Source organism: Streptomyces sp. NPDC093568 (assembly GCF_044764945.1).
Taxonomy (GTDB): Bacteria; Actinomycetota; Actinomycetes; order Streptomycetales; family Streptomycetaceae; genus Streptomyces.
The window spans coordinates 1-44,643 of record NZ_JBIWJD010000025.1 but is presented as its reverse complement, the minus strand read 5'-3'; the positions used below and the strand labels follow the sequence as shown (position 1 = coordinate 44,643).

General features: G+C 72.0%; 34 protein-coding genes. 14 read left to right on the top strand and 20 right to left on the bottom strand.

Annotated features, from left to right (window positions below; all coding sequences use genetic code 11):
• The 6 genes from ACIRD7_RS41610 to xylB form a co-directional block, all read right to left on the bottom strand.
• The coding region (locus ACIRD7_RS41610) for an SDR family NAD(P)-dependent oxidoreductase (RefSeq protein ID WP_403461285.1) at positions 1-5,315 on the bottom strand (5,315 nt) is incomplete at its 3' end.
• A gap of 130 nt (positions 5,316-5,445) precedes the next feature.
• Positions 5,446-6,324, bottom strand: coding sequence for a 3-hydroxybutyryl-CoA dehydrogenase (locus ACIRD7_RS41605; protein ID WP_403461283.1), 879 nt, complete (start codon positions 6,322-6,324; stop codon positions 5,446-5,448).
• The gene (locus tag ACIRD7_RS41600) at positions 6,321-7,319 is read right to left on the bottom strand and encodes a 3-oxoacyl-ACP synthase III family protein (RefSeq protein WP_403461282.1); all 999 of its coding nucleotides are present in this window, start codon (positions 7,317-7,319) and stop codon (positions 6,321-6,323) included. The genes ACIRD7_RS41605 and ACIRD7_RS41600 overlap by 4 nt, the downstream gene beginning before the upstream one ends.
• Before the next feature lies 1 nt (position 7,320).
• Complete coding sequence (ccrA, locus tag ACIRD7_RS41595; protein WP_403461281.1) at positions 7,321-8,700, bottom strand: crotonyl-CoA carboxylase/reductase; 1,380 nt, start codon at positions 8,698-8,700, stop codon at positions 7,321-7,323.
• Positions 8,701-9,064: 364 nt separating this feature from the next.
• Positions 9,065-10,273: an ROK family protein gene (locus ACIRD7_RS41590; protein ID WP_403461280.1), complete on the bottom strand. Its 1,209-nt coding sequence runs from the start codon at positions 10,271-10,273 to the stop codon at positions 9,065-9,067.
• A 14-nt stretch (positions 10,274-10,287) separates the two neighbouring features.
• A complete protein-coding gene (gene xylB, locus ACIRD7_RS41585; RefSeq protein ID WP_403461279.1) occupies positions 10,288-11,733 on the bottom strand; it encodes a xylulokinase in 1,446 nt (481 codons plus the stop codon).
• Positions 11,734-11,880: 147 nt separating this feature from the next.
• Here xylB and xylA point away from each other — a divergent pair, with 147 nt between their 5' ends.
• Positions 11,881-13,047 (top strand): xylose isomerase, encoded by a 1,167-nt coding sequence (gene xylA, locus ACIRD7_RS41580; protein ID WP_403461278.1) that lies wholly within the window; start codon positions 11,881-11,883, stop codon positions 13,045-13,047.
• Positions 13,048-13,480: 433 nt separating this feature from the next.
• Positions 13,481-13,777 (top strand): hypothetical protein, encoded by a 297-nt coding sequence (locus tag ACIRD7_RS41575; RefSeq protein ID WP_403461276.1) that lies wholly within the window; start codon positions 13,481-13,483, stop codon positions 13,775-13,777.
• Positions 13,778-13,855: 78 nt separating this feature from the next.
• Here ACIRD7_RS41575 and ACIRD7_RS41570 read toward each other — a convergent pair whose 3' ends face one another.
• The 3 genes from ACIRD7_RS41570 to ACIRD7_RS41560 form a co-directional block, all read right to left on the bottom strand.
• On the bottom strand, positions 13,856-15,202 hold the full coding sequence (locus tag ACIRD7_RS41570; protein WP_403461275.1) for an esterase-like activity of phytase family protein: 1,347 nt from the start codon (positions 15,200-15,202) through the stop codon (positions 13,856-13,858).
• Between the two features lie 191 nt (positions 15,203-15,393).
• On the bottom strand, positions 15,394-16,677 hold the full coding sequence (locus ACIRD7_RS41565) for an SWF or SNF family helicase (RefSeq protein WP_403461274.1): 1,284 nt from the start codon (positions 16,675-16,677) through the stop codon (positions 15,394-15,396).
• Positions 16,674-19,535: a DEAD/DEAH box helicase gene (locus tag ACIRD7_RS41560; protein WP_403461286.1), complete on the bottom strand. Its 2,862-nt coding sequence runs from the start codon at positions 19,533-19,535 to the stop codon at positions 16,674-16,676. Before ACIRD7_RS41560 ends, ACIRD7_RS41565 begins: the two co-directional genes overlap by 4 nt.
• Before the next feature lie 354 nt (positions 19,536-19,889).
• On the opposite strand from ACIRD7_RS41560, the gene ACIRD7_RS41555 reads away from it, so the two are divergent.
• A complete protein-coding gene (locus ACIRD7_RS41555) occupies positions 19,890-20,072 on the top strand; it encodes a hypothetical protein (protein WP_062704261.1) in 183 nt (60 codons plus the stop codon).
• Between the two features lie 3 nt (positions 20,073-20,075).
• On the opposite strand, the gene ACIRD7_RS41550 is transcribed toward ACIRD7_RS41555, so the two are convergent.
• The 4 genes from ACIRD7_RS41550 to ACIRD7_RS41535 form a co-directional block, all read right to left on the bottom strand.
• Positions 20,076-21,470: a tannase/feruloyl esterase family alpha/beta hydrolase gene (locus ACIRD7_RS41550; RefSeq protein WP_403461273.1), complete on the bottom strand. Its 1,395-nt coding sequence runs from the start codon at positions 21,468-21,470 to the stop codon at positions 20,076-20,078.
• 245 nt (positions 21,471-21,715) lie between these two features.
• Complete coding sequence (locus ACIRD7_RS41545) at positions 21,716-22,636, bottom strand: hypothetical protein (RefSeq protein WP_403461272.1); 921 nt, start codon at positions 22,634-22,636, stop codon at positions 21,716-21,718.
• Positions 22,637-22,773: 137 nt separating this feature from the next.
• Positions 22,774-23,118, bottom strand: coding sequence for a hypothetical protein (locus tag ACIRD7_RS41540; protein WP_403461271.1), 345 nt, complete (start codon positions 23,116-23,118; stop codon positions 22,774-22,776).
• 159 nt (positions 23,119-23,277) lie between these two features.
• Positions 23,278-23,877, bottom strand: a complete 600-nt coding sequence (locus ACIRD7_RS41535) for a class I SAM-dependent methyltransferase (RefSeq protein ID WP_403461270.1) — start codon at positions 23,875-23,877, stop codon at positions 23,278-23,280.
• Between the two features lie 152 nt (positions 23,878-24,029).
• On the opposite strand from ACIRD7_RS41535, the gene ACIRD7_RS41530 reads away from it, so the two are divergent.
• The 5 genes from ACIRD7_RS41530 to ACIRD7_RS41510 all read left to right on the top strand — a co-directional run bounded on the left by ACIRD7_RS41530 (position 24,030) and on the right by ACIRD7_RS41510 (position 28,938).
• Positions 24,030-24,803: an MHYT domain-containing protein gene (locus tag ACIRD7_RS41530; RefSeq protein ID WP_403461269.1), complete on the top strand. Its 774-nt coding sequence runs from the start codon at positions 24,030-24,032 to the stop codon at positions 24,801-24,803.
• Between the two features lie 97 nt (positions 24,804-24,900).
• A complete protein-coding gene (locus ACIRD7_RS41525) occupies positions 24,901-27,420 on the top strand; it encodes a nitrate- and nitrite sensing domain-containing protein (RefSeq protein WP_403461268.1) in 2,520 nt (839 codons plus the stop codon).
• Entirely contained in the window at positions 27,417-27,854 is a 438-nt protein-coding gene (locus tag ACIRD7_RS41520; RefSeq protein ID WP_403461267.1) for a roadblock/LC7 domain-containing protein, read from the top strand. Before ACIRD7_RS41525 ends, ACIRD7_RS41520 begins: the two co-directional genes overlap by 4 nt.
• A 22-nt stretch (positions 27,855-27,876) precedes the next feature.
• Positions 27,877-28,290: a DUF742 domain-containing protein gene (locus tag ACIRD7_RS41515; protein ID WP_403461266.1), complete on the top strand. Its 414-nt coding sequence runs from the start codon at positions 27,877-27,879 to the stop codon at positions 28,288-28,290.
• Positions 28,291-28,332: 42 nt separating this feature from the next.
• On the top strand, positions 28,333-28,938 hold the full coding sequence (locus ACIRD7_RS41510; RefSeq protein ID WP_403461265.1) for a GTP-binding protein: 606 nt from the start codon (positions 28,333-28,335) through the stop codon (positions 28,936-28,938).
• A gap of 27 nt (positions 28,939-28,965) precedes the next feature.
• On the opposite strand, the gene ACIRD7_RS41505 is transcribed toward ACIRD7_RS41510, so the two are convergent.
• A complete protein-coding gene (locus ACIRD7_RS41505; RefSeq protein WP_403461263.1) occupies positions 28,966-29,394 on the bottom strand; it encodes a PPOX class F420-dependent oxidoreductase in 429 nt (142 codons plus the stop codon).
• Between the two features lie 97 nt (positions 29,395-29,491).
• On the opposite strand from ACIRD7_RS41505, the gene ACIRD7_RS41500 reads away from it, so the two are divergent.
• Together ACIRD7_RS41500 and ACIRD7_RS41495 are read left to right on the top strand one after the other, a co-directional pair.
• A complete protein-coding gene (locus ACIRD7_RS41500; RefSeq protein WP_403461261.1) occupies positions 29,492-29,905 on the top strand; it encodes a roadblock/LC7 domain-containing protein in 414 nt (137 codons plus the stop codon).
• Between the two features lie 125 nt (positions 29,906-30,030).
• A complete protein-coding gene (locus ACIRD7_RS41495) occupies positions 30,031-30,942 on the top strand; it encodes a DUF6397 family protein (protein ID WP_403461260.1) in 912 nt (303 codons plus the stop codon).
• Here the strand turns inward: ACIRD7_RS41495 and ACIRD7_RS41490 are convergent.
• Entirely contained in the window at positions 30,929-31,798 is an 870-nt protein-coding gene (locus ACIRD7_RS41490) for an acyl-CoA thioesterase (protein WP_403461259.1), read from the bottom strand. The two genes, ACIRD7_RS41495 and ACIRD7_RS41490, sit on opposite strands and share 14 nt — an antisense overlap.
• Before the next feature lie 19 nt (positions 31,799-31,817).
• Positions 31,818-34,331: a DEAD/DEAH box helicase gene (locus ACIRD7_RS41485; RefSeq protein WP_403461258.1), complete on the bottom strand. Its 2,514-nt coding sequence runs from the start codon at positions 34,329-34,331 to the stop codon at positions 31,818-31,820.
• Positions 34,332-34,476: 145 nt separating this feature from the next.
• On the opposite strand from ACIRD7_RS41485, the gene ACIRD7_RS41480 reads away from it, so the two are divergent.
• Positions 34,477-35,271, top strand: a complete 795-nt coding sequence (locus tag ACIRD7_RS41480) for a metal-dependent hydrolase (RefSeq protein ID WP_403461257.1) — start codon at positions 34,477-34,479, stop codon at positions 35,269-35,271.
• A 155-nt stretch (positions 35,272-35,426) separates the two neighbouring features.
• Here ACIRD7_RS41480 and ACIRD7_RS41475 read toward each other — a convergent pair whose 3' ends face one another.
• The 4 genes from ACIRD7_RS41475 to ACIRD7_RS41460 all read right to left on the bottom strand — a co-directional run bounded on the left by ACIRD7_RS41475 (position 35,427) and on the right by ACIRD7_RS41460 (position 40,315).
• On the bottom strand, positions 35,427-35,690 hold the full coding sequence (locus ACIRD7_RS41475) for a type B 50S ribosomal protein L31 (protein ID WP_403461256.1): 264 nt from the start codon (positions 35,688-35,690) through the stop codon (positions 35,427-35,429).
• Between the two features lie 57 nt (positions 35,691-35,747).
• Positions 35,748-36,218, bottom strand: a complete 471-nt coding sequence (locus ACIRD7_RS41470; RefSeq protein ID WP_403461255.1) for a DUF5709 domain-containing protein — start codon at positions 36,216-36,218, stop codon at positions 35,748-35,750.
• 465 nt (positions 36,219-36,683) lie between these two features.
• Positions 36,684-38,471 (bottom strand): ABC transporter ATP-binding protein, encoded by a 1,788-nt coding sequence (locus ACIRD7_RS41465; RefSeq protein ID WP_403461254.1) that lies wholly within the window; start codon positions 38,469-38,471, stop codon positions 36,684-36,686.
• Complete coding sequence (locus ACIRD7_RS41460) at positions 38,468-40,315, bottom strand: ABC transporter transmembrane domain-containing protein (RefSeq protein WP_403461253.1); 1,848 nt, start codon at positions 40,313-40,315, stop codon at positions 38,468-38,470. The genes ACIRD7_RS41465 and ACIRD7_RS41460 overlap by 4 nt, the downstream gene beginning before the upstream one ends.
• Before the next feature lie 190 nt (positions 40,316-40,505).
• Between ACIRD7_RS41460 and ACIRD7_RS41455 the strand changes: the two genes are divergently transcribed.
• The 3 genes from ACIRD7_RS41455 to ACIRD7_RS41445 all read left to right on the top strand — a co-directional run bounded on the left by ACIRD7_RS41455 (position 40,506) and on the right by ACIRD7_RS41445 (position 44,526).
• A complete protein-coding gene (locus ACIRD7_RS41455) occupies positions 40,506-41,261 on the top strand; it encodes a hypothetical protein (protein ID WP_403461251.1) in 756 nt (251 codons plus the stop codon).
• Positions 41,262-41,312: 51 nt separating this feature from the next.
• Positions 41,313-42,932, top strand: coding sequence for a peptide-N4-asparagine amidase (locus ACIRD7_RS41450; RefSeq protein WP_403461250.1), 1,620 nt, complete (start codon positions 41,313-41,315; stop codon positions 42,930-42,932).
• A 175-nt stretch (positions 42,933-43,107) separates the two neighbouring features.
• Entirely contained in the window at positions 43,108-44,526 is a 1,419-nt protein-coding gene (locus ACIRD7_RS41445) for a cation:dicarboxylate symporter family transporter (protein WP_403461249.1), read from the top strand.
• The last annotated feature ends 117 nt before the right edge of the window (positions 44,527-44,643 follow it).

The window sequence follows — 44,643 nt, the reverse complement described above, 5'->3', positions numbered from 1 at the left end:
CCGGTGGAGACCAGGTCCCAGAGCTGTTCGGGGGTGTTGATGCCGCCGGGGAGCCTGCTGCTCATCCCGATCACGACGACCGGATCGTCATCGAGGCCGACGGCGGGGGCGGTGGGCTGCGAGGCCGCCGCCGTGGATGCCGTGCCGAACAGCTCCGAGCAGAGGAATTGCGTCACCGCGTCGCCGGTCGGGTGATCGAACACAAGCGTGGCCGGCAGGCGTATACCCGCCGCCGTACCGAGCCGGTTGCGCAACTCCACCCCGGTCAGGGAGTCGAAGCCCAGCTCCTTGAAGGTGAGGGCCATGTCGACGGACGCCGGAGACGGCTTCTCCAGGACGACGGCTGTCTCGGCGCGTACCAACTCCGCGACGGTGCGCACGCGTTCCGCTTCCGGGAGGCCGTCCACGCGCTCGGCCAGTGGTCCTTGGCGTCGCACGGCACCGGTGGTTTGCACCGGGGCGTCGGCGGCCTGCCGTGGCCGCGGCGGGAAGAGCCCGTGCAGCACGGGGTTCGTGCCCCACGCGCCGGCATGTTCACGGTCGAACCTCGCCGGCACCAGCAGCGGCTCGTCCACCGCCCTGGCGGCCCCGAACAGGGCGAGCCCGTCGGCGTCCGCCAGCGGAAGCAGTCCCGCCCTGGCGAGTCGGTTCATGTCGCCGTCGTCCAGCCGTCCGGTCAGTTGCCCGCGTCGCTCCCACAGGCCCCAGGCCAGGGAGACGGCGTGCAGCCCTTCGGTCCGGCGACGCTGGGCGAGGGCGTCCAGGAAGGAGTTGGCGGCGGCGTAGGCGGCCTGTCCGGGCGAGCCGACCGTGCCGGTGATCGATGAGAAGAGGACGAACTCCGAGAGGTTCAGCTCCCGGGTCAGCTCGTGCAGGTGCAGCGCCGCGTCGACCTTCGGGCGCAGCACCCCGGTGATCTGCTCGTCGTCGAGATTCTCCAGGGTCGCGTCGTCGAGCACGCCTGCCGTATGAACCACGGCGGTCAGGGGCCGGTCCGCCGGGATCGCGGCGATCAGCGCTGCCAGCTCCGCACGCTCGGCGACATCGCACTCGGCGACGGTGACGTCGACGCCGAGCGCGCCCAGCTCCTCGGCCAGCCCGGTCGCTCCGGGAGCGGCCAGGCCCTGGCGCGAGACCAGCAGCAGGTGCCGTACTCCCTGCTCGGAGGCCAGATGACGGGCGACGAGTTGCCCGAGCGCCCCCGTGCCTCCGGTGATGAGGACGGTCCCGGCGGACTCCCACACCGCGGGTCGGTCCGGCCGGTCGGCCACCGTCTCCAGCCGGGGGACCAGAGCGGTGCCACCGCGCAGGGCGAGTTCGGGTTCCCCGGCGGCGAGCGCCGCGGCGAGATGACGAGCCGACTCCGGGGCCGGGCCGAGGTCGAGCAGACCGAACCGCCCCGGATGTTCCGCCTGTGCGGCCCGTAAGAGACCGCACAGGGGCGCGTGCGTCAGGTCGGGTGCGAAGTCGTCGGAGCCCACGGCCAGGGCTCCCCTGGTGACCACGACCAGCCTGGAGTCGGCGAACCGGGGATGCGCCGCCCACATGCGCAGCAGCCGCGCGACGGACGTGACGGCGGCGTGGACGCCCTCGGCCGTCGCATCGGCCGGGGCGGGCGCGATGGGCGCGAGCACCAGACGCGGCACCCGGGACTCCGCGGCCCGGGAGAGGGCCTCGAAGTCGGGGTACAGCTCGACGCCCTCGGTGCCGCTGGTCAGCGCCGCGGACAGTCCCGACGGGTCGGAGCCGAGCACCGCGTACGGCCCCGTGGGCGCGGTGTCCTCCGGCAGCGGGACGGCGTGCCAGCGCAGTCGGTGCAGATCGCCCCGGTGCGCGGCCCCCGCCGAAGTACGCAGTTCCTCGTGTGACGCCTGGCGTGGGCGTACCGTGCCGATGGCGAGGACGGGAAGTCCGCTCGCGTCCGCCGCTTCGATCGCGAACGCGCCGGAGCCGTCCGGCACGACCCGGACGCGCAGCGCGCCGGCGCCGACGGCGTACAGTTTCAGTTCCGACAGCTCGAGGTGCGGTATCTCGGTGCCGTCCACGGCTCGGAACACGCCGTCCAGAAGGGCCGGGTGCAGCCGGTGTCCGGTGGCCGCGCTGTCCCGTGCCTCCGTCTCGTCGAGTGAGACCTCGGCGAACAGCTCCTCGCCGCGTCGCCACAGTCCACGCACGCCTTCAAGGGCCGGTCGGGTGTCGGGCGTCGCCCCCCGCGGTGGCCACACGGCGAGCCCGTGGTCCGGCTCGTCCTGCGGTCCGGGCGAGGCGAGCAGACCCTCGGCGAGTCGAGTCCAGCGTCCTTCGGAGTCGGCCTCCGCAGGCTGCGCGTACACGCTGACCGGGCGCCGCCCTTCCCGGTCCGCACGGCCCACGGCCACCTGAACGCGCACCGCCTGCGCCTCCGGCATGGCGAGCACGGCCAGGGTCGTCAGCCGGTTCACACCGGTCGCACCCACCTCCTCACCGGTCGCCAGCACCAGTTCCAGCAGCACGGACGCGGGCAGCAGCGTGGCGGACCCGCTCAGCCACGGGTGTTCGGCCGTCGACAGCCGCCCCGTGAGCAGCAGTTCGTCCGCGTCGGCCCGCCGCACGACCGCGCCGAGCAGCGGATGCTCCGGGGCGCGCAGCCCGGCCCGGCTCAGATCGCCGGCGCGCTGTGGAGCCTTCAGCCAGTAGGAGTCGCGTTGGAAGGCGTACGTCGGCAGTCCCACGCGCGCGCCCGGGGTGGCCGCGCGGCGCCAGTCGACGCGGACGCCGAGGGCGTGCAGTTCGGCGACCGCCGAGAGCAGGGCGGGCACTTCGGGGCGCGCGGCGCGGGCCGTCGGGACGAACCGCGCCTCCTCGACGACACAGTCACGTCCCATCGCCGACAGCACGGCGTCCGGACCCACCTCCAGGAACCGGTGAACGCCCCGTTCCTCCGTCGCCCGCATCCCGTCGAGGAAGCGGACGGCATCACGTGTGTGGCGCACCCAGTACTCGGGGTCGCAGATCTCCTCGGCGGTGACCACCCGTCCGGTCAGGTTCGATACGACCGTGAGCGTGGGTGCCCGGTAGGCCAGCCGTTGTGCGATGTCGCGGAACGCACCGAGCATGGAGTCCATGCGCGGTGAATGGAACGCGTGGCTCACCCGCAACCGCTTGGTCCTGCGGCCCCGCTCCGCCCATTCCCGAGCGATGTCGAGGACGGCCTGCTCGTCGCCCGCGATCACCGTTGACAGTGGGCCGTTGACGGCCGCCACGGCCACCTCCTGCGGGCGGCTCTCCAGCGTGGCCCGCACTTCCTCCTCCGACGCCTGGACCGACACCATGGCGCCGCCTTCGGGGAGCTGTTCCATCAGCCTCCCGCGCGCCGCGACCAGCGCCGCCGCGTCCGGTAGTGACAGCACTCCGGCGACATGGGCGGCGGCGAGCTCACCGACGGAGTGGCCGAGGACGACGGACGGGGCGATTCCCCAGTGGTCCAGCAGCCGGTACAGGGCGACCTCGTAGGCGAACAGGGCGGGCTGGGTGTAGCCGGTGCGGTGGAGCAGCGTGGCGTCGTCGGACTCGGGATCCGCGAACATCACCTGCCGCAGCGGTCGTTCGAGTTCGGGGTCCAGGTGGGCGCACACCGCGTCCAGGGCCTGGGCGAAGACGGGGAACGCCTCGTACAGTTCGCGCCCCATACCGGAGCGCTGGCTGCCCTGCCCGGTGAACAGGAAGGCGAGGTCGCCGTCCTGGGCCGTGGCCCGCACCAGTCCGGGCGCCGGATCCCCCGTGGCGAGCGCACCCAGGGCGTTCAGCAGGGCGGCCCGGTCGTCGGCGACGACGACGGCACGGTGCTCGAAGTGGGTTCGGGTGGTGGCGAGGGAGTGCGCCACATCCTGGACCGCGAGATGCCGATGCGCCATCAGGTGCCGGTTCAGCGTGTCGGCCTGAGCGGCGAGGGCCTGCGGTGACCGGCCCGACAGCGGTACGACGACGGGGGCCGAGGACACGGAGGGAGGCGAAGCCGATTCCCGGTCGTCAGCCCGGTCGGAGAGGACCAGATGGCAGTTGGTGCCGCCCATGCCGAACGAACTGACACCCGCGAGCACGGGCCCGCCGCCGTCGCCCTGAAGTGCCGTCCTCCCGGTGTTCACCGCGATCCGCAGCTCGTCGAGCGGGATCGCCGGGTTCGGCCGGCGGAAGTTCAGACTCGGCACCAGGATCCCGGCCCGCAGGCACAGGGCCGCCTTGATGAGCCCGGCGATACCTGCGGCGCCCTCCAGATGCCCGATGTTGGTCTTCACGGATCCCACCAGGAGCGGTCGGCTCGAGGGCCGGTCGACGCCCAGGACCGCGCCGAGGGCCGCCGCCTCGATCGGATCACCGACCGGGGTGCCCGTGCCGTGGAGTTCCACGAACCGCACGGCTGCCGGCTCGACCCCCGCCTCGGCACAGGCCCGCCGCAACACGTCCTCCTGCGCGGCACCGCGCGGCGCGGTGAGAGTGTCGCCGCCGCCGTCGTTGTTGACGGCACCACCCCGGATCACGCAGTACACCGGGTCGCCGTCCGCGACCGCCCGCCGCAGTGTCTTCAGGACGACGATTCCACCGCCCTCACCCCGGACGTAGCCGTCCGCACGCTCGTCGAAGGTGTACGTCCGCCCGTCGGGCGACAGTGCCCCGAACCGGTCGCCGACGACGAAGCCCTCCGGGAGCAGATTGAGGCTGACCCCGCCCGCGAGCGCCACCTCGGCTTCACCGCGGCGCAGGCTCTCGCAGGCCAGCTGGACCGCCACCAGGGACGACGACTGGCCGGTGTCCACGACCAGGCTCGGACCGCGCAGGCCCAGCACGTAGGACACCCGGTTGGCGATGATCCCTCGGCTCAGGCCGGTGATCGAGTGGTGGGTGACCGTCTCGGTCCCGTACTGGTGGGCGAGTTTGGCGTAGTCGTCCCAGATCGCGCCGACGAAGACCCCGGTCGGGGTCTCCCGCAGCGCGTCCGGCACGATGCCGGCGTTCTCGAGCGCCTCCCAGGCGAGTTCCAGGACGAGCCGCTGCTGGGGGTCGACGGAGGCCGCCTCACGCCGGGTCATTCCGAAGAACTCCGGGTCGAAGGCGTCGATCCGGTCGAGGAACCCGGCCGGCCTGCCGGTGGCGTCCGCGGGCAGGCCGGGGCGGCCGTCCGGGACCGGTCCCACGGCGCTTTCGCCGCCGACCAGCAGACGCCAGAAGGCGTCCGGGTCCGCTGCTCCCGGGAACCTGCAGGACAGGCCCACGACGGCGATGGACTCGGCTTCGACCGCGTTCCCCTCCGGAAGTCCGGATGCGGGACGGATGACCATTCTCTTCGCTCTTCCTGTCGACGCGTGGAACGCATGACGAGGCGACCCGTCGTGCGTGGACTTACGTGAAATGGCGGGCCGGATCCGGGGGATCGCCGCCCGACGCCCGCCCGGTGCGGAACGCGCCCGGTCAGGAGTAGGTGTAGAAACCGCGGCCGGACTTCTTGCCCAGCAGGCCGCCCTCGACCATCCGCAGCAGCAGCGCGGGCGGTGCGTACAGAGGCTCCTTGAACTCCTCGTACATGGCCTCGGCGATCGAGACCGTCGTGTCGAGGCCGATCAGGTCGGCGAGTTGGAGTGGACCCATCGGATGGGAGCAGCCCAGTGTCATGCCTTGGTCGATCACCTCGGCGCTCGCGAGGCCGGAGTCGACCATGCGGATCGCCGACAACAGATACGGGAACAGAAGGGCGTTGACGATGAAGCCGGCCCGGTCGGGCGCCCGGACGACGGTCTTGCCGAGGCGGCCGGCGATGAACTCCTCCACCTCGGTCGTGACCAGAGGGTCCGTGAGCACCGAGTCGACCAGCTCCACCAGGGGCAGCACCGGCACCGGGTTGAAGAAGTGCGTACCGACGAACCGCGCGGGCCGGCTCGTGGTCTGCGCGAGCCGGGCGACGGACAACGAGGAGGTGTTGGAGGCGAAGATCGCGTCGGACGACTCGACGATCTTGTCGAGCGCTCGGAACAGATCGGCCTTGAGGGACTCGTCCTCCTTCACCGCCTCGACGATCAGCTGACGGTCGCTCAGCTCGCCCAGGTCGCGGGTGAACAGCAGCCGCTCCAGGGCCCCGGCGCGTTCATCAGCCGAGATCTTCCCCTTGCTCACCGCACGGTCCAGCGAGCGCGTCACCCGAGCAGGCCCCGTCTCCAGGGACTTGTCGGACGACACGGCGACCAGGACGTCACAGCCGGCCCGCGCGCACAACTCGGCGATCCCGGCGCCCATGATGCCGCTGCCGACGATGCCGACGCGCTGGATTCCTTCGGCGGCCCGAACGGAGCTCATGCCGCCACCCCCCAGCGCAGCAGCGAGGCACCGATGGACATACCGCCGCCGAACCCGGCGAGCAGCACCAGATCACCCCGGCCCAGGGCACCGGACCGGTTCGCCTCGTCGAGGGCCACGGGCACCGAGGCGCTGCCCACGTTGCCGTACTTCTGCAGGGTGCGGTGGGTGGTCGCCCGGGTCAGCCCGGTCAGTTCGACCACCTCGCCGAGCATCACCCCGTTCGCCTGATGCGGTACGAAGTGGTCGACCTGCGCCACCTCCACGCCGACCCGGTCGGCCAGTGCGGTGAGGGCGGGCGGCACATGCGCCATGACGAAGTCCCGTACACCACGGCCGTTCATCCGGAACAGGTGGCCGCCTTCGGCGACCGTGCGCGCCGAAGCCGGGTTGCGGCTGCCGCCCGCCTCCACGCGGATCAGGTCGTGGGCGTCACCGCGGCTGACGAGGTCGGTGCCGATGATGCCGTATGGCTCGTCGACCGGGCCCACCACCGCGGCGCCGGCACCGTCGGCGAACAGCACGGCCGTGCGCCGGTCGCCGAAGTCGAGGATGCGTGAGTACAGATCCGCGCCGATCACGAGGACGCGGCTGTCCGGGCGGCCCTCGCAGAGGCTGCGGGCGAGTTCCAGCGCGTAGACGAAGCCGCTGCACACGACGTTGATGTCGAAGCATGCGGCACCGTACGCGCCGATGGCATCCTGCACCAGATGGGCTGTCGGCGGCTGGGGGAAGTCCCCGGTGGAGGTCGACACGATCACGTAGTCGATCCGGTCCGCCGTCAGTTCCGCCTGTTCCAGGGCGCGGGTCGCCGCCCGTGCGGCCAGGTCCGAGGTGGCCTCGTCCGGGGCCGCGTAACGGCGCGAGACGATCTGGGTCTTGCGCTCGATCCACTCGGCGGTGACACCTACGCGGCCCGCGATCTCCTCGTTGCTCACTTCTTCCTTGGGCAGATAGGAACCGGTCGACAGGATTCCGATTCGTTTCCTGGTCACGTCACGCAGCCCTTTCCTGGGACCTCGCACGCTCGGCGGCGGACTTGATTCCTGTGGCCCGCAGGGGATTGAGCCGCTCGAATCCGAGCTCGGCCCGCTTCTCGGGGTCCGTTACACCGAGACCCTCCGCCGGTGCCAGACACAGAACGCCGACCTTTCCGGTGTGCTTGTTCTGCTGGACGATCCTGGCTGCCTCGGCGACGTCGGCGAGCGGATACACATCCGACAGGATGGGCGACAGCATTCCCAGCTGCACCAGCCGATTGCACTCCCACTGTTCCTGGAGATTCGCGGCGTGGCTGCCCACAATGCGCTTGAGATTCATCCAGAGATAACGGTTGTCGAACTCGTGCTGATATCCGGTGCTCGAACCACAAGTGACGACCGTGCCGCCGCGGCGCACGACGAAGACCGAGATTCCGAAGGTGGCCCGCCCGATGTAGTCGAAGACCACGTGCGGATCCTCGCCCACGGCCGCCCGGACCGCCCGTCCGAGGCGCTTGCCCAGCTCGATGGTCCGCTCCGGCGTGAGCGCGTCGTCGCCGCCCAGGCCGATCTCGTTCCGGTTGATCACGATCTCGCAGCCCAGTGCCCGCAGAAGTGCGGCCTTGCGCTCCGAACCGACCACACCGACGGGGATCCCGCCCGCGTTCTTCACCAACTGCACGGCGAAAGCGCCCAGTCCACCCGTGGCACCCCAGATCAGCACGATGTCGCCCTGCTTGATCCTGGCACCGTTGTCGCTGATCAGCATTCGGTAGGAGGTCGCGGCCGTCAGCATGACGCCGGCCGACTCCTCCCAGGTCAAGTGGGTCGGCTTCGACAGGAGTTGGCTCGCCCGTACGACGGTGTAGTGGGCCAGCCCGCCGAAGTTGGTCTCGTAGCCCCAGATGCGCTGCCCCGAACCGAGCATCCCGTCGGCGTGGGTGGCGGGCTCCTGGTCGTCCACCTGCACACAGCTGACCACGACATGGTCTCCGGCACGCCAGCGGCGCACTCCGGCCCCGACGCGCACGACGACTCCCGAGGCGTCGGAACCCACCACGTGGTGCGGCAGATCATGACGTGCCGCGTAACCGCCCTCACGGCCGAAGCGCTGAAGGAAGTTGAAGGTGGGCACGGGCTGGAACGTCGCCGACCACACCGTGTTGTAGTTGATCGAACTGGCCATCACGGCCACCACGACCTCGTCCGGAGCGAGTTCGGGCATGGGGACACGGTCAACCCGGAGAGACTTTCGCACGTCTCTTTGGGAATTCCCGTCGAACGTCCTGAGATCGTCGCGGTGCAGATGCGCGGCCACATAGCTGTCGGGAAGTTCGATCTCGCCGATTTTCTCCGAGTCGGCTCCGGACAGAACAGCCTCCGCCAACGCATCCATGCCATGCCCTCCGTCTCTGGAAGTCGACGGCATCGCAAAGGGAGCCGTCGCTTCGGACCAGATCTGTCGGGGGGCCTGACACCCATGCGCCTGGATGCCGCGAAGCCGTGCGGCCGAGTTCCCCCAACGCCGGATACGCTACGCATTCGTATCGGGCGGCCCATACCCTTACCCGCCCCTATGTCGAACCCCAGTAAGGGTGGGGAACCGCCCCATAGGGGTTCCTGTGATCCTGGCGTAATGCAGGCATAACACGAGCGTGCGAATATACGGGTTCCGCTCCCGGCAACCCCGATGTGACGGCCCTCACGCCCCTGGTGCGGCCATCGTGGCCGCTCGTGGTGGGCGACCGCGGACCCCCGCCCTAACCCCGCCCCGCAACCGCCCCCGGATCGTCCAGCACACCCCGTACGACCGAGTGCGCCGCACCCAGCAACGGCCCCTCGTGCCCCAGCCGGGACACGGTCACCGGACACGCGGGGCCCGCCGTCCGGCGTGCCAACTCGTGTTCCAGTGACGGCAGCAGCCACGGTGCGAGGCCGGCCAGCGCGCCGCCGAGCACGACGGTCTCCGGGTCCAGCAGGTTGACGGCTCCGGTGAGCGCGATGCCGAGCGCCTCTCCGGCCTCGCGCAGGGCACGCCGTACGTCCGTGTCACCGTCCGCGGCCCGCCCGGCGAGCAGCCCGACGCGGTCCTCGCCCGGCTCCAGTCCGGCCGCGCGCAGCACCGCCTCCTCGCCGGCGTACTGCTCGAGGCATCCGCGCCCGCCGCACGGGCACTCGGGTCCGTCGGGCCGGACGGGTACATGGCCCAACTCGCCCGCGAAACCGCGCGTTCCACGCAGCAGCCCACCGTCCACCACGACACCCGCACCGATGCCGATCTCCGCCGACACGTGCAGGAAGTCACGCGGCGTGCCGTCACCGAGCCAGAGTTCGGCGAGTGCGCCGAAGTCGGCTTCGTTGCCCACGGTCACGGGGTGGTCCATGGGGAGCAGGGCGGCCAGGTCGGTGTCGCGCCACTCCAGGTTCGGAGCGCGTACGACCGTACGGGCGTCCCGCGCCACCAGACCGGGTACGGCCACCGCCAGGCCGGCCGGCCACAGCCCCTCGCCCTCCGCCTCGGCGACGACCCGGCGCACCAGTGCGTGAAGCTCCTCGATCACCGGCTCGGGTGCCCGGCCCCGGTTCGCGACGTGCCGCACCGCCTTGGAGCGCACCTCGCCGCGCAGATCGACCGCGCACACGGCGAGGTGGTCGACGCCGACCTCCGCGCCTATCCCGGCCGGACCGTGCCCGCTGACGGCCAGCGCCGATCCGGGACGGCCCACCCGGCCGGGCCGCTCGGGACCGAGTTCCTCCAGCAGTCCCGAGCGGATCAGCTCGTCGACGAGGGTGGACACCGCCGCCCGTGTCAGCCCGATACGGGAGGCCACGGCCGCGCGGGAGAGGGGGCCCTCGGCGCTGACGGTGTGCATGACCCGGGCGAGATTGCGGCGGCGCATGCCCTGCTGGGTGTTGGGCAGCGCGCGCCCGGCTCCGGTCGGGTGGGCCTCGTGCAGCGGTGCGGTCATGCCTCCGTCAGTCCTCAGTGCGCCTCGGGGGCCCGCTCCAGCAGCGGGGCCGCGTCGGAGAGTACCCCGCTGATCCTGGCCAGCGTCTCCTCGTCCCGCTCGACGGCGTCCAGCACCGGCCCTCGCGTGGTGTTCCAGCGCCTGGCGACCGCGGCCGGATCCTCGCCGGTCAGCAGGCCGGCCGCCTGGGCGGCGGCGCCGAGCGCGACCAGTTCGCGCGCGTCGGGGACCTGCACCGGGCGTCCCGACAGCCGCCGCACCGTCTGCTGCCAGGCGGTGCCACGGGCGCCGCCGCCGATCAGCAGCAGCGGGGCCGAGCGGTCCGCGTCCTCGTCCAGGACCAGGTCGAGGGCGCCGAGCAGGGCGTGCACGGCACCGTCGTAGGCGGCCTGGAGGAGTTGGCCCGCGGTCGTGTCATGGCGCAGGCCGTGCAGGACGCCGGAGGCGTTCGGGAGGTTCGGGGTGCGTTCGCCGTCCAGGTAGGGCAGCAGCGTGAGGCCGCTCGTGGGATCCACGGCCTCGCGGTCCAGGCCGAGCAGGCTCGCGAGGCGGTCGACGGCGAGCGTGCAGTTCAGCGTGCAGGCGAGCGGCAGCCAGTCGCCGTGCGCGTCGGCGAAGCCCGCCACCGTGCCGGTCGGGTCCGCGGGGCGCCGCGTGGACACCGCGTACACCGTGCCCGAGGTGCCGAGGCTCAGCACGGGCATCCCGGGGCGCAGGCCGAGGCCCAGCGCGGCGGCGGCGTTGTCGCCGGTGCCCGGCGCGACCAGGGTGCCCTTGGAGAACGGCAGGTCGTGGCTGTCGCGCACGGTGCCCGCGATCTCGCCGGGGCGGACCACACGGGGCAGGAGCGCCGGGTCGAGCCCCACGTGCGCGAGGATCTCGTCGTCGTACGACTCCGTGCCGGACGCCCACCAGCCCGTACCGGAGACGTCGCCCCGGTCGGTCGTGCCCTGCCCGGTGAGGCGCTCGGTGAGGTAGTCGTGGGGGAGGCGCACGGCCTTGGTGGCCCGGACGGACTCCGGCTCGTTCTCCGCCAGCCAGGCCCACTTCGTGACCGTGAACGACGCGGCGGGGACGGAGCCCGTGCGCTCGGCCCAGAACTTCGCGCCGCCCAGCTCCTCGGTCAGCCGGCGGGCCTGCGGCGCCGAGCGCACGTCGTTCCACAGCAGCGCCGGGCGGACCGGCTCGCCCCGCTCGTCGAGGGTGACCAGGCCGTGCTGCTGCCCGCCGATCGACACCGCGGCCGCCTCGTGCGCGGCGTCGCCGCACTGGCGCAGGGCCTCGCCGAGGGCGTCCCACCACTGGCGCGGGTCGCTCTCACGGCCGGCCCCGGAGGACACCGTGTGCACGGCCTGGCCGCTCGCGACGACCTGGCCGGTCGACGCGTCCACGACCAGCGCCTTCGTGGACTGGGTAGACGTGTCCACACCGACGACGAGCGGACCCTCGGCTGCTGACATCGGGCTCTCCCTCTTTGCGCGGCTCATCAGGATGTTCCCTCACACACACCCTGCTCTCTTCCCAGAGATGCGTTGGCATACTAATTTGTAAACCGCCATGACGAAATAGTCGTAGCAAGCAGTTGTCAGCAAGCGAGGAGCCGCTGCATGAGCTACCAGCCCACCCCCGAGGACAGGTTCACCTTCGGCCTGTGGACCGTCGGCTGGCAGGGACGGGACCCCTTCGGCGACGCCACCCGCCGTGCCCTCGACCCGGTCGAGACGGTGCGGCGCCTGGCCGAGCTCGGCGCCCACGGCGTCACCTTCCACGACGACGACCTGATCCCCTTCGGGTCCTCCGACACCGAGCGGGAGGCGCACATCAAGCGCTTCCGCGAGGCGCTCGACGCGACCGGCATGACCGTGCCGATGGCCACGACCAACCTCTTCACGCACCCCGTCTTCAAGGACGGCGCGTTCACCGCCAACGACCGGGACGTGCGCCGCTACGCGCTGCGCAAGACGATCCGCAACATCGACCTGGCGGCCGAACTGGGCGCCAGGACGTACGTCGCCTGGGGCGGCCGTGAGGGCGCCGAGTCCGGCGCCGCCAAGGACGTGCGCGTCGCTCTCGACCGCATGAAGGAGGCCTTCGACCTCCTCGGCGAGTACGTCACCTCCCAGGGCTACGACCTGAAGTTCGCGATCGAGCCCAAGCCCAACGAGCCGCGCGGCGACATCCTGCTTCCGACCGTCGGCCACGCGCTCGCCTTCATCGAGCGCCTGGAGCGCCCCGAGCTGTACGGCGTGAACCCCGAGGTCGGCCACGAGCAGATGGCCGGGCTGAACTTCCCGCACGGCATCGCGCAGGCCCTGTGGGCGGGCAAGCTCTTCCACATCGACCTCAACGGCCAGTCCGGCATCAAGTACGACCAGGACCTGCGCTTCGGCGCCGGCGACCTGCGTGCCGCCTTCTGGCTGGTCGACCTCCTGGAGAGCGCCGGCTACACCGGTCCGCGCCACTTCGACTTCAAGCCGCCGCGGACCGAGGACCTCGACGGCGTGTGGGCCTCGGCCGCGGGCTGCATGCGCAACTACCTCATCCTCAAGGAGCGCGCTGCCGCCTTCCGCGCGGACCCGGAGGTCCAGGAGGCCCTGCGTGCCTCGCGTCTGGACGAGCTGGCGCAGCCGACGGCGGCGGACGGCCTCAAGGCGCTGCTCGCCGATCGCGCCGCCTTCGAGGAGTTCGACGTCGAGGCGGCCGCCGCGCGCGGAATGGCCTTCGAGCGTCTGGACCAGCTGGCCATGGACCACCTGCTGGGCGCCCGGGGCTGACACCACGCGCGCGTGCCCGACCGCGTGTGACCGCCGGTCGAAGGACCGGGGCGCACGCGGTGGGGCAGGGCGGTCGGGGTGCGCGCCGAATGTTCCGGAATCGTATGGTCCAAGGCATGGAGCCGTATTAACTTCCGTGTGGGGGTCGCGTCCTGGCCCCCGCGCGGCGACTCTGGACGGTATGGCCATGCCGCCCGTACCGCCTCAGCCGCCAGGACCGCCGGGACCGCCGGGTGACACGCCGCCTCCGGGTGGCGGCTTCGGGCCACCGCCGCCCACCGAGGGACACGGCACGCCGGGAGGCTACGGCCCACCTGCGGGAGGCTACGGACCCCCTCCGGGAGACAGTGGTCCGCCCTCGTACGGTGGTTGGCCGCCCTCGGAACCACCCGACGAGGGCGGGGGGCCGGGACGGCGGCGCAATCCGCTCGTCATGCTGCTCGCCGGGATCGTGGGCGTCGCGGCGGTCGTGGCCGTGGTCCTGACGCTGTCGGGCAGCGATGACTCACCCGACGAGAAGTCGCCCGCCGGGAGCAGCACGAGCGGCTCGCCCAGGCCGTCCTTCAGCATCCCGTCCGAGCTGCCCACCAGGCTGCCGAGGGAACTGCCCTCGTCACTGCCGTCCGGATTCCCGACCGATCTTCCGAGCGGTCTGCCGAGTGATCTGCCGAGTGATCTTCCGAGCGGCCTGGAGTCGCTGCTGCCGTCGCTGGTCGGCGAGTTGCCGTAGGGCACGAGTGGGGGAGCGGCACGCGTGCCTACCGCTCCCCGACGGCCACGCCCGCGTGCCGTTCGCCCGGGCCGGGTGTCAGATGCGATGCGGGAGACGCACGTAGACCACGGACGTCTCGATGCCGCTGTCGACCAGCCGGCCCTCGTCGTCGAACGCCCCGGCGCCGTCCGTCATCCCGAAGTCGTTGTCGTTGATCAGGGCCAGCGTGTCGCGGTCCACACGCGCGACGCCCTCGATCTTCCCCGGCACCCCGGCGACCTTGCCCAGGTCGACGACCAGCCGCTTGGCGAGCACCGGCACGCCCGAGGCCGCCGGGTCGTCGAGCTGCTCGAGCGACGGAGACGTCGTGTCGTCGTCCCAGCGGCTGCCGAGGATGTTCGCCGAGCGGTCCAGACGCACCAGGTGCAGCCGCGCGGCCTTGTCGGTGCGCTCCTCGACCAGCAGCCGGTTCCCGCCCACGGCCACGACCGACGAGATCTTCAGCTCGGAGGTGTCGTCCTCGCTCGGGTCCACCACGTTCACCGGGTCGAAGCGGTAGGCGTACTCCGCCGTGACCGCCTTCTTCTTCGGCGAGAACCGCAGCAGCCGGGTGGTGCGCGACTCCTCCCCGGCGTCCGTGTCGGGCAGGGACAGCGGGCTCTGCACGGCCAGCACCAGGTCGCCGCCCGGCAGCTGGGCGAGCCCCTCGAAGCCGCGGTTGATCTTCCGGTTCAGCAGCACGGAGGGCAGCGCCTCCACCACCCGGTAGTCCGCACCGGTGAGGCCGAGCCCCTCGGGCACGTAGCGCGTGAGGACCTTCCCGCGCGCGGAGACGTGCACGAGGGAGGGCCCGTACTCGTCGACGAGCCAGAAGGTCCCGTCGTCGGCCCGCACGATGCCCTCGGTGTCCAGCCCGTTCGGGTCGTACGTGAGCGGAGTCCGCGCGTCATAGGAGTACGGCGCCTCGTCGCGGCCCTGCTGGTTCGGGAGGCCGGTGACGGGCTTGCCGGAAGCGGTCGTGACCGGAATCGCGTCCAGCACCTTCACGGTGCTGCCCGTCACCCGGATCTTCACGATCGCCGGGTCGAAGCCCGGCACCGGGAACGTCCGGCGCTTCGAGCCGTCCACCTTGATCTGGCCGTTGGGCCCGCGGTCGGTGACCGTCCAGAACTCGCCCTTGCGGCCCGCCGGGTAGATGTCGCTGCCGATGCCGCCGAGGTCCACGCCCCGGTCGTCGGCCACGGTGCCCGGCAGCAGCGCGTTGCTGAACGCGGCGAGCGGGATGTCGCCGAGCGTCGCCGTGCCCACGACATGCGCGCTGCCCTGCCGGTCCCCGGCGCCGGCGGCAGGGCCGGCGGCCACGAGCGCCGCGATCACGGCGAGGGGCACGCCCCCGGCGACGAGACGGTGAGCGCGGTGCCGACCTGTGGCGTGCGGGGACATTCGGGCCTCCTGAGGACCAAGTTCGCTGACAGTGGCCAGATTTGGAGCCCGCGCCGAACGCCGTACGACCGTGGGGTGAACGCGGAACGACGGGCGCTCGTCGAGCCGTAGCCGCGAACTGGGCTGGGAACCATGGATGTTGGCGGACCGGCGTGGCATCGTCTCCCCGCCGGGCTCGCCCTCGCCGCTCCCTACGGCTGCTCAGCCTCTGTGAGCCGCGCCGACGCCAGCGCCGTCGCCGGATCCCGTGCGGGACCTCCCGCCGGTACCCAGCGGCCCCGCTCCTCCCGGTACGGCCACCAGCGTCCGTCCCTCCCCAGACGCAGCTGCCCCGGTTCGCCGACGACCGTCCACCGGTTGCCCCGGGCCCGCAGCGAGGGTCGTTCCTCCTCGTCCCAGGCCGACTCCAGCGCGGCACGCGCGCGTGCGAGCGTCTCGCCGTCCACGGTCCACTCCTCGTCGAGTACCGACAGGGCGGAGGCACCGCCGAGTTGCCAAGCGCGTACAGCCGTCGACAGGCCCTCCCGGCCGCGCCCCGATCCCTCGGCCAGCCGCTCGGCCACGCTCGCGTGCGGAGAGCCGGCGGCCAGCCGTACGGCGTCCTGTTCGAGGCTCAACTCCGCCGGCGCGATGTGCTGTTCCGGATCCGTCCGCAGCGTCTCCGCGAGCAGGCGGTGGGCTTCCGCGGCGGTCCGGGCGGCCAGGAACTCCAGGGCGGCCGGATCGACGTCCGCCGCGGGAGGTGTCCCGGTGTCCAGGGACGGCGGCACTCCGGGCGCGGCGGGAAGCTCGGGCAGCGCGGGCAGCGGCGGGAGGATGCCGCCCGTCGCATACGCCTCCGCGGCGTCCACTCCCTCCGGCTCGGAGAGTTCCGGCGGTTCCTCCGGGCCGGTGTCGGGCGTCGTGCCGCGGGTCTGGAGGTCGCTCAGGAGGGCGCGTTCACCCCTCCCGCGCATCAGCAGCAGCACGAACGGGTCCTCGTCCAGCAGCCGCGCCACCTGGTAGCACAGGGCCGTCGTATGACCGCAGTGGTCCCAGGCCTCGCAGCCGCACTGCGGCTCGAGATCGCCCATCCCCGGCAGCAGTTCGATGCCCGTGGCGGCCGCGTCCTCGACCAGGTGCGGCGGCATCTCGCGGTCCAGGAGCGCGGCGACATGCCCGGCCCGCTCCACCGCCATGTCCAGGAAGCGGTCCCACTCATCGGCGGTCAGCTCCGCCAGCAGCACATCGGCCCGGTACGCCGTGTGGTCGCGGCCCTGCACCACGGCCGTGATGCGGCCCGGACGCACCGACACCGCGCCGACCCCACCCGCGCGTGCGAGCCTGCGACCGGCCTTGAGCTGCGACGAGTCCAGCGCCGTCTCCTCCAGCGCCTTGAGCCAGGCCTGACCCCACCACGTCCGCGCGAACCCACGCCCGTGCGCGGGCGGCAGCGCCGCGAACGTGCGCTCCATGCCACCGTCGTGACCCGTCATCGCGTTCCCCCTCGCAGTTCCACCAGATCGGCCAGCTCCGCGTCCGTCAGTTCCGTCAGCGCCGCCTCGCCCGCGCCGAGCACCGCGTCGGCGAGCTCACGCTTGCGGTTCAGCATGTCGGCGATACGGTCCTCGATCGTTCCCTCCGCGATCAGCCGGTGCACCTGCACGGGCCGGGTCTGGCCGATGCGGTACGCGCGGTCGGTGGCCTGTGCCTCCACGGCGGGGTTCCACCAGCGGTCGTAGTGCACGACATGCTCGGCCCGGGTGAGGTTCAGACCGGTGCCCGCGGCCTTCAACGACAGCAGGAAGACGGGCACTTCACCGTCCTGGAAGCGCCGCACCAGGGCCTCGCGCTCGGCCACGGGTGTGCCGCCGTGCAGGAACTGCGAGGGCACGCCGCGTGCCGCCAGGTGTTCCTCGATGAGGCGTCCCATCCGCACATACTGCGTGAAGACCAGGACCCCGGCCTCCTCGGAGAGGATCGTGTCGAGCAGTTCGTCCAGCAGCTCCAGCTTCCCCGAGCGGCCCGCGATCGCCGGCCGCTCCTCCTTGAGGAACTGCGCCGGGTGGTTGCAGATCTGCTTCAGGCCCGTCAGGAGCTTCACGATCAGGCCGCGCCGCGCCATGCTGTCGGCCGCGGAGATCTCCGCCAGTGTCTCGCGCACCACCGCCTCGTACAGGCCCGCCTGTTCCGCCGTGAGCGACACGGCACGGTCGGTCTCCGTCTTCGGCGGGAGCTCCGGCGCGATGCCCGGGTCCGACTTGCGCCGCCGCAGCAGGAACGGGCGCACGAGCCGGGCGAGCCGCTCCGCCGCGGCCGGGTCCTGGCCGCCCTCGACGGCCTGGGCGTAGCGCGCGCGGAACGTGCCGAGACGGCCCAGCAGGCCCGGTGTCGTCCAGTCGAGGATCGCCCACAGCTCCGACAGATTGTTCTCGACCGGAGTGCCGGTGAGCGCCACACGCGAGCGTGCGCCGATGGAGCGCAACGCCCGCGCGGTCGCGGAGTACGGGTTCTTCACGTGCTGGGCCTCGTCCGCCACGACCATGCCCCACGGCACCTCGGCGAGCCGCCCCGCGTCCAGGCGCATCGTGCCGTACGTGGTGAGTACGAACTCCCCGTCCGCCACGGTGTCGAGATCGCGCCGCGAGCCGTGAAAGCGGCGCACGCGCGTGCCGGGCGCGAACCTCTCGATCTCGCGCTGCCAGTTGCCCATCAGGGACGTCGGGCACACCACCAGCGTCGGACCGGCGGAAGCGACGTCCGACTGCCGGTGCAGGTGCAGCGCGATCAGTGTGATCGTCTTGCCCAGGCCCATGTCGTCGGCCAGACAGCCGCCCAGCCCCAGGGACGTCATGCGCGCCAGCCAGCTCAGGCCCCGCCGCTGGTAGTCCCGCAGCGTCGCCGCCAGCGCGGCCGGCTGCTCCACCGGCTCCTGTCCCTCGGGGTCCGTGAGGCGCTCGCGCAGCGTCGCCAGCCAGCCCGTGGGCCGGACCTCGACCGGCCGGCCGTCCACCTCCACGGAGCCCGTCAGCGCGGCGCCCAGCGCGTCGATGGGCGTCACCTTGTGATCCTGCTGGGCGTGGGCGCGGCGCACCTCCTGAGGGTCGACGAGGACCCACTGGCCGCGCAGCCGCACCACGGGCCGGCTCGCCTCCGCCAGCCGGTCCAGCTCGTCGCGCGTGAGCCGCTGATCGCCCAGCGCGAACCGCCAGTTGAAGGCGAGCAGCGCGTCGGCGGACAGGAACGACGGCGTGTCCGACGCGCTCCTGGCGGGCGAGGCCTCGTCGTCCGGCGGGCCGATCACCGCCCGGGCGGTCAGGCCGCGGGCCAGTTGCCTGGGCCAGTGCACGTCCACGCCCGCTCCGGCGAGGGCGGCGGCGCCCCCGCCCACGAGGTCGGTCACCTCCTCGTCGGCGAGTTCCACGGAGTCCGGCACGGCCGCCGAGAGCAGGGGTGCGAGGGGAGTCCAGGCGCGGGCCGCGCGGCGCAGTGCCAGCAGGGCGTCCATCCGCGCGCGGGGGCCGAAGCCGGTGGCGCCGGCCCACACGTCGGCGGCGTCCGCGACCAGCGTCGGATCACTCACGCTGTGCACCTGGAGGACCGCCCGGAACGACAGCGCCGCATCGTCCCGCGTCTCCTCGGCGAGGCCCGGGACATCGAGCCGCAGGGAGAGCCGTACGCCCGCGTCGTGGCCCGCGGCGACATCGGCGGCCCACGCGCGCAGCGCGGGTACCCGCTGCGGCGCTGTCGCCGCAAAGACGGGCCCGCCCGTCACGAGCGCGGCCGCGGGGGAGCGGGGGAGCGCGTCCGCGACCGCGTCCAGGAAGGCCCGCACCAGCCGCTCCGGATCCGGTAGCCGCAGCGGCCCGACGCCGCTCAGGGGGACCGCGTGCGCTTCGGGCGGCATGGCGGCGGCCAGGGCGCGGACGCGTTCGATGTTCTCGGGCCGCAGGGGACCGGCGCGCCACGCGTCGTGGTCGGCCGCGGAGAGGCCGGGCAACAGCAGTCCGCGGGCCACGAGTTGCAGGGCAAGCACGGCGGCCGTGCCCCAGAAGACACCCGCTCCGGACGCCTGCGAGGAGGTACGCGCACGCGCGAGCGCGGGCAGGGCGGCACGCACCGGGAGCAGAACGGCCGGCACGCGCACCAGCTCGACCCCGTCACCGCCCGGCAGGACGACGTCCAGGTCCTCGACGGATCCGGACGCGACGGCCGGGACGGCCGCGCCGTCGGCACGCCAGAACGCGATCCGGCCGGTGCGCGCCGGGTCACCTGGTACGAACGTTGCATGGCAGCGGGCGAGTTCGGAGATCTCGGGGAGTGTTGCCGCGATCTCGGGGGGTGTCGCCTCGATCTCGGAGAGTGTTACCTCGACCTCGGACGGTGTTGCCTCGGGAAGCCTCGGCACAGGTCTGCGTCGCTCCTCAAATTTGACTACTCGATCGGGGTGGTCGAGAGTACAACACTCGAAAGGCCCTCCGGCTCGACTGCGCCGTGACCTGGGTCACCCCTGGTCGCTGTGGGTATCTCACCTGTGCGGAGCCCGGTGCGTCGGCCGAGTGGTGAGCGCACGCGGCCGCGCCCGGACCTCCGCGACCAGTAGGGGCCGCACCTCAGGGTCGTCTCAGGGTCGCGGTTCGGAACCGCCGGAAGCGCGGACCCGTTTTCAGGTCAGAGAGCGGCAGTGGCCGCGAAGGAGGCGACGCACATGTCGAAGAACGCGAAGATCGCCGCAGGAGGTGTGGCGGCCGGCCTCATCCTGCTCATTTGGCTGCCCTGGTGGGCGGCACTGTTGATAGTCCTGGGAGTCCCGGCCGCCGCCTACCTCACGCTCGATCCGTCGCAGCGGCGCAGGCTGCGCCGCGCCACGCGCAAGGAACTGGGTCGCTGATCCTCACCCGGCCGCCGGTGAGGCCGGGGTGGACAGCGCGCAGGAGTTGAGCACATCACCGCTCGCGGGCCTGCCGACGGTACGGTCCGCGGGCGGTCGGGTGCCCCGCTCCACCCAGGAGACCAGCGCGTCGAAGGCCGACCGGTAGCAGGGCAGGATCGGCCGGAGCCGGTCCGGGTAGGTGTCGTACAGCCCGTCGACGTGCGTCCCGCCCGCGATCGTGAAATAGCGGTGCAGCCCGCCCTGCCCGCTCGCGTCGATCATCCGCGCGTACACGTCGGAGTCGGCTGCCTTCGGCAGCAGCGCGTCCAGATCACCGTGCAGCGTGATCAGCGGTCTGCCGATGCGCCCGGTGAGGGCGACGCGCTCGACGGCCCGGCGGACGGACGGCGGACGCGACGCGTAGTCGTAGCGGGCATCGGACGCGCACGGCGCCAGGATCTCTGCGGGCGTCGTCCCGGCGGACGGGCCGGGGCAGCCGGGGTCGTACGCCGGGTCGAACTCGGCGCGGTAGATCTTCTGGGTCACTCCCCAGTAGGCCTGCTCGTGGTACGGCCACAGAAATTCGGAGCCCCGCGCGAAGCCGACCGCGTACAGGTCCTCGTCCCGGGCGGAGCCCAGCATGCGGGCCACGGCCGAGGGCAGGGAGGTGAGGAGACTGGGACCGTCCGCGGTCCACAGGGCACCCTCCCAGTCGACGCCGCCGTCGTACAGTTCGGGATGGTTCTCCAACTGCCAGCGGGTGAGGTACCCGCCGTTGGAGATGCCGGTCATGTACGTACGACGGGGGGCGTGCCCGTAGCGCTGGGCCACCGCCTTGCGTGCGGCCCGCGTCAGCTGAGTGGTCCGCGTGTTCCACTCGGCGACCGCGTCCCCGGGCCGTTCGCCGTCCCGGTAGAAGTCGGCGCCGCTGTTGCCCTTGTCGGTCGCCGCGTACGCGTATCCCAGCGCGAGCACCCGGTCGGAGATCGCCTTGTCCGTCGCGTACTGCCTGCGGGTGCCCGGGGCTCCGGTGACGACGAGGCCGCCGTTCCAGCGGTCCGGCAGCCGGAGCACGAACTGCGCGTCGTGCCGCCAGCCGTGGGTGGCGTTGAACCGAGAGGAGTCGGGGAAGTAGCCGTCGATCTGAATCCCGGGAACACCGGCCGGCGTCCGGGTGCCCTGCGCCGTCAGCCCGGCCTGGTCCGTGGTGTCGGTGTAGGGCGTACCGGCGAGCCCGGTCGTCGTCAGATCCACGAGGCAGGCGGCCTGCTGGAAGGCGGCACCCGGCACGCGCACACGCTCCTGACGGGCGCAGTGCTGTTCGCCGACCGCCGTTCCCGTCGCGGGAGCAGGGCCGCTCAGGGCGGTGGCGAGCAGCGTGGCGGCGACGATCGGAACAGCCCTGGACAGGCGCATGATGGCCTCCTGGCAGCGGGGAGACGGGGACATGGGCGCGCGGGCCGCCTCCCGGCCGGGGCCGGGAGAGCGGAACCGCGAAAGCTGCCTCATGGTGCGGGCGCGGCTGCGTGCACTCCATGGGTTGGGGCCACATGGAACGTCGCCGTCAGGTGGGGGTCGGCGACACGGGTGCCGCAGAAGGCACCGGCGCCGCGACGATCGCCGGTGCCTGACGCGTTTCGCGCTTTGCCCTCCGCGCGGGCTCAGCTCGGCCGTACGGCCATCTTGTCGAGGGCTTCCAGCAGGCCGGGCAGCTCCGGTCCACGGCCCACGGGGAGCACCTCACCGGGCTTGTCGTCCAGGAGCACGAACGCGATGTCGTCGGTCCTGGCCACCAGCGACCAGCCGGGGCCGTCCGCGCGCAAGGTCCGTGCGTCGCCCGGAGCGAAGGAGGACCGGACGCGGCCGAGGGGCGGCGGGGAGTCGACGTACGCGCGGGCCTCCGCGAGGACCCGCCGGACACCGCTGTGGCCGCCGCTGCCCTGACCCTGGGCCTTGGCGGCGTCCTCGCCCTTCGCGCTGTTCTCGCCGTTCTCGGTGGTCCCGGCGTTCCCGCCCTGGTCCTCGCCTTCGCTCTCCTCCGAGCTCGCGGCGGCCTGCGCCCCACCGCCCGGCGGGGCGAACTTGGCGTCGTCGATCTGCTCCCGCCAGGTCGCCCACTGCAGCGCGATCTCGTCGGCGCCCAGGCGCCGTTGAGCCGGCCCCCACACGCTGGTGTCCGGCGGAGCCAGCGACGGGCCGTCCGCGACCCCGGGGTCGGGGTCGTGCGGCGGGGGCACGTTCGGAGCGGCGACCGCGACCGCCAGCGGCCACCCGGGCAGGGCCGCCACGACCGTACGTTCGTCGGGCGAGAGGTCGTACTCCATGCCGCAGTCCCAGGACGCGATGGCCACGGCGACGAGGGAGACGTCGTCGATGACGACCGTCCATCGGGCGCCGTCGCCGTCCTGGCCGAGCACCACGCCGTAGCCGTCGGCCAGCGGCGCGAGGCCGAGCGAGCCGCAGGCCTCCGGATAGTCGTCGCCCAGCACGCTCGGGAACTGCGCCGGCGTCAGCAGCACCGCCGTGAGCACATAGAGCGCATCGTCCGCGGCGGCGACGGCCTCCTCATCCGTCCCGGCCATCCCAGCCTCCCCATCGGTTCGTCCATCGGCGCGCACCCTAGTGCGACCGGAAGCCGCTTGTCACGACTCCCAGGCGCACCCGGACCTGCGTTTTTCCGGCCGGACGGGGCGAATCGACCGCGATTTTGCCAACCCGGTCAGGCCGCCGGGAGCCCGAGCAGGGATCGGGCGACCGTTTGCGGCGATTCGTCGCGCTCCCTGGCGAGCGCGATGACGGCACGACACGCCAGCTCGCTCACCCCGAACGACAGGGCCTCCGGCGACACCCAGCCGGTCGCCTCGTCGATCTGTTCCTGGTCGTCCTCCGCGCACGCCGACACGTACACGGCGGCGGCCTCGAAGAGATTGTGTGGACGCTTGCTCTTGCTGCTCTTGCTGCTCTTGCTGCTCTTGCTGTCTTTGTCGCGGTCCGGCTCCGTGTCCGACTCCGTGCGAAAGGCACCGAACAATCTCGCGAACGACTTGCGCACCCTGCCCCACATACCGATCACCTTCCCCCTCTGTTGCTGTCCTGGCTGATCGTCCCATCTCCTGCTTTTCAACGTAGAGTTGGAGTCTCGGCGGCAGAAGGGGGACGACGCGGTGAAGGGGGGGCTCCCGGCGCATCGGCGGGCGCGGCTCACTCGTCGAATGAGGGCCGCTCAGGACTCCCGCACGGCCAGCGCCAGGAAGCGGTCGTCCTCGTCGACGTACGACGTCATCCGCCACCCGGAACCGGCGAGCAGCGCTCGGAGGTTGGGCTCGGCCCGCAGGTCGCCGGGCGTGATCTGCCGGCCCTGGCGGGCCGCGAGCGCCGCCCTGCCGATCGGGTGGAACAGTGCGAGAGTGCCGCCGCGGCGGACCACGCGGGCCAACTCCCGCAGGTTCTCGGCGGGCTGCGGCAGATGCGCGACGAGGCCGGCCGCGAACACGGCGTCGAGCGACTCCGACCGCAGCGGCAGCGCGGCCACGTCAGCCAGGAGCAGCTGCCCGTCCGCGTCGCGTCCCGCCCGTACGGCGGCCTCCAGCATGGCCGGGGTCAGATCGGCTCCCAGGACCGTTCCTGAGGGCCCCACGGCGGCACGCAGCGGCGGCAGGGCGCGTCCGGTGCCACATCCCGCGTCCAGCACCCGAGATCCCTCGCGCAGCCCGAGCTCGGCGACCGCCGCCGCGTAGGCGGGCCCGTCGTCGGGGAACCTGCTGTCCCAGTCCGCGGCGCGGGCGGCGAAGAACTCCTGCACATGTGTGTGGTCGTCGCTCATGTTCCGCATGATCCCTCACCGGCACGGATGACGCCGCTGTGCACACGTTCGAGCGTGAGGCGATCGTTCCAGTGCATCTCCACGTCATATTCCAACAGCTTTCGAAATGCGCCCCCTTCGTGCGCCCTTGTCCCGACTAGCGTCCCGGGGCCATGGGACACCTGGACCACGCCGCCCTCGGCTGGCTGACCCCCGTGCTGTCGTACGTCATGGCCTGCACCGGCGCCGCCCTCGGCCTGCGCTGTACCGTCCGCGCGCTCGGCGCCACCGGCCGTTCGCGCCGCAACTGGCTCGTCACCGCCGCCTCGGCGATCGGCACCGGCATCTGGACCATGCACTTCGTGGCCATGCTGGGCTTCAGCGTCAGCGGCACCGACATCCGCTACGACGTGCCGCTCACCATCCTGAGCCTCGTCGTCGCCATGGCCGTCGTCTGCGCCGGCGTCTTCGCGGTCGGTTACGGCCGTGACCGGACCCGGGCGCTGTTCCTGGGCGGGCTGACCACCGGGCTCGGCGTCGCGAGCATGCACTACCTCGGCATGGCCGCCGTACGACTCCACGGCGATGTCACCTACGACCCGCTGCTCGTCGGACTCTCGGTGGTGATCGCCGTGGTCGCGGCGACGGCTGCCCTGTGGGCGGCGCTCAACATCAAGTCGCCCGTCGCCGTCACCGTCGCCTCGCTGATCATGGGCGCGGCGGTCAGCAGCATGCACTACACCGGCATGTTCGCGGTCGGCGTCGACGTCACCCCCGCCACCGAGGTCCTGCCCGGGGCCACGGCGATGCAGTTCATCTTCCCCCTCGCCGTCGGCCTCGGGTCCTACCTCTTCCTGACCTCCGCCTTCGTGGCGCTCTCGCCCGCGGCAGGGGAGCGCGAGGCATCTGCGTCGGCCCGGCGACCGGCACAGAGCGTCCCCGGCTGACCGCGGGCCCGGACCGGCGAGAGACCGGGCGGCACGCCCCCGACCGCTTCCGGGCGACGGGAGCCACGCCCCCGAACCACTTCCGAGCGAGGAGGCCATGCGCACACCCCGTAGGACCACCGAAGCCGGCGCCGAGACGCCGTCCCCGCCTCCGGTGCGCGGCCGTCGCGCCCATGCCGGACCACCGGCCGACGAGAGGCCGAACGAGCCCCGGCCCGGGGCCCCTGACGAGCCGACCACGCGTGCGGGGGGCTGGCGCATACGCCCCCGAACCGTCCGTGCCAAGATCATCTGCCTCCTGATGGTGCCCGTCGTCTCCCTGCTGGCCCTGTGGGGCTACGCCACGGTCACCACCGCTCAGGACGTCTCCCGGCTGCGCCAGTTGCAGAAGGTCGACTCCGAGATCAGGGCGCCCGTCGCGGCTGCCGTGACCGCGCTCCAGGCGGAACGCGCGGCCGCCGTGGCCTTCGCGACCGACCCCTCCGCCGGGCGCGCCGACGACCTGAGGGACCGTGCGCGGGACACGGACCGGGCGGTGGCCAGGCTTCGGCTGGGTGAACGGACAACGGTCGCCGACAGCGGGGAGTTCCCCGCCCCGGTGGCCGTGCGACTCGAAGCGTTCGTGACCGGCGCGGAGCAGCTGAGCGCCCTGCGCACCGCTGTCCTCGACCGCCTCACGGGCTGGGACGAGGCCTACGGGCGGTACACGCGGACCATCGCGACCGCGTACACGGTGGGCGGCGCGCTCTCCGGCATCCAGGACGCCGAACTCGGCTCCGACGCGCGCGTGCTGCTCGAATTCGCCCGCGCGGGCGAGGCGTTGGCCCAGGAGGACGTGGTGCTCGACAGCGCACGGCTCGCGGGACGCCTGGACGGGGCGCGCCTGCGCCTGTTCACCGGCGCCGTCGACACCCGCCGCACCCTCACCGAGTCCGCCGTGGCCGACCTGCGCGGCCCGGAACAAGCGGCCTGGCAGCGGCTCGCCGACGGCGGTGACTACACGACCGTGGTGGCCGCCGAGGACAAGGTCCTCGCCGTCGCACCGGGCGCGAGGGCCGTGGGCGCGGTGTCCGAGGGCGCCTGGAGCAAGGCGCACGCGCGCGTGCAGGGAGCCATGCGGACCATCGAGCAGGACGCGGGGCGCGATGTCACCGACCGTGCCGACCCCTTCGCCCGCGGACTGCTCACCGCTGCCGGCGCCGCCGTACTCCTCGGTCTCCTCGCCGTCGCCGCCTCACTGGTGATCTCCGTGCGCATCGGCCGCGGCCTCGTCGTCGAGCTGGTGAGCCTGCGCGACAGCGCGCTCGTCATCGCCCGGCACAAACTCCCCGAGGCCATGCGCAAGCTGCGCGCCGGCGAGGAGATCGACATCCGGGCCGAGGCACCGCCGGGACCGCCCGCGGAGGACGAGACCGGTCAGGTCGGCGAAGCCCTGGGCACCGTCCACCGCGCCGCGCTCCGGGCCGCCGTGGAGCGCGCCGAGCTGGCCAGCGGCATCTCCGGCGTCTTCGTCAACCTCGCCCGCCGCAGCCAGGTGCTCGTACACCGCCAACTGAGCCTGCTGGACAGCATGGAGCGGCGCTCGGACGACCCGAACGAACTGAGCGACCTCTTCCGGCTCGACCACCTCACCACCCGCATGCGGCGGCACGCCGAGAGCCTGATCATCCTCTCCGGCGCGGCGCCCGGACGCGCCTGGCGGATGCCGGTGTCCCTGACCGACGTGGTCCGCGCGGCCGTCTCCGAAGTGGAGGACTACGCGCGCGTGGAGGTACGTCAGCTCCCCGAGGCGTCCGTCATCGGAGCGGCCGTCGCCGACGTCACGCACCTCGTCGCCGAACTCGTCGAGAACGCCGCCCAGTTCTCGCCGCCCCACACCCGCGTGCGTATCACCGGCGAGCCGGTCGGCAACGGATACGCCGTCGAGGTCGAGGACCGCGGCCTCGGCATGGGCAAGGAGACCCTGGCCGAGGCCAACCGCCGCATCGAGCAGTCCGAGGCGCTCGATCTGTTCGACAGCGACCGCCTGGGCCTCTTCGTGGTCAGCAGGCTCGCCTCCCGGCACGGCATCAAGGTGCATCTGCGCACCTCGCCCTACGGCGGCACCACCGCCGTCGTCCTGCTGCCCACGGCCCTGCTGCACAGCCCCTCGGCGGAACGTTCCACCAGCACGACGGCGGACCCCAGGCGGCCGGCGGAAGGCGAGCACGCGCGCGTACCCGTCGGCGAACGGCACCAGGAGCCCGTCCACGCGACCGCCGACCGGCCCGCCCTGGTGGCTCCGGCACCGGCCGCGCCGCCGTCCACGAACCACACCGCACCCCCCGGAGTCACCACCTTGAGACTGCACCGCCCACCGGAAGACTCCGAAACCTCCGAAGACCTCCCACGCCGCGTACGGCAGGCGAACCTCGCCCCCCAACTGCGCGAGGCACGGCCGGACGAACCGGCGGGGGCGACCCCGTCCCACGACGACCAGCGCACCCCCGAAATCGTCAGGGACCGCATGGCGGCCTACCGCGACGGCTGGGCGCGCGGCGGAGGCAGGCAGCCCGGCCGCGCTGCCCGTCCCGAATCCCCACCGCGCGGCGACAGCAGCGAAGGAGACCCCGCATGATCCAGGATCCGAGCACGAGAGCCGCCCAGCGCTCCGGTGAACTCGACTGGCTGCTGGACGACTTGGTGGTCCGTGTGAGCGAGGTGCGCCATGCCGTGGTGCTGTCCAACGACGGCCTCGCCGTGGGCGCGTCCACGGCCCTCCGCCGTGAGGACGCCGAGCACCTCGCGGCGGTCGCCTCCGGCTTCCACAGCCTCGCCAAGGGCGCCGGCCGGCACTTCGGGGCCGGCGGAGTCCGGCAGACCATGGTGGAGATGGACGAGGCATTCCTGTTCGTCGCCGCCGCGGGCGACGGCTCCTGCCTCGCCGTACTCACGGCCGTGACCGCCGACATCGGGCTGGTGGCGTACGAGATGGCCCGGCTGGTCAAACGCGTCGGCGAGCATCTCTACACGCCCCCGCGCGCCGCCGCGCGGCCGCCCGCCGCGGGATGAGCCGGAAGGGCGGTCCGCGCAGATGACCGACGACATGACGGGCGCCCCGCGCGAGCAGGGCAGCCAGTGGTACGACGGCGAGGCCGGGCCTCTGGTCCGTCCGTACGCCATGACCGGCGGACGCACCAAACCCGGCCCCACCGGGGTGCGTTTCGATCTGATCGCCCTGGTCACGCTGTCCCCTTCCGCACCCGGCGCCGACGACGACCGCGCGCTCGGGCCGGAACACCGGGCATTGATCGAGCTGTGCCGACCGGAGACGCAGTCGGTCGCCGAACTCGCCGCCGGCGCGGACCTGCCCGTGGGGGTCGTCAGGGTGCTCCTCGGCGACCTCCTGGAACTCGGCCACGTCACCGTCAGCCGCCCGGTACCGCCCGCACAGCTCCCCGACGAACGCATCCTGCGCGAGGTGATCGAAGGGCTGCGGGCGCTGTAGATGAGATGTCAGAACAGGAAAGCGAACCGAGAGAAGTGATCGATGGTCCCCGAGCACTCCGACGCCTCCGACGGTGACACGACCGCCCTGGCGCTGAAGATACTTGTCGCCGGCGGATTCGGCGTGGGCAAGACCACCCTGGTGGGCGCGGTCAGCGAGATCAGGCCGCTGCGCACCGAGGAACTGCTCAGCCAGGCCGGTCAGTTGATCGACGACACGGACGGCGTGGACCGCAAAGTCACCACGACCGTCGCCATGGACTTCGGACGGATCACCATCCGGTCCGGTCTGTCCCTGTACCTTTTCGGCACGCCGGGGCAGGACCGCTTCTGGTTCCTGTGGGACGAGCTGTCACAAGGAGCCCTGGGAGCCGTGGTCCTCGCGGACACCCGGCGCCTGGAGGACTGCTTCCCGGCCGTGGACTACTTCGAGCACCGGCACATCCCGTTCGTCGTGGCCGTCAACTGCTTCTCGGGCGCCCGGACGTACGGCGCCCAGGACGTCTCACGCGCCCTCGACCTGGACCGGGGAACCCCGGTCGTGCTCTGTGACGCCCGGGACCGCGACTCGGGGAAGGAGGTGCTGATCCGGCTCGTCGAGTACGCCGGGCGGATGCACACCGCCCGGCTGCTCAACTCGGTGGGCTGACCTGCGCGATGGGCTGTCGGGCCGCCGTCAGTCGGCGACGTCGCGCTCGGCCAGCACCTTGTCGATCGTCACGCGCACGAGGAGTTCCCCCGGAACGCCGTTGCGGGCCGCGAACTCCTCCGCGCGATCCTCGCCCATGTACCGACCCCCGATCCGACCCGCCCAGTGCCTCAACTCGTCGAGATCCTCCGAGATCCGCGCCCGGCCCCTCAACACCACGAAGGAGTAGGGCGGCCGGTCGTCGTCCACGCACAGCGCCACCCGGCCGTCCCGGAGCAGACTGCGGCCCTTCACGCTCGACTTGCCGGTGTTGAACACGAGTTCGTCGCCGTCGAGCACGAACCAGATCGGCGTCACATGCGGGCTGCCGTCGGCGCGCACGATCGAGAGCTTGCCCGTGCGAGTGCCCCGCGAGACGAACGCCCGCCATTCCTCATCGGTCATCTTCTTCGCCATGCCCCCATCCTCCTTGCCCGCGGGCCGGATCGTCGGGAAGGGTGGCAAAAGAGATCCTCCGGTGCAGGGGGAGACATCTACACGGGGAGACCGCATCATGGCGCAGAACCAGGGGCTTGACTGGCTGCTGGACGACCTGACCGCGCGCGTCGATCATGTGCGACACGCGCTGGTGCTGTCCAACGACGGTCTGGTGACGGGCGCGAGCACGGGGCTGCGACGCGAGGACGCCGAGCACCTCGCCGCCGTCTCGTCCGGACTGCACAGCCTCGCGAAGGGCTCGGGACGGCACTTCGGCGCGGGCAGAGTCCGTCAGACGATGGTCGAGTTCGACGACGCCGTGCTCTTCGTCACCGCGGCGGGCACCGGCAGTTGTCTGTGCGTCCTCAGCGGCGCGGAAGCCGACATCGGCCAGATCGCCTACGAGATGACCCTGCTCGTCAACCGGGTCGGCGAACACCTCGACGTAGACGCCCGGCAGCCCGAACGGGCCCCGCTCACGGACCTCTGACCTGCTACTTCGGCATCCCCCGCGGAGTTATCCACAGGCTCGCCGGAAGATCCGGCGCCTCGGCTACGGTTTTGTCACGGCGCACGCACAGAGCGTGAGCCACTGACAGCACGGGGGAGACGACCATGCCGGGCGACACCATCACGAAGACGTACGGCCCTGCCTGCACGCTGAGTCGTGCGGCACGGGAACTGGGGCTGAAACGAGGGGAGCTGGACCTCGACGTCCACCTCGGCCTCATCCGTACGGTGCCCGACGAAGGGGGCGGCGGACGGCGCGTCCCACGGTCGGAGATCGACCGGGTGAGCTCGGGCGACGGCTTCCCCGACACGCTGCTGGACCGCGTGAAGGTCGTGGGGACGACGGAAGGCGCGACCGTCATGGACGTGCCCGCCGGGAGGTTCACGCGCCTCGCCCGCCTGGGCCTGGTGGTCCCGGCGACGTTCTACCTGAACCGCTACCGGGCCGTGGTCTGGCTGTATCTCGCAGAGGAGTTGAAGCGGTTCGCGGCGGACGAGAGGAACGCGTCACCGCTGAACGACCGCCGCATGCCCGAGGGGCTGCGCTGCATGCTGGACGCCGGCGTGGACCTGCGTCGCCGCAACTGGCGCGGACGGCATCTGGGCTTCCTGCTGCGCAAGGCCGACGACCCGTGGGAGCGGGCCGGCGCACTGGCCGCCTTCCTCGACCCCGTCCAGATCGCGGAGATCGTCCCGGACCCCTATGAGCGCTCCTACCTGAACCGCTTCCGGCCCGGGCCGCCGGCGTCCGGCGCACCGGGGTCGCCCTCCGCGCTCATCGCCGAGCGGATCATGACGGCCGACGACCCGGACGAAATCAGCCTGCTGTGCGCCGATCTGACGGCGGTTCTGGAGGAAGCCCGCCGGAAGCGGCCCGCGCCACGTCCCACGGCGCAACGCGCCCCGGCACCGGCCCACCCGCGACACCCCGGCTCGCCCCGGCCACTGGAGCCGGAGCCGCCGCGCGGTCTGTTCAGCCGGCTCCGGCGCAGAAGCCCGCGGGTCACAGCGCCCTGAACAGCCCCTCCTGGACGACGGACACCAGCAGGCGTCCCTCCAGGTCGTAGATCCGCCCACGGGCCAGGCCCCGGCCGCCCGTCGCGATCGGCGACTCCTGGTCGTACAGGAACCACTCGTCCGCGCGGAACGGCCGGTGGAACCACATGGCGTGGTCCAGCGACGCGATGTCGAAGCTGCGCGGGCCCCACAGGGGCTCGACCGGGATGCGGACGGCGTCCAGGAGGGTCATGTCGCTGGCGTAGGTCAGCGCGCACGTGTGCACGACCGGGTCGTCACCCAGCGGCCCGACCGCACGCATCCACACCGCGCTGCGCGGCTCGGCGTCCTTGACGTCCTCCTTGGTCCACCGCAGCCGGTCGACATAGCGGATGTCGAAGGGCTGACGCCGGGCCATCCGCTCCAACTGCTCCGGCAGCGCGCCCAGATGCTCCCGGATCTCGTCGGTGACCGTCGGCAGCGACTCGGGGTCCGGGACCTTGCGGGCCGGCGGCAACTGGTGCTCGAAGCTTGCCTGTTCGGGCTTGTGAAAGGAGGCGGTGAGATTGAAGATCGTGCGGCCCTGCTGCACGGCGGTGACCCGGCGGGTCGTGAACGACCTGCCGTCCCGCACCCGTTCGACCTGGTACACGATCGGCACGCCCGGCCGCCCCGGGCGCAGGAAGTACGCGTGCAGCGAGTGCACGGGGCGGTCGCCGTCCGTGGTGCGCGCGGCGGCGACCAGCGCCTGGCCGGCCACCTGCCCGCCGAAGACCCGCTGCAAGGACTCCTGCGGGCTTCGGCCGCGGAAGATGTTGACCTCGATCTGCTCCAGGTCGAGCAGGTCGACGAGCCTCTCGGCCGGGTTGGTCGTCATGAGTGGGAGTCTCCTGTGCTCAGAGCTGGCCTACGTCGGTGACGCGGACCACGGCTCGGCCCTCCGCGTCGGAGGCTGCGAGGTCGATCTCCGCGCTGATGCCCCAGTCGTGGTCGTCGTTCGGGTCGTCGAAGATCTGGCGGACCCGCCACAGCCGGTTCGCCGGCTCCTCCTCGATCACCAGGAGCCTCGGGCCGCGGGCGTCCGGCCCGGTGCCGAGGTCGTCGTACTCGTCCCAGTACTTGTCCATCGCCTCGCCCCAGGCGTCGGCGTCCCAGCCGGCCTCGGCGTCCATCTCGCCCAGCTCCTCGACCTGGTCGAGCGCGGCGAGCTCGACCCGGCGGAACATGGCGTTGCGGACGAGGACTCGGAAGGCACGCGCGTTGGCGGTGACCGGCTTGACCTCGTCGGCCTTCTCCTGGGCCTCCTCGGCGGTCATCTCCTCGGGGTTGGCGAGCTGTTCCCACTCGTCGAGCAGACTGGAGTCGACCTGGCGCACCATCTCGCCGAGCCATTCGATCAGGTCCTGGAGGTCCTCGGACTTGAGGTCGTCCGGGATGTTGTGGTCGAGAGCCTTGTAGGCACTGGCCAGGTAGCGCAGCACGATGCCCTCGGTGCGGGCCAGCTCGTAGAAGGACACCAGCTCCGTGAAGGACATCGCCCGTTCGTACATGTCCCGGATCACGGACTTCGGCGACAGCGGATGGTCGCCGACCCAGGGGTGGCTCTTGCGGTACGTGTTGTACGCGTGGAAGAGCAGCTCTTCCAGGGGCTTGGGGTAGGTGATGTCCTGGAGGCGCTCCATGCGCTCCTCGTACTCGACGCCGTCCGCCTTCATCGCGGCGACGGCCTCGCCCTTCGCCTTGTTCTGCTGGGCGACGAGGATCTGCCGCGGATCGTCGAGCGTGGACTCGACGACGGACACCATGTCGAGGGCGTAGGACGGCGACTCGGGGTCCAGCAGCTCGAACGCGGCCAGGGCGAAGGTGGACAGCGGCTGGTTGAGCGCGAAGTCCTGCTGGAGGTCGACCGTGAGGCGGACGATTCGGCCGGTGGCGTCCGGCTCGTCGAGCTTCTCGACGATGCCGCCGTCCAGCAGCGAGCGGTAGATGGCGATGGCGCGCCGGATGTGCCGCAGTTGCTGCTTGCGCGGCTCGTGGTTGTCCTCCAGCAGATGCCGCATCGCCTCGAAGGCGTTGCCCGGCCGGGCGATCACCGACAGCAGCATGGTGTGGGTCACGCGGAAACGGGAGGTCAGCGGCTCCGGTTCGGAGGCGATGAGTTTCTCGAAGGTGTTGTCGGTCCAGGCGACGAAGCCCTCGGGTGCCTTCTTGCGGACGACCTTGCGCCGCTTCTTCGGGTCGTCGCCGGCCTTCGCGAGCGCCTTCTCGTTCTCGATGACGTGCTCGGGCGCCTGGGCCACGACGAAGCCCGCCGTGTCGAAGCCGGCCCGCCCGGCGCGGCCGGCGATCTGGTGGAACTCACGGGCGCGCAGGGTGCGCACGCGGCTGCCGTCGTACTTGGTCAGGGCCGTGAACAGCACGGTGCGGATGGGGACGTTGACCCCCACGCCGAGCGTGTCGGTACCGCAGATGACCTTCAGCAGACCGGCCTGCGCGAGCTTCTCCACCAGGCGACGGTACTTCGGCAGCATCCCGGCGTGATGGACGCCGATGCCGTGCCGGACGTAACGGGAGAGGTTGCGGCCGAACTTGGTGGTGAAGCGGAAGTTCCCGATCAGCTCGGCGATTTGGTCCTTCTCCTCGCGCGAGCACATGTTGATGCTCATCAGCGCCTGCGCCCGCTCCACGGCCTGTGCCTGCGTGAAGTGCACGATGTAGACCGGGGCCTGCTTGGTGTCCAGCAGTTCGGTCAGGGTCTCGGTGAGCGGCGTGAGCTTGTACTCGTAGGACAGCGGCACCGGCCGGGTCGCCGAGCGGACCACCGACGTCGGGCGGCCGGTGCGCCGGGTGAGGTCCTTCTCGAACATCGAGACATCGCCGAGGGTGGCCGACATCAGGATGAACTGCGCCTGCGGCAGCTCCAGGATCGGGATCTGCCAGGCCCAGCCGCGGTCCCCCTCCGCGTAGAAGTGGAACTCGTCCATGACGACCTGGCCGACGTCCGCCTGCTTACCGTCGCGCAGCGCGATCGACGCCAGCACCTCGGCGGTGCAGCAGATGACGGGGGCGTCGGAGTTGACGGACGCGTCGCCGGTCAGCATGCCGACGTTCTCGGTGCCGAAGATCTTGCACAGCTCGAAGAACTTCTCCGAGACGAGCGCCTTGATCGGAGCGGTGTAGAAGGTGACCTCGTCCCGGGCCAGCGCGGCGAAGTGCGCGCCCGCGGCGATCATGCTCTTGCCGGAGCCGGTGGGCGTCGACACGATCACGTTCGCGCCGGACACCACCTCGATCAGCGCCTCCTCCTGGTGCGGGTAGAGGGTGAGCCCGCGCTCCCCGGCCCATGCCTCGAAGGCTTCGTAGAGGGCGTCGGGGTCGGCGGTCGGCGGCAGCTGATCGATGAGGGTCACCCGACCATCTTGCCTGCCCTTCTCCCTCATAGGGGAATCGGCTGCGAGCACGAAGATCGCGAACGCTACGCTGTGTCGCCGACAACACGTCAGCGACCCAGGTCAACTGGACAGCGGCACACGAGGAATGGGGCGGGCAGCGGCCATGATGGGACCAGCACACTCACTGTCGGGCGCCGCCGCCTGGCTCGGCGTCGGAGCGGCCGCCGCCGCGGCCGGGCACGGAATGCCCTGGCCCGTGCTGCTCTCCGGCGCGCTGATCTGCGCCGGTGCCGCACTCGCCCCGGACCTCGATCACAAGGCGGCCACGATCTCGCGGGCCTTCGGTCCGCTCTCGCGCTGGCTCTGCGAGATCGTCGACAAGCTGTCGTACGCCGTCTACAAGGCGACGAAGAAGCAGGGCGACCCGCGTCGCTCCGGTGGGCACCGCACGCTCACGCACACCTGGCTGTGGGCGGTCATGATCGGCGGGGGCGCCTCCGTACTGGCGATCACCGGCGGCCGCTGGGCGGTGCTGGCGATCCTGTTCGCGCACGTGGTGCTCGCGATCGAGGGTCTGCTGTGGCGCGCGACCCGGGGTTCCAGCGCCGACGTCCTGGTCTGGCTGCTGGCCGCGACCAGCTCCTGGATCCTCGCCGGTGTCCTCGACAAGCCGGGCAACGGCTCGGACTGGCTGTTCACGGCGCCCGGCCAGGAGTACCTGTGGCTCGGGCTGCCGATCGTGCTCGGCGCGCTGGTCCACGACATCGGGGACGCGCTGACGGTGTCCGGCTGCCCGATCCTGTGGCCGATCCCGGTGGGCCGCAAGCGCTGGTACCCGCTGGGTCCGCCCAAGGCGATGCGGTTCCGGGCGGGCAGCTGGGTCGAGCTCAAGGTCCTGATGCCGGCGTTCATGCTGCTCGGCGGGGTGGGCTGCGCGGCGGCGCTCAACGTGATCTGAGCGGGCGGGGGCGGGTCTGTCACCGGGCCGGCGACCGGCCTGAGGACCAAGCCGGCGACCGACCCGAGGACCAAGCCGGCGACCGGCCCGGGGGACCGAGCCGGCCCCGGCAAGGTGCTAGAGGTGCCCCGTCACGGGCCGGCCTGCGCCGCGGGTCAGCCGCCCTCTCCCGCTCCACCACCGCCGTAGCGCCGCTCGAACGCGGCGACGCGGCCCTCGGAGTCCACGGTCCGGGCCTTACCGGTGTAGAAGGGGTGGCTCTCGGAGGAGATCTCGACGTCCACGACCGGGTAGGTCTCGCCGTCGTCCCACTCGATGGTCTGGTCGCTGTTCGCGGTCGACCTGGTCAGGAAGGCGTAGCCTGCGGCGCGGTCGCGGAAGACGACCGGGTGGTAGTCGGGGTGCTTGTCCTGCTGCATGCGACCTCCTCGGGTGACGGCATCGGCAGGGCCGACGGCCTGGGTCCCCCACGGGCGTCAGCCGTACATGGCGTCCTCGTCGACGATGTGCATGGCGGCCTCCTCGGCGGACGCCGCCGCGCCGTCGATGCCCACGTCCGTCGCGACGAGCGCGCTCTCGTCGTCCTCGTGCGCGCCCTCGTCGGGTGCCACGAGGCGGCCGGAGCGCAGGGCGCCGACCTCGTTGTCCAGGAGTTCCCCGTCGGTGCCCTCGGCGTCACCGATGCCGTCGCCGTCCGGCGCGGGGAGGTCCGGCGTCTCCTCGGCGAGCCGCTCGTCGAGGCTCTCGCCCTGCCGGCGCTCGGCGGCCGTGACACCGGCGTGCTCCACCGCCCAGGGGCGCTCCGGAGGGGACCAGCCCCGGTCCAGGGGGTCGGCCACGCCGTCGTTCTCGAGGGTGTCCTCCCCGTCCAGCAGCCCCGTGTCCTCACGTTGATCGGATGCGTCGGGCTGGTAGACGTCGTCCCCCCATCCGTCGGCGCTGTTCACGGCTACCTCCAGGTGGTGCGGACGGGCCCGAACCCACCGCGGTCGGCGTCGGGCCGTCGCGGCGCGCGGCACAGGCCGCACCCGGCGCGAACCGCTGGGCTCCCGGGTGCTCCCCGAACCGGTGCCGCTTCCCAGCCTTCCACCCCTTTTCGCCCCGGCGCAACGGCACGGACGGAGGCGAGTACTCCGGACCCTTCGCGGGGGCTCCGTCGCCGTGGCGTGGAGCGGCGGCGGCCAGGACATCCGCGGGCCGCCGAGTGCCGCGGCACCGCCCCCGCTCGGCCAGGGGCGGTGCCGGTCAGGGGTGCGGGCCTGGGCCGACCGGGTTACGGCCTGGCGGGCGCAGGCTTGCCCGTCCCGGCAGGACGGTCTGCCGGCTCAGCCCTTGCAGGCTCAGCCCTCGCCGACCCCGACGCCGACCCGACCGTGAGCCCGACCCGGACCAACCCCGGCCCTTACCCCCTCTCACCCATGCCAGGACCGCCACAACGCCGCATACGCCCCGTCGGCCCTGACCAGTTCCTCGTGGCTGCCCAGCTCGCTGATCCGGCCGTTCTCGACGACGGCGATGACGTCCGCGTCGTGGGCGGTGTGGAGGCGGTGCGCGATGGCGACGACCGTGCGGCCATCGAGGACGCGGGCCAGGGAGCGCTCCAGGTGGCGGGCGGCCCGTGGGTCGAGGAGGGACGTCGCCTCGTCCAGGACCAGCGTGTGCGGGTCGGCCAGCACCAGGCGGGCCAGGGCGATCTGCTGGGCCTGGGCCGGAGTGAGCGCGAAGCCGCCCGAGCCGACCTCGGTGTCGAGGCCCTCGTCGAGCCCACCCGCCCACGCGTCCGCGTCGACCGCGCCCAACGCGGCCCACAGCTCGGCGTCGGTCGCGTCGGTGCGGGCGAGCAGCAGATTGTCCCGCAGGGAGCCGACGAACACGTGGTGCTCCTGGTTGACCAGGGCCACGTGGGAGCGGACCCGCTCGGCGGTCATCCGGGACAGTTCGGCGCCGCCGAGCGTGATCCGGCCGTCCCGGGGCGCGTAGATCCCGGCGAGCAGCCGGCCCAGGGTCGACTTGCCGGCGCCCGAGGGGCCGACGAGGGCCAGCCGGGTGCCGGGCGAGACCTCCAGGGAGACCTTGCGCAGCACGTCCACGCCCTCCAGGTAGCCGAAGTGCACCCGGTCGGCGTGCACGTCACGGCCCTCGGGAGCGAGCCCGGCGTCCCCGGCCTCGGGCTCGATGTCCCGGACGCCGACCAGCCGGGCCAGCGACACCTGGGCCACCTGGAGCTCGTCGTACCAGCGCAGGATCAGCCCCACCGGGTCGACCAGCATCTGCGCGATCAGGGCACCGGTGGTCAGCTGACCGACCCCGATCCAGCCCTGCAGGACGAACACCCCACCGATCATCAGGACGGAGGAGAGGACGGTCACATGGGTCACGTTGATGACCGGGAAGAGCACCGAACGCAGCCAGAGCGTGTAGCGCTCCCAGGCCGTCCACTGCTTGATCCGCAGGTCCGACATCTCGACCCGGCGCCCGCCCAGGCGGTGGGCCTCGACGGTGCGCCCGGCGTCCACGGTCTCGGCGAGCGAGGCCGCCACGGCGGCGTACCCGGCGGCCTCCGAGCGGTAGGCGGCCGGTGCCCGCCTGAAGTACCAGCGGCAGCCGGCCACCAGCAGCGGCACGGCGAGCAGCACGGCGGCGGCGAGCGGCGGCGCGGTGACGACGAGCCCGCCCAGCAGCAGGATCGCCCACACCACGCCGATCGCCAGCTGCGGTACCGCCTCGCGCATCGCGTTGGCCAGCCGGTCGATGTCGGTGGTGATCCGGGAGAGCAGGTCGCCGGTGCCGGCCCGCTCCAGGACACCGGGCGGCAGCCCGACCGACCGCACGAGGAAGTCCTCGCGCAGATCGGCCAGCATCCGCTCACCGAGCATGGCCCCGCGCAGCCGCACCTGGCGTACGAAGACGGCCTGGACGACGAGCGCGGCCACGAACAGGCCGACGGTGAGCTCCAGATGGAGTTCACGCTCGGCGGCCCCGTCCGACACCCGTTCCACGAGCGCGCCCAGCAGCCAGGGTCCCACCATCGAGGCCACCACTGCGACGGTGTTGACGGCGACGAGGAGCACGAAGGCACGGCGGTGCCGACGGAACAGCTCGACCACGTAGGTGCGTACGGTGGCGGGGGCGCCGACGGGCAGCGTGTTCGCCGTCGTCGGGGCCGCCGGGTCGTACTCCGGTGGCGCAACGCCGATCATGCCGACTCCTCGATCTCTTCCAGTTCCTTCAGTACGTCGTTCAAGTCGCCCCGCTCGCCCGGGGCCTGGCTCGGGGCCTTGTCGAGGCCCGCCCCGTTCAGGGCCGCCTCCTCGTCGGTCTCCCGTGTCACGACCGCCCGGTACCGCGGTTCGGCGTGCACCAGCTCGCGGTGCACGCCGACCGCCGCGACCTCGCCCTCGTGGACGAGCACCACCCGGTCGGCGCGGTCCAGGAGCAGGGGCGAGGAGGTGAAGACCACCGTCGTGCGCCCCGCCCGCAGATCCCGCACGCCCTGCGCGATCCGCGCCTCCGTGTGGGAGTCGACGGCCGAGGTCGGCTCGTCCAGGACGAGCACCTCCGGGTCCGTGATCAGCGACCGGGCCAGCGCGAGGCGCTGGCGCTGGCCGCCGGACAGGGACCGTCCTCGCTCGGTGATACGGGCGTCCATCGGGTCCTCGGCGTCGATCGAGCCCTGGACCAGCGCGGCCAGCACGTCCGCGCACTCCGCCGCGGCCAGCGCCTTTTCGGCGCCGACGTCACCCGACTTGGGCACGTCGAGCAGTTCGCGCAGCGTGCCGGACAGCAGCACCGGGTCCTTGTCCTGTACGAGGACGGCCGTGCGGGCGGAGTCGAGCGGCAGTTCGTCGAGCGGGACGCCGCCCAGGAGCACCGGGGTGCCTTCCTCCGAGGGGTGTCCGCCCAGCCGTTCGGCCAGCCGCCCCGCCGCGTCCGGGTCGCCGCACACCACGGCGGTGAGCCGTCCGGCGGGGGCGAGCAGTCCGGTGGCCGGGTCGTACAGATCCCCGGACGGCACCTCGGCGCCGTCGCGTGAGCCGTCCGTGTCCGTGGCCCGCTCCAGGGCCAGCACGCGCGCGGCGCGCCGCGCGGAGGGCCGGGAGAAGGAGTAGGCCATGGCGATCTCTTCGAAGTGCCGGAGCGGATAGGTGAGGATCATGACGGAGCTGTAGACGGCGACGAGTTCGCCGACGCTCACCCGGCCCTCGCGGGCCAGATGGACGCCGTACCAGACCACCGTGATCAGTAGCAGCCCCGGCAGGAGTACCTGGATCGCGGAGATCAGGGACCACATCCGGGCGCTGCGCACGGCCGCGTGGCGTACCTCCTGGGAGGCGCGGCGGTAGCGGTCGAGGAAGAGCTCCTCGCCGCCGATGCCGCGCAGGACGCGCAGGCCGGCGACGGTGTCGGAGGCCAGTTCGGTGGCGCGTCCGGCCTTCTCGCGCTGGAAGTCGGCCCGCCGGGTCGCGCGCGGCAGCAGCGGCAGCACGGCGAGGGCGAGCACGGGCAGGCCCACGGCGACGACCACACCAAGCGCGGGCTGGTAGACGACCAGGGCGACGCAGACCACCACGATGGTGACCGCCGCCGCGGTGAACCGGGACCAGGCCTCCACGAACCAGCCGATCTTCTCGACGTCACCGGTGGAGACGGACACGACCTCACCGGCTGCCACGCGCCGGGTAAGCGCCGAGCCCAGCTGCGCGGCCTTGCGGGCCAGCACCTGCTGGACGCGGGCGGCGGCGGTGATCCAGTTGGTCACGGCGGTGCGGTGCAGGAAGGTCTCGCCGATGGCGTTCCCGGCGCAGCACAGCACCAGCAGTCCGCCCGCGAGGGCGAGCCGCTCGCCGGAGCGGTCGACGACGGCCTGTACGGCGACGCCGACGCAGAACGGCAGCGCGGAGACGGACAGGAAGTGGAGCAGTCCCCAGGCCAGGGCCTTGAGCTGGCCGCCCAGCTGGTTCCTGAAGAGCCACCACAGGAATCGGGGACCTGAGCGCGCGTCCGGCACACCTGGGTCGGGATACGGAAGGTCTTGAATCTGCATGACGTCCCAGTGGCTCGTGTCAATGGGGGAAGGTAGGGAGAGTTGATCGGAAGCCGGTGCGTGGAGCGGGCAGCGCACGACGGCAGCAAACCGTGACAGGTTCGCGTCGCAGCGTGTCCGGACGCAAACGGTTTTCCATGACGCCGCACAGTTCCGGTCCCCGCCGGGTACGCGGTGCGAGCATGGAGCGATGCGCAACGGCGGAGCATGGCGGGCGACGATCGCGACAGCGGCCCTCGGATCCCTTCTGGCGGTCGCGACCCTCACCGCGTGCGGTGGCGGCAACGACGGCGGCGCGGAGGCCGGCAAGCCCGCACCCGGGCGCTCGTCCGCCACCCCTGACCCGACCCGGCTCCCGGGCATCGGCGACCGATGGCAACGCCGCATCCCCGCCGACTCCCGCCAGGTCGTGGCGGTCTACGGCGCCGGCAAGGACTCCCCGGACTCCACCGTCGTGCTCTACACGAGGCGGGGCTCTTCGGCGGCCACCTCCGCCTGGGACCGCGTCCGCGGTTGGCCCGGGCACAACGGCAAGAAGGGCTGGACCACCGACCACCACGAGGGCGACAAGCGCAGCCCCGTCGGCGTGTTCACGCTCAGCGACGCGGGCGGCGTGCGCGAGGACCCCGGCGCCCGGCTGCCGTACACGCGGTCGGCCGCCTTCGCCGCGCCGCGCTGGTGGTCGAAGGCCTACTGGCACGACTTCGACTACGTCATCGCCATCGACTACAACCGGGTCAAGGGCACCCCGCCCAACGACCCCACCCGTCCGGAGGGTGAGCACAAGGGCGGTGGCATCTGGTTGCACATGGACCACGGCAGCGGTACGTCGGCCTGTGTGAGCGTGGCCGAATCGGCCATGAGGTATCTGCTGCGCACGCTCGATCCGGATCGTCATCCCGTGGTGGTGATGGGGGACAGGGCCGACCTGTTGGGCTCGCACTGACGGAGAAGGCATCATTGCGACGGATGGCCGACTCCCCGTAGAACACCGCCCATGAAGAGACGGATCGTCATGTCCATGCTTGCGGGAGCGACCCTCCTGGCGAGCACCCTCCTCGGGGCGGGTCCAGCCCCGGCGGCTGAACCCACCGACGTCCCCGCCGAGTTCGGCACCGACTGGCACGACCCCATCACCGCCGCCCCGCCCGTCAGCAAGCCCGTCGGCAAGTCGTGCCAAGTCACCGTCGCCGAGGCGCAGTTCCGCGACTTCACCCCGTTCCGGGGCACCTACGCGCCGCCCGACGGCTGTGGTGAGCGCTGGAGCAAGGTCGTGCTGCGGATGGACGGCAAGGTCAAGGGCCGCCAGTACGACCGGCTGGGCCATCTGAGCATCGGCGGGGTCGAGGTCTTCCGTACGTCGACCCCGGAGCCGTCACCCGACGGCATCGCATGGTCCGTGGAGAAGGACGTCACGCGCTACAGCGACACCTTCCGCCGCACCCAGGACGTCGAGATGCTCATCGGCAACGTCGTCGACGCCACGTACACCGGGGTCATCGACGTCAAGGTCACGCTGACGTTCCACACGGGCCGCACCGGGGCCGGTCCCGGCGGATCCGCCGCCACCCCCGACCGCGTCCTCACCCTCCACGACGACACGCTCACCACCCCGCGCAACAGCGAGCGCATAGTCGCCGAGGTGTACGCCACCGGATCCGGCGGAGGCTGCGAGGAGTTCTGGTACCTGTCGGCACCCGACCCGGCGCCCTACTCCTGCAAGGCCGACGGGGGCCCGTACCGCGAGGTGCAGATCAAGGTAGACGGCCAACTCGCCGGAATAGCCGCCCCGTTCCCGCACGTGTGGACGGGCGGCTGGTCCAACCCCTTTCTCTGGTACGTCACTCCGGGGCCGCGCGCCTTCGACGTCAAGCCGATCGAATACGACCTGACGCCGTTCGCCGGCCTCCTCAACGACGGCCGGCCGCACCGCGTCGAGGTCTCCGTCCTCGGCGTCCCCGAGGGGCAGAGCGGGTGGAGCGCGCCCGTGAACGTCCTCGTCTGGCAGGACGCGAAGAAGGCCCACGTCACCGGGAGCCTCACCGAGCACAGGGCCGACGGCTTCACCAACTCCACGACGTACACGCCGGGTTCGGAGCACCGGGTGGACACGGAGGGCGGCCATCGGTTGACCGTCTCCGGATACGTCGACACCTCGCACGGGCGGGTCACGACCACCGTGCGCCGTTCGCTGGCGAACGACTCCGCGCACCGCTGGACCGACGGCGAGAACCTGGACGCCCTCGACGCCACCTGGCGGGACGACCAGTCGGTCACCGTCGACGGACGCGGACCCGCCCGCACTACCGAGACCCGGCGGACGTACACGATGGACGGCTCGATCACCATCGGGGCGGGCGACCGGCTGCGCACCGTGCTGACGCTCGGTGACCGTGCCGTGGTCGTCACGACGCGGGACGGACGGCGGACCGGATGGTCGTGGCTCGACGACACCGTCGATGGTGACGCCTCCTGGACGCTGAACGTGCCACGCGACCAGCGGCACGCGGTCGGCACGACGAGCGAGCGCTACCGGTCGTACGCCTCAAGCGGTTGCTACGACCGCTCCCTGACCAGCGTTCAGGGGGTGCTCACCGTGGATCGCCGGGGCTGCTGAGGCGAGTTGTGTGCGACGCGTCACGCGGGGCGTGATTTACACGGAAGCAACACGGCGGTCTTGTGCGGGACCAACATCACCCGCAGAGTGATCCGCACGGAATGCGCTTTCCGTATGGCAGAAGTCCCGGCCGTCCGTGGGGACTTCTGTGTGCCGCCGTCCCCAAGGAGTTCCCGTGCCGCCGTCCGTACCGTCCCTGCCGCGACGCGTCGCACGCTTGCTGCGTACCTCTCTCTTCGCGCAGGTCGCCTGCGCACTCGTGCTCGGAATCGTCGTCGGGAAGCTGTGGCCCGGATTCGCCGCGGACCTTCAGCCGCTCGGCGACGGTTTCATCCGGCTGATCAAGACGATCATCTCGCCGCTCGTCTTCTGCGTGGTCGTCGTCGGCATCGCCAAGGCCGGTGACCTCAAGGCGTTCGGGCGGATCGGGCTGAAGGCCCTGATCTGGTTCGAGGTCGCCAGCACCCTCGCGCTGCTCATCGGACTGCTCGCCGCCAACGTGGTGCAGCCCGGGGCCGGCATGAACGTCGATCCGTCCACGCTCGACGCCGCGGCGGTCGACGCGAAGACCGGCGGCGGCCACCTGCCCTCGACGACGGAGTTCGCGCTGGAGGCGCTCCCCACCTCCTTCATCGGCGCCTTCGCGGAGAACTCCCTGCTCCAAGTGCTGGTCCTGGCCTGCCTGGTGGGCGCCGCGCTGCTGCATCTGGGCCACACCAAGGTGCCGCAGGTGCTGCCGGCCGTCGAGCAGGCGCAGGAGGTCATCTTCGCGATCGTCGGCTTCGTCATGCGGCTGGCCCCGATCGCCGTGTTCGGTGCGATGGCCGTCCTGATCGGCAACTACGGACTGGGCGTCATCGAGACGTACGGCAAGCTGATCGTCCTGTGCTACGTGGCCGCCGCGCTGTTCATCGTGCTGCTCGCCGTCGCCCTGAAGGCGGTCACCGGGCTCAGCCTGTGGAAGTTCCTGCGCTACATCCGCGAGGAGATGCTCCTCGCGCTCGGCACCGCGTCCACCGAGTCGGTCCTGCCGCGCGTGATGCAGAAGCTGCGCAGGGCGGGCGCCCGCGACGACGCCGTGGGGCTGGTGCTGCCGACGGGCTACTCCTTCAACCTCGACGGTGCCTCGCTGTACCTGTCCATCGGCACGCTGTTCATCGCCCAGGCCGTCGGTGTCGACCTCAGCCTCGGCCAGCAGGTCACCGTGGTTCTGGTGCTCATGCTGACCAGCAAGGGAATGGCGGGCATCCCCGGCTCGGCGTTCCTCGCCCTGTCCGCGACCGCCTCCTCGCTGGGCGCCATCCCGGCCGGCGCCGTCGCCCTGCTCCTCGGCGTGGACCGCATCATGGACTCGATGCGCGTCGTCACCAACCTGCTCGGCAACTGCGTCGCCGTCTTCGCGGTCGCCCGCTGGGAGGGCGCGCTGGACCGGGAACGGGCGAAGAAGGTCCTGGACGGCGAGATCGAGGTCGTCCTGGAGGACGGGACGCCGGCGGAGCCGGTCAGCCGCGAGGCCGCTGCCTCCGTCCCTGTGCAGACGACGACAGTCAAGGAAAAGGAAAAGGAAACGGAAACGGCCGCCGAGACCGGCTGACGTCCAGCGAAAAGAAGGGCCGCGGCCACCCCTCCGGCAGTCCGGAGCGGTGGCCGCGGCGCGCTGCGTTCAGCACACACGGCCCGCGGCCCACCGCCGTCAGCACCCACGGCCCCC

What these genes read in the sequence shown, in the direction of transcription:
- ACIRD7_RS41605 (WP_403461283.1), bottom strand. Translation starts at nt 6,324, where the DNA reads ATGAGCTCCGTTCGGGCCGCCGAAGGAATCCAGCGCGTCGGCATCGTC.
- ccrA (WP_403461281.1), bottom strand. Translation starts at nt 8,700, where the DNA reads ATGGATGCGTTGGCGGAGGCTGTTCTGTCCGGAGCCGACTCGGAGAAA.
- ACIRD7_RS41590 (WP_403461280.1), bottom strand. Translation starts at nt 10,273, where the DNA reads ATGACCGCACCGCTGCACGAGGCCCACCCGACCGGAGCCGGGCGCGCG.
- xylB (WP_403461279.1), bottom strand. Translation starts at nt 11,733, where the DNA reads ATGTCAGCAGCCGAGGGTCCGCTCGTCGTCGGTGTGGACACGTCTACC.
- xylA (WP_403461278.1), top strand. Translation starts at nt 11,881, where the DNA reads ATGAGCTACCAGCCCACCCCCGAGGACAGGTTCACCTTCGGCCTGTGG.
- ACIRD7_RS41575 (WP_403461276.1), top strand. Translation starts at nt 13,481, where the DNA reads ATGCTGCTCGCCGGGATCGTGGGCGTCGCGGCGGTCGTGGCCGTGGTC.
- ACIRD7_RS41570 (WP_403461275.1), bottom strand. Translation starts at nt 15,202, where the DNA reads ATGTCCCCGCACGCCACAGGTCGGCACCGCGCTCACCGTCTCGTCGCC.
- ACIRD7_RS41565 (WP_403461274.1), bottom strand. Translation starts at nt 16,677, where the DNA reads ATGACGGGTCACGACGGTGGCATGGAGCGCACGTTCGCGGCGCTGCCG.
- ACIRD7_RS41555 (WP_062704261.1), top strand. Translation starts at nt 19,890, where the DNA reads ATGTCGAAGAACGCGAAGATCGCCGCAGGAGGTGTGGCGGCCGGCCTC.
- ACIRD7_RS41550 (WP_403461273.1), bottom strand. Translation starts at nt 21,470, where the DNA reads ATGCGCCTGTCCAGGGCTGTTCCGATCGTCGCCGCCACGCTGCTCGCC.
- ACIRD7_RS41545 (WP_403461272.1), bottom strand. Translation starts at nt 22,636, where the DNA reads ATGGCCGGGACGGATGAGGAGGCCGTCGCCGCCGCGGACGATGCGCTC.
- ACIRD7_RS41540 (WP_403461271.1), bottom strand. Translation starts at nt 23,118, where the DNA reads ATGTGGGGCAGGGTGCGCAAGTCGTTCGCGAGATTGTTCGGTGCCTTT.
- ACIRD7_RS41535 (WP_403461270.1), bottom strand. Translation starts at nt 23,877, where the DNA reads ATGAGCGACGACCACACACATGTGCAGGAGTTCTTCGCCGCCCGCGCC.
- ACIRD7_RS41530 (WP_403461269.1), top strand. Translation starts at nt 24,030, where the DNA reads ATGGGACACCTGGACCACGCCGCCCTCGGCTGGCTGACCCCCGTGCTG.
- ACIRD7_RS41525 (WP_403461268.1), top strand. Translation starts at nt 24,901, where the DNA reads ATGCGCACACCCCGTAGGACCACCGAAGCCGGCGCCGAGACGCCGTCC.
- ACIRD7_RS41520 (WP_403461267.1), top strand. Translation starts at nt 27,417, where the DNA reads ATGATCCAGGATCCGAGCACGAGAGCCGCCCAGCGCTCCGGTGAACTC.
- ACIRD7_RS41515 (WP_403461266.1), top strand. Translation starts at nt 27,877, where the DNA reads ATGACCGACGACATGACGGGCGCCCCGCGCGAGCAGGGCAGCCAGTGG.
- ACIRD7_RS41510 (WP_403461265.1), top strand. Translation starts at nt 28,333, where the DNA reads ATGGTCCCCGAGCACTCCGACGCCTCCGACGGTGACACGACCGCCCTG.
- ACIRD7_RS41505 (WP_403461263.1), bottom strand. Translation starts at nt 29,394, where the DNA reads ATGGCGAAGAAGATGACCGATGAGGAATGGCGGGCGTTCGTCTCGCGG.
- ACIRD7_RS41500 (WP_403461261.1), top strand. Translation starts at nt 29,492, where the DNA reads ATGGCGCAGAACCAGGGGCTTGACTGGCTGCTGGACGACCTGACCGCG.
- ACIRD7_RS41495 (WP_403461260.1), top strand. Translation starts at nt 30,031, where the DNA reads ATGCCGGGCGACACCATCACGAAGACGTACGGCCCTGCCTGCACGCTG.
- ACIRD7_RS41490 (WP_403461259.1), bottom strand. Translation starts at nt 31,798, where the DNA reads ATGACGACCAACCCGGCCGAGAGGCTCGTCGACCTGCTCGACCTGGAG.
- ACIRD7_RS41480 (WP_403461257.1), top strand. Translation starts at nt 34,477, where the DNA reads ATGATGGGACCAGCACACTCACTGTCGGGCGCCGCCGCCTGGCTCGGC.
- ACIRD7_RS41475 (WP_403461256.1), bottom strand. Translation starts at nt 35,690, where the DNA reads ATGCAGCAGGACAAGCACCCCGACTACCACCCGGTCGTCTTCCGCGAC.
- ACIRD7_RS41465 (WP_403461254.1), bottom strand. Translation starts at nt 38,471, where the DNA reads ATGATCGGCGTTGCGCCACCGGAGTACGACCCGGCGGCCCCGACGACG.
- ACIRD7_RS41460 (WP_403461253.1), bottom strand. Translation starts at nt 40,315, where the DNA reads ATGCAGATTCAAGACCTTCCGTATCCCGACCCAGGTGTGCCGGACGCG.
- ACIRD7_RS41455 (WP_403461251.1), top strand. Translation starts at nt 40,506, where the DNA reads ATGCGCAACGGCGGAGCATGGCGGGCGACGATCGCGACAGCGGCCCTC.
- ACIRD7_RS41450 (WP_403461250.1), top strand. Translation starts at nt 41,313, where the DNA reads ATGAAGAGACGGATCGTCATGTCCATGCTTGCGGGAGCGACCCTCCTG.